47 protein-coding genes and 1 pseudogene (1 of these 48 running past the window's edge) are annotated in these 57,671 nt (G+C 35.7%); 31 read left to right on the top strand and 17 right to left on the bottom strand.

Translation table 11 applies throughout. The features are described 5' to 3' along the window. Nucleotides 1-1,014 precede the first annotated feature (1,014 nt). The 4 genes from ACWATA_RS28305 to ACWATA_RS28320 all read left to right on the top strand — a co-directional run bounded on the left by ACWATA_RS28305 (nucleotide 1,015) and on the right by ACWATA_RS28320 (nucleotide 3,842). Complete coding sequence (locus ACWATA_RS28305) at nucleotides 1,015-2,355, top strand: FAD-binding oxidoreductase (protein WP_228307892.1); 1,341 nt, start codon at nucleotides 1,015-1,017, stop codon at nucleotides 2,353-2,355. 494 nt (nucleotides 2,356-2,849) lie between these two features. Then, nucleotides 2,850-3,131 (top strand): hypothetical protein, encoded by a 282-nt coding sequence (locus tag ACWATA_RS28310; RefSeq protein ID WP_014462143.1) that lies wholly within the window; start codon nucleotides 2,850-2,852, stop codon nucleotides 3,129-3,131. A 72-nt stretch (nucleotides 3,132-3,203) separates the two neighbouring features. Further along, nucleotides 3,204-3,446 (top strand): hypothetical protein, encoded by a 243-nt coding sequence (locus ACWATA_RS28315; protein ID WP_014462142.1) that lies wholly within the window; start codon nucleotides 3,204-3,206, stop codon nucleotides 3,444-3,446. Between the two features lie 207 nt (nucleotides 3,447-3,653). Next, a complete protein-coding gene (locus tag ACWATA_RS28320; RefSeq protein ID WP_014462141.1) occupies nucleotides 3,654-3,842 on the top strand; it encodes a hypothetical protein in 189 nt (62 codons plus the stop codon). Nucleotides 3,843-3,994: 152 nt separating this feature from the next. On the opposite strand, the pseudogene hepT reads toward ACWATA_RS28320, so the two are convergent. Continuing rightward, nucleotides 3,995-4,398: pseudogene (gene hepT / locus ACWATA_RS28325) on the bottom strand (type VII toxin-antitoxin system HepT family RNase toxin). A gap of 555 nt (nucleotides 4,399-4,953) precedes the next feature. On the opposite strand from hepT, the gene ACWATA_RS28330 reads away from it, so the two are divergent. From ACWATA_RS28330 to ACWATA_RS28355, 6 genes are all read left to right on the top strand, one after another. Further along, nucleotides 4,954-6,201, top strand: a complete 1,248-nt coding sequence (locus ACWATA_RS28330; RefSeq protein ID WP_099000270.1) for a S8 family peptidase — start codon at nucleotides 4,954-4,956, stop codon at nucleotides 6,199-6,201. A 212-nt stretch (nucleotides 6,202-6,413) separates the two neighbouring features. Beyond that, complete coding sequence (locus ACWATA_RS28335; protein ID WP_033580836.1) at nucleotides 6,414-7,094, top strand: DUF1796 family putative cysteine peptidase; 681 nt, start codon at nucleotides 6,414-6,416, stop codon at nucleotides 7,092-7,094. A gap of 140 nt (nucleotides 7,095-7,234) precedes the next feature. Next, nucleotides 7,235-7,930: a DUF1796 family putative cysteine peptidase gene (locus ACWATA_RS28340; RefSeq protein WP_224980808.1), complete on the top strand. Its 696-nt coding sequence runs from the start codon at nucleotides 7,235-7,237 to the stop codon at nucleotides 7,928-7,930. A 403-nt stretch (nucleotides 7,931-8,333) separates the two neighbouring features. Further along, on the top strand, nucleotides 8,334-9,425 hold the full coding sequence (gene wecB / locus ACWATA_RS28345; RefSeq protein ID WP_286128571.1) for a non-hydrolyzing UDP-N-acetylglucosamine 2-epimerase: 1,092 nt from the start codon (nucleotides 8,334-8,336) through the stop codon (nucleotides 9,423-9,425). Beyond that, on the top strand, nucleotides 9,418-10,404 hold the full coding sequence (locus ACWATA_RS28350) for a polysaccharide biosynthesis protein (protein ID WP_014462133.1): 987 nt from the start codon (nucleotides 9,418-9,420) through the stop codon (nucleotides 10,402-10,404). The genes wecB and ACWATA_RS28350 overlap by 8 nt, the downstream gene beginning before the upstream one ends. Next, a complete protein-coding gene (locus ACWATA_RS28355; RefSeq protein WP_228307894.1) occupies nucleotides 10,405-11,229 on the top strand; it encodes a dTDP-4-dehydrorhamnose reductase family protein in 825 nt (274 codons plus the stop codon). Between the two features lie 204 nt (nucleotides 11,230-11,433). Here ACWATA_RS28355 and ACWATA_RS28360 read toward each other — a convergent pair whose 3' ends face one another. The 4 genes from ACWATA_RS28360 to ACWATA_RS28375 form a co-directional block, all read right to left on the bottom strand. Next, on the bottom strand, nucleotides 11,434-11,622 hold the full coding sequence (locus ACWATA_RS28360; RefSeq protein ID WP_014462131.1) for an SPOR domain-containing protein: 189 nt from the start codon (nucleotides 11,620-11,622) through the stop codon (nucleotides 11,434-11,436). 309 nt (nucleotides 11,623-11,931) lie between these two features. After that, complete coding sequence (locus ACWATA_RS28365; RefSeq protein ID WP_228307895.1) at nucleotides 11,932-12,555, bottom strand: DUF1796 family putative cysteine peptidase; 624 nt, start codon at nucleotides 12,553-12,555, stop codon at nucleotides 11,932-11,934. A gap of 137 nt (nucleotides 12,556-12,692) precedes the next feature. After that, nucleotides 12,693-13,610 (bottom strand): NAD-dependent epimerase/dehydratase family protein, encoded by a 918-nt coding sequence (locus tag ACWATA_RS28370; RefSeq protein WP_014462129.1) that lies wholly within the window; start codon nucleotides 13,608-13,610, stop codon nucleotides 12,693-12,695. Between the two features lie 115 nt (nucleotides 13,611-13,725). After that, nucleotides 13,726-14,949, bottom strand: coding sequence for a glycosyltransferase family 4 protein (locus tag ACWATA_RS28375; protein WP_115652734.1), 1,224 nt, complete (start codon nucleotides 14,947-14,949; stop codon nucleotides 13,726-13,728). Nucleotides 14,950-15,164: 215 nt separating this feature from the next. Here ACWATA_RS28375 and ACWATA_RS28380 point away from each other — a divergent pair, with 215 nt between their 5' ends. From ACWATA_RS28380 to ACWATA_RS28395, 4 genes are all read left to right on the top strand, one after another. After that, nucleotides 15,165-16,055 carry an NAD-dependent epimerase/dehydratase family protein gene (locus ACWATA_RS28380; RefSeq protein WP_228307896.1) on the top strand — a complete coding sequence of 297 codons (891 nt, stop codon included), beginning with the start codon at nucleotides 15,165-15,167 and terminating at the stop codon, nucleotides 16,053-16,055. 276 nt (nucleotides 16,056-16,331) lie between these two features. Beyond that, nucleotides 16,332-17,063: a glycosyltransferase gene (locus ACWATA_RS28385; RefSeq protein WP_014462126.1), complete on the top strand. Its 732-nt coding sequence runs from the start codon at nucleotides 16,332-16,334 to the stop codon at nucleotides 17,061-17,063. Between the two features lie 356 nt (nucleotides 17,064-17,419). Then, nucleotides 17,420-17,554 (top strand): hypothetical protein, encoded by a 135-nt coding sequence (locus ACWATA_RS28390; RefSeq protein ID WP_014462125.1) that lies wholly within the window; start codon nucleotides 17,420-17,422, stop codon nucleotides 17,552-17,554. Nucleotides 17,555-17,634: 80 nt separating this feature from the next. After that, complete coding sequence (locus tag ACWATA_RS28395; RefSeq protein ID WP_115652735.1) at nucleotides 17,635-18,879, top strand: glycosyltransferase family 4 protein; 1,245 nt, start codon at nucleotides 17,635-17,637, stop codon at nucleotides 18,877-18,879. A gap of 34 nt (nucleotides 18,880-18,913) precedes the next feature. Here ACWATA_RS28395 and ACWATA_RS28400 read toward each other — a convergent pair whose 3' ends face one another. Continuing rightward, entirely contained in the window at nucleotides 18,914-19,996 is a 1,083-nt protein-coding gene (locus ACWATA_RS28400; protein WP_014462123.1) for a glycosyltransferase family 4 protein, read from the bottom strand. Nucleotides 19,997-20,150: 154 nt separating this feature from the next. Between ACWATA_RS28400 and ACWATA_RS28405 the strand changes: the two genes are divergently transcribed. The 3 genes from ACWATA_RS28405 (at nucleotide 20,151) to ACWATA_RS28415 (ending at nucleotide 21,771) form a co-directional block, all read left to right on the top strand. Next, nucleotides 20,151-20,867, top strand: a complete 717-nt coding sequence (locus tag ACWATA_RS28405) for a glycosyltransferase family 2 protein (protein ID WP_034327523.1) — start codon at nucleotides 20,151-20,153, stop codon at nucleotides 20,865-20,867. A gap of 145 nt (nucleotides 20,868-21,012) precedes the next feature. After that, nucleotides 21,013-21,537 carry a hypothetical protein gene (locus tag ACWATA_RS28410; protein WP_014462121.1) on the top strand — a complete coding sequence of 175 codons (525 nt, stop codon included), beginning with the start codon at nucleotides 21,013-21,015 and terminating at the stop codon, nucleotides 21,535-21,537. A 15-nt stretch (nucleotides 21,538-21,552) separates the two neighbouring features. Beyond that, nucleotides 21,553-21,771, top strand: a complete 219-nt coding sequence (locus tag ACWATA_RS28415; RefSeq protein WP_014462120.1) for a hypothetical protein — start codon at nucleotides 21,553-21,555, stop codon at nucleotides 21,769-21,771. A 1-nt stretch (nucleotide 21,772) separates the two neighbouring features. Here ACWATA_RS28415 and ACWATA_RS28420 read toward each other — a convergent pair whose 3' ends face one another. Further along, complete coding sequence (locus tag ACWATA_RS28420; protein ID WP_034327521.1) at nucleotides 21,773-23,089, bottom strand: glycosyltransferase family 2 protein; 1,317 nt, start codon at nucleotides 23,087-23,089, stop codon at nucleotides 21,773-21,775. 243 nt (nucleotides 23,090-23,332) lie between these two features. On the opposite strand from ACWATA_RS28420, the gene ACWATA_RS28425 reads away from it, so the two are divergent. After that, on the top strand, nucleotides 23,333-23,767 hold the full coding sequence (locus ACWATA_RS28425; protein WP_014462118.1) for a hypothetical protein: 435 nt from the start codon (nucleotides 23,333-23,335) through the stop codon (nucleotides 23,765-23,767). Between the two features lie 206 nt (nucleotides 23,768-23,973). Here ACWATA_RS28425 and ACWATA_RS28430 read toward each other — a convergent pair whose 3' ends face one another. From ACWATA_RS28430 to ACWATA_RS28440, 3 genes are all read right to left on the bottom strand, one after another. Next, a complete protein-coding gene (locus ACWATA_RS28430) occupies nucleotides 23,974-24,402 on the bottom strand; it encodes a spore coat protein (RefSeq protein WP_014462117.1) in 429 nt (142 codons plus the stop codon). 25 nt (nucleotides 24,403-24,427) lie between these two features. Beyond that, a complete protein-coding gene (locus ACWATA_RS28435; RefSeq protein WP_014462116.1) occupies nucleotides 24,428-24,988 on the bottom strand; it encodes a spore coat protein in 561 nt (186 codons plus the stop codon). 138 nt (nucleotides 24,989-25,126) lie between these two features. Continuing rightward, nucleotides 25,127-25,342 (bottom strand): spore coat protein, encoded by a 216-nt coding sequence (locus ACWATA_RS28440; protein WP_014462115.1) that lies wholly within the window; start codon nucleotides 25,340-25,342, stop codon nucleotides 25,127-25,129. Between the two features lie 296 nt (nucleotides 25,343-25,638). Here ACWATA_RS28440 and ACWATA_RS28445 point away from each other — a divergent pair, with 296 nt between their 5' ends. Beyond that, a complete protein-coding gene (locus ACWATA_RS28445; RefSeq protein WP_154992531.1) occupies nucleotides 25,639-26,460 on the top strand; it encodes a YncE family protein in 822 nt (273 codons plus the stop codon). A gap of 142 nt (nucleotides 26,461-26,602) precedes the next feature. Here the strand turns inward: ACWATA_RS28445 and ACWATA_RS28450 are convergent, their stop codons facing one another. After that, a complete protein-coding gene (locus ACWATA_RS28450; RefSeq protein WP_228307897.1) occupies nucleotides 26,603-27,346 on the bottom strand; it encodes a hypothetical protein in 744 nt (247 codons plus the stop codon). Nucleotides 27,347-27,515: 169 nt separating this feature from the next. Between ACWATA_RS28450 and ACWATA_RS28455 the strand changes: the two genes are divergently transcribed. From ACWATA_RS28455 to ACWATA_RS28480, 6 genes are all read left to right on the top strand, one after another. Continuing rightward, nucleotides 27,516-27,665 (top strand): hypothetical protein, encoded by a 150-nt coding sequence (locus ACWATA_RS28455; RefSeq protein ID WP_014462112.1) that lies wholly within the window; start codon nucleotides 27,516-27,518, stop codon nucleotides 27,663-27,665. A 240-nt stretch (nucleotides 27,666-27,905) separates the two neighbouring features. After that, nucleotides 27,906-28,562 carry a PIG-L deacetylase family protein gene (locus ACWATA_RS28460; protein ID WP_033580846.1) on the top strand — a complete coding sequence of 219 codons (657 nt, stop codon included), beginning with the start codon at nucleotides 27,906-27,908 and terminating at the stop codon, nucleotides 28,560-28,562. Continuing rightward, a complete protein-coding gene (locus ACWATA_RS28465; protein ID WP_154992526.1) occupies nucleotides 28,559-29,863 on the top strand; it encodes a glycosyltransferase family 4 protein in 1,305 nt (434 codons plus the stop codon). The genes ACWATA_RS28460 and ACWATA_RS28465 overlap by 4 nt, the downstream gene beginning before the upstream one ends. 3 nt (nucleotides 29,864-29,866) lie before the next feature. Continuing rightward, nucleotides 29,867-31,042 (top strand): carboxylate--amine ligase, encoded by a 1,176-nt coding sequence (locus ACWATA_RS28470; protein WP_154992524.1) that lies wholly within the window; start codon nucleotides 29,867-29,869, stop codon nucleotides 31,040-31,042. A gap of 5 nt (nucleotides 31,043-31,047) precedes the next feature. Next, nucleotides 31,048-32,103: a phosphotransferase gene (locus ACWATA_RS28475; protein WP_154992522.1), complete on the top strand. Its 1,056-nt coding sequence runs from the start codon at nucleotides 31,048-31,050 to the stop codon at nucleotides 32,101-32,103. A gap of 139 nt (nucleotides 32,104-32,242) precedes the next feature. After that, nucleotides 32,243-32,908 carry a hypothetical protein gene (locus ACWATA_RS28480; RefSeq protein ID WP_473050497.1) on the top strand — a complete coding sequence of 222 codons (666 nt, stop codon included), beginning with the start codon at nucleotides 32,243-32,245 and terminating at the stop codon, nucleotides 32,906-32,908. 193 nt (nucleotides 32,909-33,101) lie between these two features. On the opposite strand, the gene ACWATA_RS28485 is transcribed toward ACWATA_RS28480, so the two are convergent. After that, entirely contained in the window at nucleotides 33,102-33,614 is a 513-nt protein-coding gene (locus ACWATA_RS28485; protein WP_052191924.1) for a hypothetical protein, read from the bottom strand. A 428-nt stretch (nucleotides 33,615-34,042) separates the two neighbouring features. Further along, nucleotides 34,043-34,519, bottom strand: coding sequence for a hypothetical protein (locus ACWATA_RS28490; RefSeq protein ID WP_473050498.1), 477 nt, complete (start codon nucleotides 34,517-34,519; stop codon nucleotides 34,043-34,045). 709 nt (nucleotides 34,520-35,228) lie between these two features. Between ACWATA_RS28490 and ACWATA_RS28495 the strand changes: the two genes are divergently transcribed. Beyond that, nucleotides 35,229-35,732: a DUF4183 domain-containing protein gene (locus ACWATA_RS28495; protein ID WP_473050499.1), complete on the top strand. Its 504-nt coding sequence runs from the start codon at nucleotides 35,229-35,231 to the stop codon at nucleotides 35,730-35,732. Between the two features lie 84 nt (nucleotides 35,733-35,816). On the opposite strand, the gene ACWATA_RS28500 is transcribed toward ACWATA_RS28495, so the two are convergent. Beyond that, complete coding sequence (locus ACWATA_RS28500) at nucleotides 35,817-36,101, bottom strand: DUF4183 domain-containing protein (RefSeq protein WP_154974766.1); 285 nt, start codon at nucleotides 36,099-36,101, stop codon at nucleotides 35,817-35,819. A gap of 317 nt (nucleotides 36,102-36,418) precedes the next feature. On the opposite strand from ACWATA_RS28500, the gene ACWATA_RS28505 reads away from it, so the two are divergent. The 3 genes from ACWATA_RS28505 (at nucleotide 36,419) to ACWATA_RS28515 (ending at nucleotide 38,323) form a co-directional block, all read left to right on the top strand. Beyond that, on the top strand, nucleotides 36,419-36,823 hold the full coding sequence (locus tag ACWATA_RS28505; RefSeq protein ID WP_028412740.1) for a DUF4183 domain-containing protein: 405 nt from the start codon (nucleotides 36,419-36,421) through the stop codon (nucleotides 36,821-36,823). Nucleotides 36,824-37,024: 201 nt separating this feature from the next. Continuing rightward, complete coding sequence (locus tag ACWATA_RS28510) at nucleotides 37,025-37,726, top strand: DUF1796 family putative cysteine peptidase (RefSeq protein ID WP_154974769.1); 702 nt, start codon at nucleotides 37,025-37,027, stop codon at nucleotides 37,724-37,726. A gap of 108 nt (nucleotides 37,727-37,834) precedes the next feature. After that, on the top strand, nucleotides 37,835-38,323 hold the full coding sequence (locus tag ACWATA_RS28515) for a spore coat protein (RefSeq protein WP_098627456.1): 489 nt from the start codon (nucleotides 37,835-37,837) through the stop codon (nucleotides 38,321-38,323). A 420-nt stretch (nucleotides 38,324-38,743) separates the two neighbouring features. On the opposite strand, the gene ACWATA_RS28520 is transcribed toward ACWATA_RS28515, so the two are convergent. From ACWATA_RS28520 to ACWATA_RS28530, 3 genes are all read right to left on the bottom strand, one after another. Continuing rightward, entirely contained in the window at nucleotides 38,744-39,271 is a 528-nt protein-coding gene (locus ACWATA_RS28520; protein ID WP_154974772.1) for a P-loop NTPase family protein, read from the bottom strand. A gap of 150 nt (nucleotides 39,272-39,421) precedes the next feature. Further along, complete coding sequence (locus ACWATA_RS28525; protein ID WP_473050492.1) at nucleotides 39,422-53,233, bottom strand: tandem-95 repeat protein; 13,812 nt, start codon at nucleotides 53,231-53,233, stop codon at nucleotides 39,422-39,424. Between the two features lie 176 nt (nucleotides 53,234-53,409). After that, nucleotides 53,410-54,303 carry a transcriptional regulator gene (locus tag ACWATA_RS28530; protein WP_154992588.1) on the bottom strand — a complete coding sequence of 298 codons (894 nt, stop codon included), beginning with the start codon at nucleotides 54,301-54,303 and terminating at the stop codon, nucleotides 53,410-53,412. A gap of 995 nt (nucleotides 54,304-55,298) precedes the next feature. On the opposite strand from ACWATA_RS28530, the gene ACWATA_RS28535 reads away from it, so the two are divergent. Together ACWATA_RS28535 and ACWATA_RS28540 are read left to right on the top strand one after the other, a co-directional pair. Continuing rightward, complete coding sequence (locus tag ACWATA_RS28535; protein ID WP_154992586.1) at nucleotides 55,299-56,687, top strand: replication initiation protein; 1,389 nt, start codon at nucleotides 55,299-55,301, stop codon at nucleotides 56,685-56,687. A 168-nt stretch (nucleotides 56,688-56,855) separates the two neighbouring features. After that, nucleotides 56,856-57,671 carry the 5' portion of a tyrosine-type recombinase/integrase gene (locus ACWATA_RS28540; protein ID WP_261764091.1) on the top strand. Its footprint extends 126 nt past the window's final position, so 816 of the gene's 942 nt are visible here — the first part of the coding sequence; its start codon is at nucleotides 56,856-56,858; its stop codon lies beyond the right edge, outside the window.

Genomic DNA, 57,671 nt, shown 5'->3' on the forward strand with positions numbered 1-57,671 from the left:
CATTTAAAAAATAAAAATTAACGTTGACGTTTGTCGCTTTGTTCAGTTTTCAAAGTTCAAGCGCCGCCCTTAAGCGACTTTAATATCATAACAATCCATTAAACAAATGTCAATAACTTTTTTAAAAATCGTTATCAACGCTTTCTCTCTTAACGACGCTTTACCATTATAATTCACTTATTTTTAAAAATCAATAGTTTTTTATTTTTTATTTTAGTTGTATTTTGATCTCCTACCTGAATTGGTAACGATTATATTTCAGTTGTAAAATTTATAACTCAACCCAAAATAAGAGATTTGATGAAATAGTGTTCCATAGCTTAAACGAGACTTAATTAAAGTACCATACCCTTCAGAATATATGTTGAAACAAGAAAAAAGCAAAAAGATTAATCTTTTTGCTTTAAATTAACTATTGCTCTATTCTATAAAAAATAAAAACGATTAGTCTTTAGAAGTACAAGGTATATTAGGTACACAATTTGGAACGTCAGGTACACAGTTTGGTATCTTAGGCATACAGTTTGGCACTTTAGGTAGACAATGCGGTATCTTAGGCATACAACGTGGAACATCAGGTATACATCTTGGCATCATTTTTGTCCCTCTTTTCAATATTCATTTACTTATTATATGTATAAACCTAAGGACAAGCTTGTACGCTCGTCCAATATCATAGAAATTTTTCTAACTTAATATATTGACGCAGATAGAAATAAACTTAGTATAATTCCTTAAATCGCATAATCTTCAATTAACGTAATTCATTCAAAGAAATTAGAATCATTCAGTTCAATAATTTTTATCATGTCTAAATAGGTGCAACCTCTTTTTTTTCTTAATCCATAACCTTTCTAATAATAAAAATTTCTTTTCTAAAACATATTTATTACAAACAATACCTTTAACAACCTTGGCATATATTTTTTAGTTACTAGATAACTCACCCAAGAGTTTGTCCTATTTTCACATATACTAATATTAGAAATCTAACCTTTATTGGGAGTGAAATACATGTCAACACCGTTAACAGGACGAGTCATCTTTAAGGGAGATCCTGGCTATCAACAAGCGATTAAGAACTGGAACCCTTATGTTGATGTCTATCCTCTTGTCTTTGTTTTTGCACAAAATTCTTACGATGTCAGTAATGCTATTAAATGGGCTCAGGAAAATAAAGTACCTTTACGTGTCAGAAGCGGACGCCATGCTTTAGATAAGAACCTTTCAGTAGTAAATGGCGGAATTGTTATTGATGTAAGTGACATGAATAGAGTTTGCCTTGATAAAAAAAGTGAGATTGCAACGGTTCAAACAGGAATTCACGTGGGTCCACTTGTAAAGATGCTAGCTCGAGAAGGCTTTATGGCTCCGTTTGGAGATAGCCCCACTGTTGGAATTGGAGGAATTACGATGGGAGGAGGATTTGGAGTAGTCTCACGATCAATTGGCCTTATAAGCGATAACCTTCTTGCCCTGGAAACAGTAGATGCCAAAGGCCATATTCTTCAAGCAGACCAATCTTGCAATAAGGACTTATTTTGGGCTTCTAGAGGTGGTGGCGGTGGGAACTTTGGATATAATACCGAATACACGTTTAAAGTTCACCGTGCCCCTAAAACTGCAACCGTCTTCAATATTATTTGGCCATGGGATCAATTAGAAACAGTATTTAAAACTTGGCAAGAATGGGCACCATTTGTAGACGAACGATTAGGGTGCATACTTGAGATTTACAGCAAAGTAAATGGTTTGTGTCATGCAGAAGGGATTTTCTTAGGTTCAAAAAAAGAACTGACTAAATTGTTAAAGCCTTTACTAAATGCTGGAACCCCAACACAAACAGTTATAGAAACATTGTCCTATCCAGATGCTATAGATTTCTTAGACCCTGACGAACCAATCCCTGGCAGATCCGATCAGAGTGTTAAATTTTCATCGGCTTGGGGACTTGATCTGTGGTCCGAAGAGCCTATTTCATCTATGAAAAAGTTTTTAGAAGAAGCTACTGGTACAGAAGCCAATTTCTTTTTTATAAATTGGGGTGGTGCTCTAAGCAGAGTACCAAGTAATGAAACAGCCTTCTTTTGGCGCCGTCCATTGTTTTATACAGAATGGACATCTAGTTGGGAAAATAAATCCCAAGAAGCTTCCAATCTTGCATCAGTTGAAAAAGTACGTCAGCTAATGAAACCATATGTAAAAGGGTCCTATGTTAATGTTCCAGACCAAAATATTGAAAAGTTCGGAAAAGCATATTATGGGTCAAACTTCGCAAGACTTCGAGAAATAAAGGCTAAATATGATCCTGAAAATTTATTTCATTTCCCTCAAAGCATCCCACCATCTTGTTAATTACTCAAAATTCAATCAAGCCTCAACCTATACAACTGAATATTTAATATAGAAAGAACTATTGACGGAAAAAAGCAGCAATAGTTCTTTCTATATTTAAACCCTATATAGTATAGAAATCTCTTCAATACAATGGCCTGTATATCACACATAAAAATCTTTCACCTTAAAAAATTTATCCAAATATATGAAAAAGAGCTTTACTATTACATATAACCCCTAAACCCCCTTGGCTTTTATAACAGGCTGTTTTAGAAGTCGTAGTTTCCTTAGGAAGGAAATGTTCATCCAATTAGATCTTTTAACAATAAAAACACCCCTTGTACATTTAAATGTACTTACTCTCGTATCACAACAGCCACTAGACCTAATATGAAAGGCTCTTTTTACCAAATATAGGCTTTTTCATATTGCAGCTTGTCTACCTATGAATACACTATTAATGAGTAAAAGTGAATTTACTCACGTCTTCTCCCTAACTTATCAGAAAAGAGGTGATCGAAATAGAAAGGAATAATTCTCATCATAATAAAAAATCTAATTGCAGCTCAAAAAACAAAAAGAAAAAAAGAGAAAAAAACTGCACCTATATTAGCATTTATATTTATAACCATGCAGAAACTGGAGGACAGATTAGTGGTAACCACAGTCAAAATGCTAATCAGGGCGGTCAGGTTGCTAAACATGGGGGACAAAATGCGAACCAAGACGGTGTAATTGTTAAAGAATGTGGAAGAAGAAATAAAAATGCTAAAGTAAAAAAAGTTCAGTTTTGAAGAGAAGTGAAGAAAAAACCATTCTAATAATATCTCGCAAGATCCCTCTAAAATATAAGAGGTATAGAAAAGGTGATTAAAATACAAACATATTATATGAAGTATAATTTTAAAAATGGTATGTATTATGTAGACAAGTCCTTCCCACAAAAAAAGAAGAAAAGAAGTGTAAGTATTAATCCCCCAGCAGAAACAGCCAGTAAGAACCCTAATTCTAAAATAGCTACTCATGCTTATAACGTAGGAATGGGATTTACAAACACTGAGATAATTTCTTCAAGGATAATTGTAATAGATGGCGGTATGAAGTTTTAGCTAGTATGAAAACTCCATTATATGTAAGGGCTTAAAAGAGATTTCATATAACAATTCCCTCTTAAAGTCCTTATTTTCAATCACAAAAAAAGATTAAATGAAAATGATTAAATAGTACAAGCCTTTGCTTAAAACTTACATATAATAAATTAAATATAGATTCATATGATCTGTATTTAATTTGGTATAGCAAGGGGGACACCGCGTATGATTCCAGAGGTTTTGAGAATTCTTGATCCTGGCACACCGATTGCAAGTGTACTTTTAAGCGGTACTCAAATTAATAACGTTATTTTTTCAAGCTTCGATGAGGCAAGATCTTTAGCTTATTTCGCTACTTCAGCAGGAGTGATTGTTTTAGACGCTGAAGAAATCCAAGGTCTGCAAACAGCTTAATTATTTAAATTAGGACAAGCATTTAGTAGGGAAGCTTGAAAGTATGCTTCCCTACTGTCTAAATATATATTAGATACAACTTTAAGAGATATAACTATTCATTTAGAACAAAAACAAAGATTGTAGGCCTAAAGGTTCTAACACAAACTTAATTACATAATATGTAAGTTTCTATACATCTTATATTTACCAATGCCTTTCCAAAGCCCATAATAAAGAATTTGCTTTGTATAGGTAGTAAAATCACTTAAATGTTTGTCCAAAATTTGCTGAAGAATATCTTGATTAATGGCTTGATAATCGTGAACAGCAATATTTTTGAAACCTACCATAGCTTTCATTCTATAAACAATCTCGCTTGTAATAATAGATTGAGACTCCTACATGTCAAAAGCTTCTCTGCTCGTTTTGGGAAAACCCAAACGTTCTTCAGCTACAATGTGCATCGCTAAATCAATAAAAGCTTGGCAAGCGCGTTGTATATTTAAAATAATAGAGTCCTGTTTCGTATAATCCAGTAAGTTTTGGAAATTTTGCTGGTATACGTGTAGGACATATTGCATGTTTCAATCACATTTATTTTATTTAAAATGATATCATTTTAAATAAATACTCCCAGTCTCATCTACTTTCTGCAGTACACCTTTGCACACACCTTTAAAGCCTTCATTTGCTCATTCATACGCAGCGTGTCATCATCTGAATAAATAACAATGCCTGTCGTATAATTTTGGCTAATGGCTTTTCTCATACACAAAATGACGTAGAACAACCTGTAGGAAATCAGGGCATTAAAGAAGGCAAAATTGCAGATTTAGAACACGTTTCTGGACCTTTAGATGACGATGATCTCGAAGAATTTAGCGATTTTTAAAGACTAAGCCACTAGATATACTAGTGGCTTTCTTTCTAATTACAAATTTGGTGCTTTAAAGCGAGACATAACACTCATTATCTAAAGATAAATTAGTAATATGACAGATAGGATAACTTTTCACTTTTAATAACTCTCTTAAAATACACAATTATTTGTTTAAATAAAGACTCTGTCCAAGCCCTTTTAATGCATCGTGAATACTCTATAAAGAGTGCGATTTCTAGGAGGGAACAAATGCTTCATTTATTAACTACTACTTTATCAGTTTCTGTTGTTATCCTGTTGTTTTATGCAGTGAAATATATTATTAAGATTTTAAAACAACAATCAGTCAAAAACCTAAAAACCATTCCAATAAAAAAGGCATCACCACTATTTAAGCGCCGTATCAACGCTAGTACTAAGGAATTTACAGCTGATGATTTTCAGAACTCAAGCCAAATCATTGTAAAGTTCAAAAAGAATGTGTGCTTTGAAAAACAAGTAAATATTCATCGTAAGAATAAATGTACACTGATATATCACAACAAAGATCTTGATTTTCAGGTCTTACATTCTAGAAAAAAGATTAATGACTTAATTAAACGCTATAGTGAATTAACTGAAGTAGAATACGCAGAACCAGATTATACATTTAAAGCTTCATATACCCCGAATGACCCCTTTTTTCCTTATCAATATGGTCCTCAGAAGGTACAAGCCCCAGATGCTTGGGATGTTACTACTAGTAATGGAAATATAAAAATTGCTATTGTAGACACGGGAATTCAGTTAAATCACCCTGAACTATCTATTAAGCTTTGGCCTGGCTATAATTTTGTAGATGGAAATCTAGTTCCTAACGACGGTAATGGACACGGAACTCACGTAGCAGGCATAGCTGCAGCCCTTACAGAGAATGGTTTAGGCATTGCAGGAATGGCTCCGTCAGCATCAATAATACCCGTTCGTGCTCTTGACAACAGTGGAAATGGTCTATTGAGTAACATTGCAAATGCAATTACCTATTCAACAAATGCAGGAGCAAAAGTTATTAATTTGAGCCTAGGTTCAACTCAAAGTTCAATCACTTTAGAGAATGCCGTGAATTACGCTTGGAGCCAAGGAGTAGTAGTTATAGCTGCAGCCGGAAACGAAGCTTCTAGTACCCCAACATACCCAGCTGCTTATCAAAATGTAATCGCTGTGGCCTCTACAGATAGCAATGATCAAAAATCTGATTTTTCCAATTTTGGCACTTGGGTAGATGTTGCTGCTCCAGGTTCAACAATTTTGTCTACTTATATAGGCAGCTATTACGCATATCTAAGCGGTACTTCTATGGCTGCCCCTCATGTTTCAGGACTTGCAGCCTTGCTAGCAGCTCAGGGAAAAACCAATCTCCAAATTAGAAATACTATTCAATCCACGTGCGATGTAGTACCAGGTACAGGATTATACTGGACTTATGGAAGAATTAATGCAAATCGAGCAGTTCGCTAGCATTAAACTTTAAAGAATTCATCTATTGCGGGTGTTAACAATTTTATTTAACACAGGTCTATAAAGGGTATAAAAAGCGCTGAAACCCCGATTATCAGTGCTTTTTATATTATAAGAGCAACTTACTGAATAACCATGTACATGTATGTCTTCTAAGTAAATCTACCAATCAAATATGTGTATATAAAAATTTAAATAATAGGAGAATTAATGTGAATTTACAGGATGTTAAAGGGCAATATGATTTAATCATTAGCTTAGGTAGTGCTTGTAATCCTGCACTACAACTGAATCGATTAAATTTGAGAAGTTTTACCTCAAGTCCACTTGACTGGAGCTATTCTCCGTATCTTTCAGATGTAAATAGACTACTTCAGAATAAGTTTAATGGATTTATGCAGATTGAGAATATGAGTTTAGTAGATGACAGCGGAGATTATGTATATTTTAATGATAAAATGCTTAGATTCCCTCATCAAAATCTATATAAATCAACTAAATCTTATATTATACAGGACACTTATTACAATATCTTCTCAGCTCATGATTTTGCTATAGTGCCTAATAAAGATTGGACCGATATGTATCCAAAATTCAAAAAAAACCTTGATTACAGAGTTAACAGGTTTATGAAAAAGATGATGAGCAGTAAATCAATTTTGTTTATAAGGTGGGGAGCTAAATATGAGGAAGCAACTGAATTACAAAAAATCTTATCCTCTCTTACAAAAGCGCAGATTAGAATACTTATCCTTAATCCCGTAGACGGTATACAGACTCCTACCGAAGTTGACTGGGAAATCAATAATGTATGTATGGTCAATGTACCACTCGATCCAAATAATGTTTCGACTTGGGACTATGTTCTAGATGGAATATTACTACGTCACTAAATGGACGTTATGTAAAAATCTCTCCCGTTTAGCCTCAGTGTCTTTTTAACTAACACTTTCTTATAAAGATATAGTCACTTTGTCCAATCAAATGTACAAGGTTTAGCATTTACTATAATAGAATTGCTAAATACAAAGGGATGATTATATTGAATTTACAGGATATTAAAGGATCTTATGACTTAATGCTAGGGCTAGGTAGTTGGTGTGGTCCCTCCCTTAATTTAAGAAGGCATAATTGGAGAAGGTTTTCATTCCCTTTAGACTGGATGATATCTAATTCAATTGCTGATGTCACTAGGTTGTTAAGAAATAGATTTAGTGGATTTATGGACCTCCAAAATCTGCAGCGAACTGATGGGTATGCTCATTTTCTTGATGACGGAGTCGCAATTTTCCCTGAAGAAGGTGGAACAGAACCAGTTAATGCTCATTTTATTCACGACATGCATTATAACATTATTTCTGTTCATGATTTCCCTATCATTCCAAATGTAGACTGGACTGTAATGTATCCTTCTTATAAAGAAAAGCTTAATCAACGTATCACGAGATTTTTTGAAAAAATTGAGAATAGCCCCTCTGTTTTATTTATTAGATGGGGAGCAGCTACTCCAGAAGAAGCGATAGAATTAAAGACCACATTATCAGAATTAGTAAACGGTTCATTTAATATACTACTACTTCAACCTCTAGATGGATTAAAAGGCGTAATAGATATGAACTGGACAATTGATGGAATTTGTTCAGTTCAAGTACCTCTAGACAACCCAAATAATGAAGCTGTTTGGGACTATGTACTGAGTGGATTAAGTATAACTAATTTTTGGGCGTAATTCCCACAACTATTTTCATACAATTTTATGTAATAAGAATAAAATTAAGCACCAAAGACCTTGTTTCTTTTCAAAAAGGAAGCAAGGTCTTTTCTGATTTTCACCCCCCTGTATTTACTCTTTAAATATTCGTACTTGACGGCCTAAAATATAAGATTTTAGCCACTAGAAGAGAACTTACAGAGAAAGATTTAAACATTGAACCACAAAAAAGCAGCCATCATTCTTATTAATTTAAAGAGGAGGGCTTATTATTTTAGACTTATCACTTTTTATTGGGAAGATTAATAGATTAGCCTATAGCAAGAAAAAAGGAAAAGCATATTTTAATAAATAAGGGGCCGAATGCGAATTAGGAGAGGGTAATTATGCTTATAAATAAGGTGAATAGGGTGTGTAAAGAATGAAAGTTATGACTATTTTGGGTACAAGGCCCGAAATTATACGTTTAAGCCTCATTATTAAAAAGTTAGATGAATATGCTTCACAGCACGTTTTAGTGCATACAGGACAAAATTTCACTCCTTCATTAAGTGAGGTATTTTTTCAAGAGTTAAACATACGCAAACCAGACTATATATTGGCTAATCAGCAGCTCTCATTAGGTGAACAGTTATCGAAGATGTATAAAGAGCTCGAACAGCTATTTTTAAAAGAAAAGCCGGACAAAGTTTTAATATTAGGCGATACTAATAGTGGTTTAAGCGCAATTCTAGCAGAAAGAATGGGTATATCAGTCATTCATATGGAGGCTGGAAACCGTTGTTTTGATTTAGAAGTGCCAGAAGAAAAAAACCGCCGGATTATCGATGCAATCTCAAGCTTCAATCTACCCTATACTCCTCAAAGTAAAGAAAATTTAATTAAAGAAGGTATCCCCTCAAATCGTATTATTATTTCTGGAAATCCAATTAACGAAGTTTTAAAACATTATGAACCTGCTATAAAAAAAAGCAGCATTCTTGAGAAACTGTCCTTAAAAGAAAATGACTACTTTCTGGTTACAGCCCATCGTGCGGAAAATGTAGATCATGAAGATCGATTGTTGGAAATCATGAAAGGCATCAATATGGTAGCTGAGTTTTACCAAAAGAGAATAATATGTAGTATTCATCCTCGTACTAAATCTCGAATAGAAAATATTTCACTGCTAGAAGTTCATCCGTTAGTAGAATTTCATGAGCCTTTTGGTTTTTTCGATTTCGTAAATTTAGAAAAAAATGCTTTTTGTGTCTTAACAGACAGCGGAACAGTTCAAGAAGAATGCTGTTTGTTTTATGTTCCTACGGTAACTATTCGTAAAACAACTGAAAGACCAGAAACCATTCAATGTGGAAGTAACATGCTGTCAGGAATAGATGCTGACCAAATCTTGACTTGTGTTCATGTAATGGTGAACCAATTAAAAAATTGGTCTTACCCTGAAGGATATGGTCATGTAAATGTTTCAGACAAGGTAATTAAAGTTGTACTAGGAGGAATGAAAGGTGTTTAATAATAAGACAATTTTAGTAACAGGTGGCACAGGTTCTTGGGGATATGAACTTGTTAAGCAACTACTAACACATAACCCTAAAGAAATACGTATTTTTTCGAGGAATGAATCAAATCAATTTACCATGAAACAAGAATTTGATAACCATCCTAAATTGAATTTTATTATTGGAGACATTAAAGAAAGAGAAGCGCTAATTGAAGCATGCCAAGGCGTCAATTATATTTTTCACTTAGCTGCTTTAAAACATGTTCCGGTATGTGAAGATCAACCAATTGAAGCCTTAAAAACCAACGTACATGGTACTCAAAATGTAATAGACGCTGCAATAAGCTGTGATGTAGATAGAGTCGTTTATATCTCCACTGATAAAGCGTCAAATCCAGCTAATTTTTATGGTTTATCTAAAGCAATGGGAGAAAGATTAATCATTCACGCTAACACATTAAATACTAAAACTAAATTTGTTTGTATACGTGGCGGAAATGTGTTAGGAACTAACGGAAGCGTTATTCATGTATTCAAGAAACAGATTCAAGAAAAAGGAAAAATCGGTATTACTGATCCTGGGATGACTCGTTTCTTCTTGACATTAGAGGATGCAATAAAGCTAGTTTTCAAAGCCACATTTGAAAGTCTAGGTGGAGAAATTTTTGTCATGAAAATGCCCACTTGTCGGATTATTGACTTAGCCAATGTGTTAATAGAAGCTTCTGGAAAAGAAAAGGTTGAAGTTGAGATATTAGGTGTAAGACCTGGAGAGAAAATTCACGAGCTTCTGTTATCTGAATACGAAAGTGCAACAACTGTTACTTACGACGACGAGTATTATGTTATCCTACCTCCAATTCATATTGAAGGTTTAAAAGAACATTATTTAAATTATGCTCAAGTAAATCTAGAAAAATATGATTCAAGTAAACAAGTAATTAGTAAAGAAGAAATTAGAGAGATGTTGCTGAAAGGCGGGTTTATTTAAATGAAAGTACTAATTCTTGGTGGAAAAGGAATGGCAGGTCATGTAATCACTAGATATTTCATACAGCATACAAACCATGATGTTTTCTGTACATCAAGAGACCCTAAGGATAAAAAGGCTATTTACTTGGACGTAACTAACTTTAAACATGTTGAGGAGACCATAGAATCTATTAAGCCAGACGTCCTTATTAACTGTATTGGAATTTTAAATGAACACGCTAGCCATAATCCAATGCATGCTTTTCAAGTAAATAGCCTACTTCCACATCAGTTAGCTAAATTTGTTGAACGGCATCAAGGAAAATTAATTCATATTAGTACAGATTGTGTGTTTTCAGGAAAAAAAGGAGATTATACAGAAAACGATGTTCCAGACGGTACCTCTGTATATGCTCAGTCTAAACAGCTAGGTGAAATTATTGACGAAAAACATTTAACAATCCGCACTTCTATAATAGGACCCGAGTTAAAGAAGGATGGCATTGGTTTATTCCTATGGTTTATGACACAAAAGGGCTCAATTAAAGGGTATAAAAAGGCACTGTGGAATGGAGTAACAACGTTAGAATTAGCTAAAGCAATTAATTTCTTCTTAGAAAATAATACTTCCGGACTCTATCATTTGCACTCACCGAAGAAAATATCAAAGTTTGCATTACTAGAATTGATTAAAGATATCTTTAAAAAAGATGATGTCAAAATTATTCCTAATGAGGATGTAATATTAGATCGTACTATTATTAGTACTCGGACAGATCTTTGTTATCCAACTCCTAGTTACCAGCAGATGTTAATGGAGCTGAAAGAGTGGATGTCAAAATAACTAGTACTCACCATATGTAAGAAAAACATGATAAGATGGGAAACACTAAAAATGATTTCTCTCATACTAGCTTATGATAAACAGATAATAAAATTCATTGTATACTTCTACAAGAATAAGAATAGACAGCTAGACTATTTTTATAAAAATAGTTTAGCTGTCTATTCTTATTCTAATTTATAGTAAAATGAAAATAAAGTTACGTTAGAGATTAGACTCAGCTTTTTCAACGTGCTCAGGTATCACGTATACAGTAAGACCGTAGCGTTCTTTTATTTCCTTTGCAACTTGTTCTGCTATAATCTTATCAATAAATGCTCCTGTTATAATTCGATAACGTTGCTTTCCAGTTATATCGTATCCTTGTTGCAACTCTATTTGCTTATGATCCATACCCTTTCCCCCTTATCCGGTTAACAAATTAATTTTTTTAACATTGACTTTTATATAGGCACCTCGAAAAGCACCTTAACATTAGCAAGGAAAAGTTTTTTGCACTGCATCTATTTCAATTAATACAACTTGTCCATTAGTATTGTATAGAGGTTATATGTATAGAAAATATTAAATAAGCTTCAAGAGGCAAGTGAGTACATACACCAAGTAAGTATGATGGAGATTTTCTTCCCATTCAAATCTCCTAAGGATATCATTTGAAAAACATAACCTTTTATAAATACATTAAAGGGAGAGCTAACGTACTTATAAAAGGGAAACACCATCAAGTATCCTTTTCCAATAATGATTATTAGCGTTCCATTTATCTTGATTGGGTAATTCAATAGCACAAACTTTATTTAGCGACCATTCTTTTTCAACTAAATCATTCACATCCGTATGATTAATAATCAGAATGCTAAAGTCACTTTCAATCATAGTAGATAAAATGCTCTCAAGCTCTGCAGCTTCTTCACGATTAGCTTCCGTTCTAATAAACAGAATACGCTGGCCAGTAGATAAATTCTCTAAAAACCGTTGAATTCTTCTATCGTACTTCTCTTTAACCTCCCCGTATCCTCCTAAGTGAGAAAGTGTATTTTTATCAGTCTTAAAATCGTGGTTAAACCCTATATTATAAATTTCATCCCACACTAATAAATCCCAATCAGATACGTACTGGATTATCCTTAAATTATCCGGGTTTAAAAAGTCAGCAAACTGATTTTTCAAAAGCATGTTTACCTTTTTCAGATCCGGTGAGGATACCCAATCCAAAATCCCCGCAAAGTTTCTTAAGTTATTGTCTCTCAGTTTAAGAGATGTCAAACATAAATCGCCTAAACTAAAAATGGCGCTATATGCCCCTTTTAAATCTTCTAGTTTCATATGGGTTGCTCCTTAAAGGGTCTTATTGTACAAGGCTATACAATATTAAATGCAGGACTATCCTAAAATGTTAGGGCTAATGAGCATATAGTTAATAAAATAGACAACTAGTTAAGAAATGTAGAAAAGCTTAAATACTAAGCTTTTTTTCTAGAGAAAGTATATGTTTCCTTTAACCCCTCTAAAACAGATACTCTTGAAGACCATTCTAATAGCTTTTGTGCTTTCTCACTGTCGAGACAACTATGTTTGATATCCCCAGGTCTCCCTTCCGTATAAACAACATCAATATTAGAACCATGAATATACTCAAGGTTTTTTAATAAATCGTTCACTGAAGTTTTCTTTGTAGTACTGGCGTGAACAACCTCTTGGTTCCCTTTTTTAATTGCTGCAATATTAGCTTGAACAATATCTTTTACATATATAAAATCACGTGTCTGTTCCCCATCACCATGAATATTAAAGGAAAGCCCTTTGCTCAACCTTTCTAAAAACACTGCTACTACTCCGCCTTCTCCTTTTGGCGTTTGCCGTGGCCCATATACATTTCCGTATCGAAGAATTGTATATGGTAAATTATACAAATAATGAAATAGACGTATATACGATTCAGCAGCTAGCTTCGACAGACCGTAATAAGAAGCTGGCACAGTTGCATCTTGTTCAGTAATTAATTCCTTTTGTAGATTTCCATATACAGCTGAAGTAGAGGCAAATATAAACTTACCTACCGAAGCATCTCTACAGGCTTCCAGCAAATTTATAGTTCCTTTTATGTTCACATCTGCGTCATATTGAGGCGATTGGATAGATCGTGAAACATCTGCCTGAGCAGCTAAGTGAAAGACTATGTCAGGCTTTTCATCTAGAATGATTTGTTTGGCTTTATCACTACATATATCTTCTATATGAAAAGTAGCAAGAGGGTGTATATTATCATACTTTCCAGAAATTAAGTTATCAATTATGTGGACATTAAAGCCTTGTCTAATGAGCTCTTCTACAAGATGGGAACCAATAAATCCCGCCCCACCAGTTACTACAGCCTTCATATACTATTCTCTCCTCTTTAAAGTTTTAATAGTATATGTCACCTATAGGGCTCCTGTATAAGCTACCTACCCAATCATTTCCGAAAAAAGACATTTAGCTTCCTTTTCGATATATTTACATTTCACTCTTATGTGAAAGCACCTCTTTATAAACATCTAGAACTTTTTGAACTGCATCTTTCTGATCCCAATGTTTTAAAGCCCATTCTTGTGCATTGGCTCCTAACATGCCTCTATATGCTGGATCTATTAGCAAATTATAAAGGTTTTCACATAACGATGTGGCATCACCTGCCGGGAAAATTAAACCTGTAGATCCATGCTGAACCATTTCGGGTAATCCCCCTGCGTCACTTACTATTACTGGTTTTTTAGCAATCTGAGCTTCAATAACTGATAAAGGTTGATTCTCTATAAGACTTGGCAAAACAAAAATGTTAGCAAGAGAGAGTAAAGAAGGCACATCGTTTCTATTACCTAAAAATAAAACCCTCTTACCTAAACCGAGCGCTCTACTCTGAGCCTTCAACTCAGCTTTTTGATCTCCATCTCCAACGATCCAGCAGACCCAGCCTTTCTTAATTTTTTTGAGTTCACTGAGAGCCTCTAATAGATGATGAATACCTTTAATTTCAGCTAATCTCCCTGTATAAATAATTACTTGTTGACCAACTGGTGGATGAACATTAGATGGTGTTTGCATTCGCTTTAAAAAAGAATCTATATCATATCCGTAATGAAACACTTTAAGTTGATGCTCATTAACCCTAAATTCCTGAATTAAAATTTCCTTTAACCAATGATTTGCAACTATAGTACAATCAGCAGCCATAGCACCTGTATGTTCAAGTTCATTAAAATATTTAGTAGCTATATCAGCTGTAGGAGCCTTCAGAATGTCTTTGATGTAGCGATTTAACTCGTGAGCAACACAACCATGTATAGTTGCTACCACCGGCGTTTTTACACTCTTTAAGGAACGAATACACGCAGTTGCTACAACATCTTGTGTGTGAATTAAATCATATTGGTTGATATTTAAACGAGAAACACCTCTTGTATAACCAATACGTTCTTTTTCATAAAATTTCACTACTGGATCTTTATATAGAATAGGAGTATTTTTCTCATGTTGTTCCAATTCTTCTACTAATAATAGTTCATCTTTAATTACCTCTATATTTTTATTAACAATATGAACTGATTTATTTCCAAGTCCATGTCCAAGTAAATCTACTTCATGACCCAACCCTTCAAGCTCTTGCTTTAATTGCTGCATATAATTCCAAACTCCACCTACATGGGGAACTTCCCAGAATGTAGCAAGCAGTATTTTCATTATGTTCTCTCCTCTTCCCGTAGCATTCACGTTCTAAAAGTCTCTCTATATAGGTATTCATGGAATTTGTTAATGCTATAGACCTCTGCCTGTATTTTCACTCTATGTTTTAGGATCGTGTCTTGTTGAGCATTAGATGAAATATTTAGCTTTTTAAGCATACATCTATAATAAGTTTTATTTATTAGATTATTATTCAGAGTGGGGTGTCGTGATTGGATAAGAAACCTACGTTACTAATTACCGGTGCTAGTGGATTTACTGGACTTCACGCATGTGATTATTTTTCAAGATTAGAGTTTGACGTCATAGCTATCACAAACATGAATTCATTTTCTAATAAGCAAATTAAACGCAGAACATGCAATCTATCTAATAATGAGTCGGTAAAGGAGTTAATTTCAATAACCAAGCCGGACTACCTCCTTCATTTGGCAGGTCAAAACGCTGTGGGATTATCCTGGGATAATCCCATTCAATCTCTAGAAGTAAATGCAATGGCTACAGCATACTTACTTGATGCTCTTAGAAAAGAGATGCCTTCTTGTAAAGCTGTTATTGTAGGTTCTGCTCTTCAGTTTGATCCAACGGTTCCAGCCATGTTTAATCACCCCTATGGTCTGAGTAAGACCATTCAAACCCTCATTTCGCAATTTTGGTCAAATCAATACAATATGAATGTTGTTGTCGCTAAACCATCAAATCTTATAGGTCCTGGCTTCTCTAAAGGAGTTTGTTCCATTTTCGCTAAAAAAATTATAGCTATGGAGAAAGAAGAGGGGGAAAAGTATCTGAGGGTGAGTAACTTAAATAATCGTTTTGACTTCTTAGACGTACGAGATGCTGTTAGAGCTTATGATTTTCTGCTCAGAAAAGGAGAAAATGGACGTTCATACAATGTCTCTTCTGGAAAAAGTAATTCTTTACAAGATATTATAAATATTTTCAAAAAGATAACTCCTATTAAATTTCAAGTGAAAGTGGATGATAAAAGTCCTTTAAATAATTTTGTTACTTCAAACCCTACAGCACTAACTGACTTGGGTTGGCAACCAACTACGACATTAGAATCTTCTATCCGGGACATTATTGACTTTTATCGTTAGAGATTCTTTCTGTCATTATAATTACCTATTCACCTTTATGGAAAATCAGAGTTTAGGTGCGTAGAAATAGCAATTCTCTTATAAAATCAGGTTTTTTATATGAATGAAGTTTCTGCGAAAGCATGTCACTTAAGAAGGTTTATGCATATTCTAATCAAGAGTGTGATTTCATTAATGAACTTAGAACTATCATCTCCACCTTTTATCCACCTACAAAAGTCATAATTTAGACTACGTTTCACTTATGCTATAAAAATTTTTTTCGGAGGGGAAACAATGGGTCCAAAAGTATCAATAATTATTCCTTTTTACAACTGTGCCTTTGTCGATCAAGCAATCAAAAGTGCCTTAAACCAAACTTATGAAAATGTTGAAGTAATTGTGGTAGACGATGGTTCTACATCCCACACTGCGAAGATAGAGTCCTTTAAAGATAAAATTGTTTATATAAGAAAAGAAAATGGCGGGACGGCTACTGCAATAAATACTGGTTTATTCACTGCTACAGGAGAGTATATAGCCTGGCTAAGCTCGGATGATTATTTTGTTCCTGAAAAGATTTCTAAACAACTAAACTTTATGAAGCAAAGGAACATAGATGCCAGCTTCACTAACTTTGACTATATTAATAAAGATAACCAAGTTTTAATACCTTGGTGCTGTAAACGTTTTTCTAATTTAGAAGAAGTGTATAATGCCTACTTAACGTATAATGCTATAAATGGATGTACCATTCTTATAAAAAAGAAGATCTTTGATGAAATTGGGATTTTCTCTCCGGATTTTCGTTATACTCATGATTATGAGATGTGGTTTCGTATGCTTGTCAATGGCTATGAAATCCATTATTATGATGAAGCACTCACAAAATTTCGTTCTCATGAAAAATCAGGCACCAGTAGATACCAAAATGAGATGAGAGAAGAAATGAAAACTATCGAGTTTCATTACCGCCCTCTGCTGCAAAAATATATAAGTAAATCACAATCAAATCCTTCACAAGATTAGGTGAGTTTATCCTTCTATGATTATCCCTTACACCCTCCTATTTAGTCTTTATTACAAGTATTTCCACTCGTTACTTTCATTTAATAAATGAAACGTATTATTAGGACACAAGTTTATCTTTCACTCTAAAAACTTTACATGGAAATGTGTAAAGTTTATTACATACAAATCTGTATGGAAACTTTAATAAACAAACTTTGTAAAAAAGAATTTGCAAAAATTGTTATTATATTTATCTACTATCAGCGTGCACTCGTCCGTGCCAATTAAAAATTTTGGACATATTATATAGATAGGAATTTGCAAAATAATAAAAATTTAAGCATATATCAATTTTGAGAAAAGAAGGGACATACATGAAGAATAATAAGGATTCGTTATTTGATGAAAATCTAATTGAGTTTTTAAATGAAGTAAAAACTAATTTACCTACCAATTATAAGATACCTGATCCTGGGGTTGTAAGTATAATTCTTTCTCATACTCAATGAGGTGCTTTAGGCGTTGAAAATTCTTATTCTTCTCCTCTTACTATTGAATAGAGAGAAAATAATTAAAGGATGATTATAAAATGAAGATTTTATTAGTTTCCTATTACCCACTCCCCTATACCGGAGGCGTTTGGACATTTGTATCATCACTCCAACAGTCACTGAAAGAGTCAGGTCATACAGTTCATATCCTTAGCCAGACCCCTGATTTAAATAAATATCGAATCATTGGACAAAAACCAGAAATAGATATTGCTGTTCTTTCTCCCTATATTGAAGAAAAATTGCTTACTGAGCTTCCTTCACTTCCAATGAAGAGTTGGATATACAACACTGAATTATTTCGTTATAGCTTAGAGCTTTCCGCAGCATATTACAACCTTCAGCAATATGACCTTATACATGCGCTAGATGTCACAGCAGCAAACGCTATAAATCGAGTTAAACCTTCTCATATTCCACTTGTTACTAGTGCTCTTGGAAATTTATCACGTGATATCTTTTTCACACTCAAAACCATGCACCCTCATAAAACAGACGAACAAATAGAAGCTACATTTGAATATCAATATCACCAGGTGATTGAGAAGTTAGGATATCAAGCCAGTGATTTCATTCATAGTCCAACCGAATGGATGTCTCGTAATATTGCAGATAATTTTTCTATTCCTTCAGACAAAATTGTTACCTTTCCATATGGAATTAGTAATCAACAGTTCCTTGGGGATGCCATGGAGAAGCCACTTATCGGACCCAAGCAGAGTAAAAAAATTATCCTTTATATGGGAAGGCTTGTCTATTTAAAAGGCATTCATCACCTCCTAGATGCCCTTGCTCTCTTAAAAGAAGGTAGACAGGATTGGGAATGCTGGATACTGGGGGAAGGCGAAATTAAAGGGGAATTAGAAAAACAATGCACAAACTTAGATCTAAAAGATAAAGTTAGATTTTTAGGTGCCTCGAATAATGTTCTTCATTTCCTTAGAGAAGCCGATATCTTTGTTCACCCTAGTATTCACGATACTCAGCCTTATTCTGTTATGGAAGCCCAGCTTGCAGGCCTTCCTGTTCTTATTAGCAATACAGCTGGATTACCTGAAATGATTGAAGTGGGAAGGAGCGGGCTAGTCTCTTCTGTAGGAAATATTTATGAACTGTATGAGCAATTAAAGTATTTGCTTGCAAATGATTTACTTCGAAACCAGCTAGCTTCTTGTACAAAAGAGTGGGCTCAAGATAAATGGGACCTTAACAAAATGGTTACTAATTTTTTGTCGCTTTACGAACAAGCAGAAAAACTTAACACAGAAAATCAAGAAAAATAAAATACCAGATACTAGAAAATATCTGGTATTTTATTTACTTACTGAGGTTTAGTCCCAGTGATTGAATCATTGAAATAAAATTCACACAGTATAAATCTGGGTTGAAATTTACTTTTACGTGCTCAAAAGCATCTTTACGTATCTTTTCTCTTAACTGAGAATCCGTCATTAACTCCTTTGCCTCTTTAACAGCTTCGGTAACGTCACCTAATGTATAGTATTTCCCCGTTTTATTATGAATAATTGAGCTTCTTACGCCATCGGAGTCAGTGGTTAAAACCGGACATTTACAACTCATCGCTTCAAGAAGAGAATATGGGGCTCCTTCTACCTTTGAAGTAGAGCATAAAAACCCGCCTGATTCCCCTATCATGGAAAAATAAACGGCCATTTGATCATTCGGAACGTTTGCATGAAGAAAAAGATGTTTTTCTAAATCTAACTGTTTAATTAATTTTTCAAATTGACCTCTTTCCTTAGCTTCGCTTAGAGTAGGGTCTTCAAACATATGTAATCGTATGTTTGAATTGTGATTATGGATTAATTCGCTACCGATTTTTAAGAACTCTCTCCAATTTTTGTTATCTTCGATTCGCCCAATCCATGCGACGTTAGGCTGATGACTAGTAGGTACAGCTTTATAGGAGAACTGATTAGTATCAAAACAATTGTTGAAACTAAACTTTGGAAATGAGGGGTAGAGTTCATCTAGTAATTGCACGATATGAGGAGTCTTGGGATTAAGAAATCCTGAAGCATAGTTAGTGACAAGAGGTATAGCATCTGTAAGAGCAGATTTTGCTGTACTTTTTGGGCCGTACCCTTGTATTTCAATAATCATTTTCCCTTGATATCCAAGCGATCTGAACCGAGGAAGAGCTTGAAAATCTGAGACAATGACAATGAGACTATAATCTCCTTCATCAAGTATTTTTTTAATTTCATGGTCTTCATTCGTTACAAACGTTTGGGTCCCATGGTCATTTATGCTTTTCTTTCTATTTTCATAATAAAGGCAATGAGCATTAATGTTGTACTTTTTAAGGGCTTTACACCTTTGACGATTTAACGTTTCTACTCCTCCACTTGGAACATAAAACACGAATAATACATTCATTTTCCCTCTCCACCTTTACGTGTAGAATTAATAAACTTCTATTTCATATGTAAACCGTGTTACATATGTTAATAAATGCGATGTAAATTTAAAAATTGTTATTTTCCCTAAAAACATAATCACAGATTTTTAATTCTTGAAAGGAGAAGTGAATATGTCAAAAGTATCTATTGTTGTGCCATTCTTTAATTGCTCTTATATCGATCATGCACTAGATAGTTTAACTAAACAGACCTACACCAATATTGAAATTATAGTAGTAAATGATGGATCTACTAAGCATACGGATAAAATCCTTCCCTATTTAGATAAAATCATCTATATTACAAAAGAAAATGGTGGCACAGCGAGTGCTTTAAATGTAGGAATTCAGCAAGCAACAGGTGATTATATATGTTGGCTTAGTTCTGATGATATTTATGATCATCATAAAATCGCCATACAACTAGAATCGATGAAAACTCATAATGCCTTTTTTAGTCACACAAATTACTACGCCATCAATTATAGAGGACGAATTATTAGTCCGCCTTTAGGTATTCAGACGTTAAATAAATTAGATCTTATCACTAGAATAAGCAAAGGAAATATTATTAACGGCTGCTCAATTATGATTCACAAAAGTGTGTTTGACCATGTGGGTCTTTTTGACGAGACACTTCTTTATACTCATGACTATGACTTATGGTTACGAATCATTCAAATATTCGATTTACAATACATCCCTCAGCCCCTTTTGTTATCAAGGATACATGAAAATATGGGGAGCAAAAAATATGCTTCTTTTATAAAAGAAGAAAACAAAATTGTAATTAATCGTCATAAACACGTAATGGAACAGCTAGCGTTAAAATATAAAGAACACTCTTAATTACTATTTAGTTCTTGCTACTGTATAAGAAAGGCGGATTTTTAAGTAAATTAGGTAAACCGCCGAGCACCTTAAAATCGGATAAGCATATTATAAAACATAGATAATAATGCAAAAACTTTGCTTTAAGAAAGGATGAATTCTATTGGCACTATCAAGTGAAGCAAGAGCAGCGTTGTTAAAAAACCTGCTTTCATTACCTCAAACAGTCAACACAACTACTACTTCTGCTACAGACCTTTTAAATGCTGTCAACCCTGCTACTACTGTAACTAACGCCTTAAATACTATTAATCCTACTACTGTCGTAACAGATCTTTTAAATACTGTTAATACAACTACAACTGGCCTTTTAAATACCGTTAATACGACTACAACTGATATCTTAAACACTACTACGGGTCTTGTAAGTACTACTACTACTTCTGCTAGTGATCTTTTAAGAAATCTTCTCTCCATATTAGCAGGACTACCAATTTCATCTGGTTCAGCCCCGATTAGAAACGACTTAAAAAATCGTGTTAATCAAACAGTTCAACTATCTACACCAAATGAAACCATTACAGGTGTTTTACTTGCTGTTTTATCAGACTACGTGGCAGTTGCTGAAAGTGACGGATCGTTAAACTATATCCCACTTTCTAAAGTTGAAACAGTATCATCACTTTAAGGAAGGAGTCATACTATGTTTGAAAGTACTTTAGTAGCTGAATTAACAAAGCGTATTGGTACACCAGTCGAAATCGCACTAGCAGATGGCTTTGTTGAAGGAATTATCACTGCTGTAACAAATGGCCTTATTACAATCCTTCAAACTGTGGGATATGGATATGGCGGAACTACTCTTCCTTTAACTATTGCTCTTCCATCAATTACTTCAATTAAAATTTCACCGGTTGCGTAAACTAGTCAAGGTATTTTAAGAAATCACTCCAACTGGAGTGATTTTTTTTCGTGATACTTAACGGATGTTCCCTTACGTTATAAACTGTCATATCCTTATATAACAATCGATGTGTTTTTATTAGATCATTTAATACACTTACATCCTCATACATTCGTCCTCCTTCAAAATCAATTAAAGGAAACCCGTTATTTTGTTTTAAAGTCGACGTACGATAGATGCGAGGTCCTAAGGGAAATACATAGGAAAGAAGGTCGTTTCTATTGAGAATCGCTCGTCCTTTCCTTAACCCTTTATACCTTATATTTTCTTCTCCATTCTGCTTCCATGCTCTTAAATTACCGTAGAGAACAGCTACATCTTCCTTTAAATTTTCTAAACATCTTCTTATAGTGTAAAATGCATCTGGGTCTAGCCAGTCATCGGCATCTAACTCCATGACAAATTCTGTTTCAACATATGATAGAGCCGCATTAAGAGCCCTTGCTTTCCCACCGTTATCTTTACTAAGAAACCTAAAACCTGGTGTGTTTTTAAAACTTTTTATAATCTCTAGGGAATGATCGTTTGATCCATCATCAACTACTATTATTTGTTCTGGAAGACTACTTTGCAGAATACACGAGTTAATAGCTATCCCTACATAATTAGCCATATTATAATTAGCTATAATAACAGCAATTGAAGGAGCTAAGTTCTGTTTCTCTAACTTTTGCTGATACTTCTCTATAAAATTTAACTTTTGAAGATTACTACTGGTTTTATCTATGAATGTTTGATTAACCAATTTATTCGGTGAAGAAGCGATAGATAGTTCATCTACTGTTGAAAGCCAAGATGGAAGAACAGATTCTTTAAATGGAATGTGGCATCTCAAAGAGAAGGGATGTTGTTGGAGAAAAGAAGCCTTTGACAAAAACGGTCGCTGTATAACTTTATTATTAATTGTGATATCGTAAGTCATTACAACTTTCTCATCATCTAATGCTAATTGATGCTTCGTAATACTATTATCTAAATAATCATAACTATACAAGAACATGACATATTCACAAGACAGTGATTGAATGTGATGATTTAATGTTAACCCTAAATCATTATCAAGTAAGTTTATACATTTTGTCTTTGCACCTTCAAAAGTCAATCCTAATTGGTTTAAAGACTCCGGTATGTCTAAGATAATAATTTCATCTATACGATTATTAATAAGATGCACCGAATCTATAGCTTTTTTTATCGAACTTGAGTTTACATATCCAATTAAAAACAAATGAATATCCTTCATATATACTCCTCCGCCTTTAAGAATTCTAGCCATCATGAGGCCTCATTAAGCTGTTTTCCTGACACCTAATTTATTGCTTTACATATGATCATTCTATGTGTATCTCTCAGTATGTATGGTTTAAATTCGAACACTTTTTCATTAAAAGAATCCTTAATCAGATGTTAATCTAATTAATAACAGTTTAAATAACACTATAAGGTAATTAGTTTGTCCAATCACTACAGGTCACCATTTCATATAGTAATAGTACATAGAAAGGAGGTTAAAAATACCATGACGATATTATTAGATTCTAGAACATCTCAAAATGCTAGTATAGCTAACTCTATTTCTATCCCTATTACACTTCTCTCTAATCCAGGTCTATTCGGTCAAATTGGCCTCAACGTTACAAGTGCTACAGGTGCTATTCGTACTCAATTAAGTGGTACTGTAGCTTGCCAATTACCACTCCTCCCTGTCGCAACTACTGTTACAATTACTATTGTAAGAGGTACTGCCTTTAACGACCCAGTTGTCTACTCTTCATCGGAGGCGTTGAATATTAACCTTTTAGGACCACAGCTTTTTACGTTTACTGCTTCAGATTTTAATGTACCAAAGCCAGCTTCTAATCTTTTAATTTACACAGCTTTCATCACTTGTAACATCCTAGGAACTGTGAGAGTTGGACCAGAAAGTTTTAATGGAGTTGCTTATTCGGATTAAGAATATTATTCAATTTTATTTAATAAAAAAGTCTTCGCTTTTATAAACGCGAAGGCTTTTTTACTTTCTTTTATTTACTAAAACACGCACGAATAAATTTAGCTAAATGCATTCACAGAATAAAATTCCCTGTTTATTCTGTTTTCCTATATAGGATTACAATAATTTCCCTTCCTTGTTTTTACGCTCAGAAGGTTAGTTACATATTAAAGGATGTCTAATGTAACTAAGATAGCGATTAATACTTGTAATAGTACTTGAAGATTTACAGCGATATCTGTGTCAGTAGCTGTAACATTTACATTTGTAGAGTTTTCAATAATTGTTTTTTGAGAATTTTTTTGTTTAATGCTAGCGAATTGTTTTAGTTCTTCAACGACGCTGTTTCCTTGCACATTATCACCGATTGTAATACGAACTACTACTGCAATAGCTATCTGTAAAGCTACTTGAATAGTCGCTGCAATTTGAGTATCTGTCGTTTGTACTCTAACACCTTCTGAATCTTTAACAATAATTTTCTCAAAAGATTTTTGTTCAGTAGCAGCTATTTGATCAGCTTCTTGCCATACGTCTCTACCACTGAACCGTTTATTTTCACAATGGTCTAGTGCTCTCCATTTTCTTTCACCCATTTTTCTCACCTCGTTTAATTTTTAATTAAAGAACATCGACAAGTACAATAATAGCTACTAATACTTGTAACAATACTTGAACGTTAAGAGCCACGTCTGTATCAGTCGTTGTAATTTCTACGTCTTTAGAATTCTCAATATAAATTTTTTGTTTATTTGTTTGCTCTATTTCAGATAGCTGTAATAAGTCTTGAAGCACACCATCTTTTTGAACAGTATCGCCGATGGCAATACGGATTACAATAGCGATGGCTACTTGGATAGCCACTTGAATACCGATAGCTGCTTGAGTATCTGTTGTAGTGACATTAACATCACAAGAATCTTTGATCCAAATTAATTCATCTGATTCTTGGTCAATTAAAGAAAGTTGATCTGCCTCTTGAACTACTTCTGCATTAAAACTTTCAAAACTCTCCCTACTTTCGAAACTCTCACGACTATTATAGTAATCATATTCCGTAGATTCACTTTCATAGTGATCTACTTTACAGCCATCTTTACAATGCTTCTTAGGATCATCTTTTTTATGTTTGCTTTTGCATTTTTTCTTTACATCGTAAGAATAATACTTTTTAGATGACATAACTAACACTCCTTTTTCATGGTATGTATTAATATATGAACATACCAATCAATAGGATTGGGCCAATTGACCATTGAGTGCAACCATTTTAAAAAACAACAAAAACGCCTATTTAACGGCGTTTATAAATAATATAATTTATTTTTTTTTGTTGGTAGCATTTGTTTGTTTTACAAACTCATCCACTCGTTTTGACAAATCTTCAACCATTTCTTTAAGCATTTGTTTTTTCTCTTCAGATAGGTTTCCTTTAATTTTTTCTTTATCTATGCCATGTTTAGAAAAAACATCGTTTACTAATAAGTCCATTAACTTATTTGGAACAATCTCCGGTTTTTTAGGTGAATCACTCATATTAATCGCTCCTTCTATATAAGGTCGTTATTCATAACAACATATGCAGGAATGGCCTAAAAGGAAACAATTCCCCCTTGTTTTCACATGTTGTTGAAGCGATTTTTTACTCACCAATATTTTCATTTAAATAAAAACAGTAGCATTTCTATCTTAGGTTAACTGTACTAGCCATCTCTGTCGCCTAAAAATTTAAGATAATAAAATAAATTTAACATCATATATTTGTACATAAGGTAAGTGCCTTATGTTTTCAACAATTTTCTTAACAGTATTTATGAAAAGAGTTGAGTTAAATGGGAAAAAAAGCAAAGGTTGTGCATGTTGCAGGTGATTTTTTATCTCCAAAAGGAAAATCATCTACTAATCAAATTTATACAATAAATGAGGATAACAATACGGTTTCTGTGATGGATGGATTAACTGATGATTTAATTGCCACTATAAATGTAGGACGTCAGCCAGCAAACGTAAATGGCAATCCATCTACTAATCGTATTTATGTGACTAATAAAGGTGATAATACAGTTTCCGTCATTGATGCAGGTACAAATACAGTTATTGGAATTATTCCAGTTGGGAGTCAACCTTCAGGTGTAGGGGTTAATCCCTACACGGATAGAGTTTATATCACAAATGCTGGGGATGATACTGTTTCCGTCATTAATGGTGCAACCAATATTGTTGTTGCCACAATACCTGTAGAAACCCACCCAATTAATTTAGATGTCCATCCCTATATTAACCGTATTTATGTAGCTAATAAATTTAAAAATACAGTCTCTGTCATTGATGGATTGACGAATGCTGTAATGGCTACAGTGCAAGTCGGTGATCAGCCTACTGACCTAGGGGCTAACCTATCTAACAATCGTATTTATGTAGCTAATAAAAATAGTGATACCGTTTCCGTCATTGATGCAGGTACAAATGCTGTAATTGGAATAGTACCTGTCATAGAACAACCTTCTATGGTTGATGTTAACGCAGCCAATAATCAAATTCACGTAACGAATGAAGAAAATAGTGTAGTCTCTGTCATTGATGGTGCCACTAATATTGTCATTGCTACCCTCCCTGTCGGTGATCAGTCAACTTATACAATAACCGATACCTAATATAAGAACATAACGTGGATACTTATGTTCTATAAGAGGTGGCATAACCATGATTTTATTTTATAACCTGTAGCAACAATAATCTTATAGAAACACAATTATTGTTGCTACAATTAATGATTTCAAATATTTCTTAAGGAGTTCACTCTTTATCAAAATTTCTCCATTTTTGATAAAGAGAAGGTTGAATATCTTTAAGATGAGATAAAAATTCTTTTGATAAGTTTAATCCCTTCAAATCTTTTAGTAATTTAATAGGAGTAGGTCGCTTAGAACTAAAAGCTCTTTTAAGATCAATTATTTTTAAATTTCCCTGTTCAGTTATTAGAACATGCCGTAATTCCGTATCTTGTCTACGAAAACTTAATTTCTTTAATTCATTAAAGAGGCTTATCAATTGTATAACCAAAGCCTTTTCTATATATTGATTTTTTTTCAGATGTTTTGCCAAGGAAATTCCTTTTATATATTCCATGACTATGTAATTTGGTCCATAATCGTAGAGATGAGGAATAATAAAAGACGACTGCCCCACTTTTATTGCTTCTAACTCTTTTTTATATACCTCTTCCTTAAAAAATACTTTTACACATCGATTATCAGTCAATTGATAAATAACACCATCTTTGCCTTGTCCAACTACCTTATACCTTTTAAAATTCATAAGTTCATTTTCTTTTTCTCCTATTAATTTCTGAGAAGAGTGCCCAAATGCTTTATCATTCAACAAGTCTAATTTTTTAACGCTGTTAGACGGAACAAGCTGGACATTATTATTACTCAGCAGCTGATACTTTTTCTTATTGTGCCATTTAAAGAGAGTTTCTTTCGGAAGCCTATCCCACCTATCATGATCACTACGATAATGAAAATATGATTTTCCCATTCTGTTCCTCCTTCCCCATTTGTTATTCTATTCGTTTATAAATAAATTGCTTGTATACTTATCCATCTACATATAAGTTCGCGAAAAATTTTTGTTCAAATCCAAGACAAGCACCCTCTCCTGTTACCAACGGTTACATACTATAGTAATGAAAGAGGTGAATATTGATATGAAGTATAAAGAAGATTGGACTTTGGAAGAGAAAGATCATAAAAATCCTTGTAAAAAGTGTGAGAAACATAAAAAACATGATTCTTGTAAGGATACTTGTAAAGAAATGAGAGTTATAAATTTATGGAAATTAAACTCTAAGTATTAATTTTACCTAAAAAAGAAATAAGACCTATTGGCATTTAGCAATAGGTCTTATTTCTTTTATGGCTCTACTTTTTCTTACTACTAAAATTACATAATGAAAGAAGCAACAAATATGCCTTCTATATTAATTAGTATAGCTCTAATTTTTAATTCTCCGCCAATGACGGTTTCTAATATCTGGATAAGCTCATATATTGTTTATAGTACAAGTATAGAAGAAAAAGCTACAGGAGGCACAGATATGAGCAATTGTATATTAGTAATCGGGGCTCATCCTGATGATGAACTATTAGGAACCGCAGGAACCTTAAAAAAATTTGTAGATGAAGGGTATAAAGTAATTTCGGTAATTACTGCTTTGGGCAGAAAGGAAGAAGCTCATCATATTCAGAAATTTGGTCGACTTGCTAATAAAGAAATTGGTATTGAAGAAGTAGTATTTCTTGAGCATGTCAATTTGGAACTAGAAATGATTCCTCTTCACGAATTAACGAAAGAAATCGAGCAGCTTATCAAAAAATACAAACCGGTCAAGATTTTTACACATCACTATGGAGATCTAAATAGAGATCATCAGATCACTTTTCAGGCGGTATTAACTGCAACTAGACCACTCCCATATACTTCCCCCATAGAATTAATTACATTTGAAACCGTTTCGTCGAGTGAATGGGGTGCTTTCTCTTGTGAAAAGACATTTAAACCAAATTTTTTTGTAGATGTTACGGCCACCATGGAAAGTAAACTTAATGCCCTTAAACATTATGATCTCGAAATGAGATCGTTCCCTCATCCTCGTTCTTATGAAGGTGTTAAGTACTTAGGAAGGCTAAGAGGCATGAGCATTGGCGTACCTTATGCTGAAGCTTTTGAAATTATAAGGAGGGTTTGGAAATGAACCATGAAATTGCCTTTCCCTACCCCTATCTAATCGACACGTTAGACCAATATTATGGACTTAAGTCGCGCTCTTCTAGAAAAACCATTTCAAAAGAAAATTCGAAAAGAAGAAGCTCTTCAAGAAAAAATTCGAAAAAGAAATTTTCTATTTTAATTGCTACCTTTTGGAGCTTCCCTCACGTGGGTGGACTGTCGAATTATATCTCTACTTTAAGTAAAGGTTTAAAAAGTCAAGGACATAAAGTAGACATTATTTCTCCTAATCAATTTTCAATGTCAAAAGTAAAGCAATTCCGAGAAGTTGCTACCCCAAATTTAAAACATTTTTTTACCAAACGTTATGGAAGTTACAATGACAGAATTTTAAATCATCAAAGACTTATATATGTATATGAAAAAATGCTCGAAACAATAAATTTAGAAAAATATGATATTCTTCATGCACAAGATTTATTTACAGCAAATATCTTGGGAAGATTTAATGAATTCTATAATAAACCCTTATTTTACACGCCCCATGGAATGTTCACATCTAACAGACTCAAATTTAACATCATTAAAAAGTCGTCTGTAGAAGAAGCATATTTTACGGAGCTTGAAAGTAAAGCAATAGAATATGCAAGTCATATTATTGTTTTAAGCGATTCGTTTCGTGAACCATTAATAAAGCTAGGAGCAAAAAACAGAAACATCACTACAGTTATTACGGGAATTGATTATCCAGTGAACCAAAGGGAAGGAAAAGAAAAGGATTCACAAAAGCTAGTTATTACATGCGTAGCTAGGCTTGGTCCTCGAAAAGGACATAATTATCTGTTTGACGCACTGGCACGTCTAAAAAAATATACTTCCAATGTAGAGGTATTAATCGTCGGTGATGGACAAATGAGAGAGAAATTAGAAAAACAGAAAAAGGCTCTGGGTTTATCAATGGTAAACTTTTTAGGTTCTAGAGACGATGTACCTTCACTCTTAAATAAAACTGACATTTTTGTACTTCCAACAATCAATGATAGCTTACCCATTTCAATAATTGAAGCTATGCATAGTGGTACTGCTGTAATTTCCACAAATTGCGGAGGAATTCCTGAGCTGATAAAGCATAATAAAACAGGTATTATTGTCGAACCTGGGGACCCTAAACAGCTAGCACATGCATTAAAATTTCTCATTACAAATAAAGAAGTGCGAAATAAAATGAGCACAACTGCGAAAAACCATGCTAAAAACCACTTAACTGTAGACAGCATGGTAGGAAAAATAAAACATTTGTACACTGATTTTTGGGAGATGAATTAAAGTATGAACCATGAACACTCTGCAGTTATTCTTGATTTGAGCGCTAACGGGATTGGCATTATTAGAAGCTTAACAGCAAAAGGTATTAATGTTTACGCTTTTGACACAGAAAAACCATATAAAATAGGAAAATCACGCCTAGCTACTTGCAGTATATGCCCTAGTCCTATAACTGAGGAAAAGAAACTATTAAACTTCTTAATTAATCTCTCTAAAAAAATTGGTTCAAAACCTGTCTTGTATACAGGAGCAGATGACTACGTACAATTCATTTCCAAAAACCGAGACGAATTGCTAAATTACTTCTTGTTTTTATTACCTGATGATAATTTAGTTGAGCAAGTGCTTGATAAAAACAAAACTTACGAGCTCGCCGTCAAGCATAATATTCCATGTCCAAAAACATATGTAATAGATAGTAAAGAGGAACTTGAAGAGGCTATCTTAAATGTTGAATTCCCATGTATTTTAAAACCTGTTCTCGGCCACGAGTTCAGAAAGAAAATCAACAAAAAAGCAATTGTATTTGATACTCCTGAGCAGTTAAGGAATGATTATTGTTTTTATAGAGAATGCGGACAATTAGTTATTCAAGAACTGATTCCTGGAGACAATCAATGCTTTTATAAAGTAGCTACTCTCTATAATGAAAATATGGAACTACTTGCATTATTCTCCTTACAAAAAAACCATCAGTTTCCTGCCGAATTTGGAACAGGTGCTCATATCGTCAGCAAAAGAGTTCCTGAACTTATCGATATATGTCTCCCATTTTTTGAAGAAATAAAGCTCAAAGGCATAGGCATGGCTGAATTCAAAAAGGATCCAAGAGATGGAATTTATAAATTCATTGAAATAAACCCTCGCTTTTGGCTTACCCATAGTCTCACAGGCCCCTCAGGTATTGACTTTGCCTACACCTATTATTTATACCTCACTAACCAAAACCCAGAGCCTAGATTGAATCAAATAGACGGTATTAAATGGATTTACCTTATAAGGTATTACCTTACTTTCCTTCAAAAGAAAAAAACTTCCGAAATGACATTCAAAGATTTTTATCTGGGGCTGCAAGGTCAAAAAGAGTTTGCTCTATTTGCATGGAATGATCCAATGCCATTTTTCAGAAGCGCATGGTCTCATTTAGTTAATACGTGGAAACGTAAGCGAAAGGAATGATTACTATGTATGATCTTAAGGCGCTCTATTATCAGATTAAAGATTTAAAAATAGCAGAAAAACTTTCTTATTCGATGGGTGAGAAAATTACAGTTATCCCTTCAGAAATTAAGTGTTTAAAATCAACAAAACGAAGTAGTATATATAAATTACTGCTTCAAAGAAAAAATGGTTATTATCCAATTATCTTTAAGGTCTACAATTCGACAGCCTACAAAAATGAAGTAGAGATTAATATTTACAAAAAATCTTACCCCATTTTAAAAGAGTTTTTGCCTCGCATTTATCTTGTAGAAACAGTCGAAAATGAAACCTGGGTCTTTATGGAATTTGTTAATCAAATACGTGGACAATTGACCTTCTCTCCGTCTCACTTTCAATATATTATTCCCAGTATAGCTAAACTTCATGGTCAAACTTTTGAAAATAGGTTTAAAAAGAATGAAAACGTTTGGAGAGATTGGCTACCTGTTTATGCTTCTACAAAAAAGAATAGGGCCAAATCTATGAATCAAACAGTTGACCTATTGCATGCAGCAATGAAAGATGATCGTATTGGCCATATTATAAAACCTTATTATTCATCATTAATTAAGCTATACAATAAAGGACCGGATTTCTTTCCTGAATTAACTAAAAATGGATTAGCTATTACGCATGGCGATCTACACATGCAAAATATATGTAGCAAAAATGTTACTGGACATACACCATGGCCTATTCAATTCATTGATTGGGAGTCAGCCAAATACGCTCCAGTATGGTTTGACATGGTTGTATTAGTGGAACTATTGTTAGGCTTCAGAAAAGACTGGCAACCAAATGCAGAGAAAATACGTACTCAGTGTGTGGGTCTATACGTGGCTGAAATGAAAAAACACGGAATTACCTTTAAAACAAACCCTATGATTCTTTATAAAATGGCCTATCTCCAGCGAACCTTGGAAAGAGGCCTTCACACTCAACTGAGAAGGATTGCTGATAACCGTGAAGGTGAACTTTTAAGTTACCATCTTGAAAAGATTTCAACATGGGGTAAAGAGTTAGGAATATATCAATAAATGCTTTTTTTATGCTGCTTTTAGACTATTAACTTAAAAATAGTCTAAAAGCCATTTTTACCTCAATGTACAAGCAATTTTTCTGTTTGAAAATAGAATATATAGAAACACCAATTTTAAACAAAGGTAGGGAATTCATTTGACTAAATTTTATTATGATCAAAATGATGAAAGTAAGCACTGCTTAAAAGCGATGTATGACCTTCGTAAGAACAAAGATGAAAAAGATAAATGCAAAGACAAGCATAAAAAAGATCATGGCAAAGATAAATGCAAAGACAAGCACGAAAAAGATTATGGCAAAGATAATTGCAAAGACAAGCATGAAAAAGATCATGGCAAAGATAATTGCAAAGACAAGCATGAAAAAGATCATGGCAAAGATAATTGCAAAGACAAGCACGAAAAAGATTATGGCAAAGATAATTGCAAAGACAAGCACGAAAAAGATCATGGCAAAGATAAATGCAAAGACAAGCACGAAAAAGATCATGGCAAAGATAATTGCAAAGACAAGCACGAAAAAGATCATGGCAAAGATAAATGCAAAGACAAGCACGAAAAAGATCATGGCAAAGATAATTGCAAAGACAAGCACGAAAAAGATCATGGCAAAGATAAATGCAAAGACAAACATGAAAAAGATTATGGCAAAGATAAATGCAAAGACAAACATGAAAAAGATTATGGCAAAGATAAATGCAAAGACAAACATGAAAAAGATTATGGCAAAGATAAAGTTGTCTTTTACGAAAAAGACTATGCTAAAAATAAATGTAAGTGCAGTAAAAGTTATTACAATTAAGTTATTTAATTCTAACCCTAATTACTTGTAACTAAATAATGAGTAAGGACTATTAGCTCTCGGGTTAATAGCCCTTTTCTTTTTTTACAGAATGTCTAAGATATAGCTGGAGTAATCAAGATACTTAAAATTTTCTAGTAATAAAAAACCACCATGCACAAAGTAAATTGTACATGGTGGTTTTTTTACTATTTTAGAAGCAACAGCCTTTATTGGATTTTTTATTTTGACTATTACAACCAATACAGAATGTCTTCTGTATAAAGACATTTAAAGTTCCTTCCGTAGTAGCAGAAGGATTCGAAACAGTTAATTTTTCAAAGTTTTCAACTTGAAAGGCTCTTGTAGAACCTGCAGGTATAGTCGCTGAGATCGGTAGTCTAGATCCTCTAACAAAAATTGATACCGTAAGACCAGTAGCTACACCAACGCCAGTAGCTGCAGCTGATAACTGAAGAAGCGTTTTGTTATGGTTTCTAGTAAAGTCTTCAAAAACAGTTACATCTATAGCATTAGCAGGAACTGCAATAGTTAATGGGATATTTCCTGTTAAATTGGTTCCAGAACCCTCAATTGTATGATTTTCAACAAAGAATTTTTCATTCTCTTTTTTCTTATTATATGAACCCTTAGATGGGTAAGCAGCTTCTACATAATATACTTCATCGTTTTTATTATGGTGACGATAGCTTTTTATAATAATCACTCCTTTTTTATTTATATACTATTTTATTCATTTGTTTATAAAATGTTTGTGTGCTTGTCCAATAATAGTCATTTTCATAAAAAAAGTGATTATTTGACTATCTAATTTCAGGTTAACAACACGTTAAAGGAATTATTTGTACGTAGAGATAAGGTAATTAGAGTAGAAATTTCGCAGAGGTTGGTTGTTTGATAAGCTAATAGAAACAGTAGCAGTGAAGTTTAAGGCGTAAACAAATATGTAAAATTCAAGTACAATACAATGCTTTAATTGCAGAATTTCACCCCCTCACCATTTGGTGAATAGAAAATGCATTCATGCATCATTACTTTAACAATTAGAACATTCACCTTTTGTTCCCTCTCAGGTGTCTTTCTGGAATCAAAAGGTGAATCTCCACACCTATACAAATACATATAATAAACTGTTTACAGAGTTAGTTTACGTTCATCAATCATTTTGTAAACTATATCTTCATTGTTTTCTAAAAGCTCTTTAGTAGTGGCACTATGGTTTTTGGCATGCCGAGAAAAATTCGCTTTGCTATACCATTGGTGACATAGAGGACAAGGTAATTCGTTTTCAACTTCATAATTAATTGACGTCCACCTAGTAGAAAAAAAAGGGGATTTATCTGTATTTTCCTTTGTATACGAAGTGTTTTCACGATGTATACGATTTTGTATTCGCTGTGTAGTTGCAGCAACTTCATTTGTACTAGCGTTGTATAGACCATCTTCTAATTCTTCTTTAATGAGCAAATATCCAGCTTCAGACATAGATAACCCTAACTCTTCACAACGTTGTCGAAATTGCTCATATATACTTTCAGGTAATCGAATGGGCAGAACCTTACTTGGTTCTTTTGCTTTTGATTGCTGAGCGTACTTATCCAATTTCCCCAACCTTATCACCTCATTTATACAATTTGTATATACATTCAATACAAGTCTTTATTGTTCCTGCTAACGCCTTAACTACATCCTGTATACGCTATGTAGTTAAGGCGTTTTAGAGTGAAATCTATTTATTTAATATACTTGGTGAATGAAGAGGTAAAAATTGTATCGATAATGCTCCTAAACAATGAGCCCGGATGATGCTAGTTATCAGTAGGATTCACCCTTAGGTTATAAATTCTATAGCACTTATACTATCATTAGGCGCTCATTTACCAAGTAAATGAATACCATAAGTATTGGAAGTTCTATTTGAAGAAAAAACTGAAAAACTTACAGTTATTTCAATATTTGTTAACAAACCTATATATAATCATTCCAGATAAAGAAGACACGTGTGAATGTATATGTTGGACAAAAGTCGCTAGAGTAATATTTCTTCATCTTTTCTTTATAAAAGCTATAAAAAGTCAAGTTATAATTAACTACTCTAATGTATAAAGAACCTCAAGGTTACCTTTCTTCTTTTATCCTTCTTGTATGTCTACTCTCCCCTTCACTGATTTAAGGTAGATGAAATTGCAATAAAAGGAGGTATTGACACTTGATACGTAGATACGTTCTCTGTAAAAAGATCTCTTACAAAAAAAAGAAACGAAAAGCTCATTGTTACAGATTACCCCATTCTGTATATGTTTCCAATTCACAATCTATATTGGTATTTTGTTCTATTCATAACCTCTGTAATCAAAAGTATAGAGGTCCTCGGGGGCTACAGGGGCCTCAGGGGTCTCAGGGGCCTCAAGGGCCTCAGGGGTCTCAGGGGCCTCAAGGACCTCAGGGGTCTCAGGGGCCTCAAGGACCTCAGGGGTCTCAGGGGCCTCAGGGGCCTCAAGGGCCTCAGGGGCCTCAGGGGCCTCAGGGGCCTCAGGGGCCTCCACTCTCAGATTTAATTCCCTCCACTAATTTATTATATTTTACTTTTTCAGATGGTCAAAAACGCCTTTATACCAATAATGATGGGATAGCTCAATATGGAACCACTGAAATATTGGCACCTGAAGAAGCTTCTTATATCAATTTATTTATTAATGGTATTCTACAGCCTAATATTAATTATCAAATTCAAAAAGGAAGCTTAACTTTACTAACAGAAGAAGTGCCTTCAAAAGGGGTTCCTATTATTATCCAATTTGTGTTAATTAATAAGGAAGTATAAAAAAGTTTATAAATTCTAAGATAGTCATAAAAAAAGAACTGACTTCCCCAGTTGGGAAATCAGCTAAAAAATACAATACATTAGTTAGTTTACAACAAACTCAACCACAATAGGAGTAGCAGATGCAAGGGTGTCTCCATCAGGAATGGTAATAGAACTAGTAGTAACTGTTGAAGTATCACCTGTTTGAATTTGCCCGTTAATATAAAGATTATAATAAGCAGGAGCAGTTGGAAAAACTGTAGCAGCTGTTCCTCCATCAGTAGTAAAAGCTGTAGCAAGAATATTATAGGTAGCGCCAGTACCTGTTCCTGCTCCTGCAGTGCTACTAAACCTTAAAGAATTCATAAAGGGCTTAACGATTGGCATTTATAATCCTCCCTTCTTAATTATTGAATTATTTATCGCTCTTCTTTTTTAAAAATTTTAAAATGCTTCTTTACGAATACACTTTGAAATCATTAAAGGAAATATAAAACAACGCTAATTCTCTATTTATTATTCTTCTACTTTAATTTAGAAACGGCAAAAGACCTAAATGGTAAAAAGATTCTTCACCATTTAAAAATTTGGACTGCCTATATAGACTATTGACCGTGGCAAATAATAGAAATCTGACTATTAATAGATAGAGGGGATATTAACATTCTTTCTACATCCCATGCTTCGAAAGGAGAATAAGACATATGCCTATTATTAAACCTGTTTTTACAGCCACTAGTACAATTGCTGGAGATATTACAGTAGCAACAGCAACGAGTGTGGCTCCTACCCCAGCAAGATTTACAACATTTGTAACGGCCCCAATGGTTGCAGGAGGAGTCACATCGATACCTGCTGGAAGCTTTATTGATGATGTAGGAGCAACAATCACAGCTTTGCCTGATGTAACAGCTAATTCTTACGCTAATATATATATCAATGGAGTCATGCAACCTACTAATGTCTACACTTTATCTACTACAGCCTTAAATATTGATGATACTGTAACTGTTGGAGCACCTGTAATTGTAGAATTTGTTACTCACTCTGCAACTTCTACCTCAACTCCAACTAGTACGTTATCTGTCACTACCGTAATTAATACGTAATCCTATATAAAATAAAAAACATGACAAACCTTTAATCTTGTCATGTTTTTTATTTTATATTGGAGTGTAACATTTGAATTTCCAATATAAATAATTGCTCTTTATATAGACTCGTAAAAAAGATTCTTTTTAAATATGCCTTTCATTGTCCAATCAACTGAAAACCCTATTCTATATACTATAGTGTAAGAAAAAAAAGGAGTGATTGATATAAACTTACAAGATATAAAAGGCCCTTATAATTTGGTGGCTGGCTTAGGAAGCTGGTGTGGCCCAGCGCTTTATTCCGAACGTCACGGTTTGAGAAGGCATTCGTTTCCCCTCGATTGGATGCAATCTCCTTATCTCCCCGATATAAATACATTATTAAGAAATAAATTTCAAGGTTTTATGGAAGCAGAAAACATAATTGAAAAAGACATACTCGCTAATTATATGGATGATAACGGGTACCCTATTTTTAAACCAGGAACTTCTGAATCAATAAGAGCTCATTATGTTACAGATATTAAATATAACATCGACTCTGTCCACGATTTCCCCATGATTCCTAATCAAGACTGGTCTGCCCAATATCCACCTTATAAAATAAGATTAGATCATCGTATTCAAACATTTCTTAATCAAATCGCGCAAAGTCAACGTACGTTATTTATAAGATATGAATGGATGCCCACAAGCTACGAAGACGTAATTAACTTAAAATCAATTTTAACAGACATGACTAACGGTAACTTTAACCTTCTGTTAGTTGAGACTGTTGACGAAGAATTACATGGAGTAAAAGACATGAATTTTGGAACACCTGAAGACAAAATTTGTTGGGTTCAAGTTTCGCGAGATAATTGCACCAATACTTCTGTTTGGAATGATTTATTAAGCGGCATAACACTATTAAATTAAACGTTACTCTTTTTTCCTATAATATATAAAAGAAAAGGGACAAGTATACAAGCAAACCTCCTTAATTTTCATATTAATATACTAGAAACATATAAAGGAGGTTACACTTTGAGTTGTTCTAAAAAAAGAAAGTGCTACTGTAGTTGTCTAAATTCCAAACCTTCAAGAAAAAAAGAAAAAAATTGTAAAAAAACAAAATGTGCAGAGAAAAATTATTTTTGTTCCAATAGATATAACAATGCACTTATTGAAACTGATACCAGACAACAGATCCTCAGTGATCAAGTTTCTGATTCAATCATTCTTGTGAAAAACTCCTGTGATGTTACTATTACTGCAACAGATACACAAACAGCCATATTTCTTCAAAGCTTCATACAAATATTAACCATTTTGTTACTTTCAATAGGTCTCGATGCCAATTCAATAAGGCTGTTTTTACAAGAAGTTTCCCAAACCGCAAGGTCACTTCAATTAAATAGACAAAGAGTTATCGTTAAAAACAGTAAAGGTGTCAATGTAACAACATCCAATAACGATACAGCTGTTTTTATACAAAATTTTTTACAAGCATTGACCTTGTTACTAACTCCTTAGAAAACCATTGACCCTTTAATAACCTGTTAATAGAATTGTTGAAAATACTATGCGAACAGAGTTATGACAAGTAGTATCTTCAATATATCCTCATAAACTAACTAACAGTGTACAAGCTATTGAAAATTCTTTGCTACTACAGCCTGTACACTATTTTATTACAGAGAAAGTTATCTAAAGCCACTACATTTATAGAATGCCTATATTACAACAAAAAGCAAAACACTTTTTATAACCTCTATGTAAACGATTTTCCATAACTATAAAAGAGTTTTTCATTCATCATAAATACATATGTAATACTCATAAAAAAGAAGCGTGTTAACACACATTCCATATCTAGGGACAAATAAGTAACGCTTGAAGAAAGAAATGGAGTAATTCAGTAACTTATAAATTACCTATAAGTAAACGTTTTTTCTATCCATATTTCCCATTTCTTAATGTAGCAAGTAATTGTTCTAAATTGTATTTTCTCGCAATAGGAAATAAGCTTTTCCCTGGTTCTCCTTCATACTTCTGAAAAAGATCCAATATAATAGGTCGGTTTTCTTCATGAAATTTATCAATTTTGTAAAAGCTTTGTTTAACCAATTTTTCAGTTATTTTTATGTGCATTTGTTTATTCTGTTCTCGTATTAAAAATCGTTCTTTAGATTCTTTAGGGACAACATCTAAAAAAATAATAATATCGGCTTTACTAAAACGTAAATCATACGTATCTAGATATCCCCATCCCTCAACAATCCAACTTGCTGTATTTAACACCCTTTCTAACTTTTTTTTAAAGTACCTCTTTCGTTGCCTAATTTGCGATATTTTTCTCATTTTAGGTTCTCTAAACCACAAATCTAAATGATGGATAGGTATATGTAATTTTTCACCTAACTGTGCAGCTAGTGTAGTTTTACCTGAACAACTATTTCCAAATATAACAACCTTATACATTAATATCACCTCAATTTATGTATAAAATTAAATCAATCCAATTATTACTATTTTTATATTCAATTATGCTCGCTACGTACAAAACATCATGAACTTTAATTCAAAAAGCTATCCAACAAATAACTTATTGGATAGCTTTTTAACTGTTAATTATTTTCTTATAACAAATTCAATAGTAACTTGAACGGATGTCCCCTCTATACTGATGATCTGCACAACAGCTGAATCCTCTCCTGTAAAGTTTAAGTTAGGGATGTAAATAAACTCGCCGGTCTCCGTATTAAGTTTAAATCTACCATTCTTCGTCCCCTTTAAGATTTGATATTTAAGCGGTAGGTTTTTGTCTGTACAAGCATCAATTTCACCACATATTTTCTTGTTAATAATTCCTTTTATGCATTGATTAGATGCCTTTATAGGACACTTACCTTTTAATTTATTTTTACGCGGATCTCGCAACGATTTCTTTTTAGTATTAGATTTACCCGGAACTGGTGGCGGTGCTGGCGACACTCTTCTTTCCACAATAAAAGTAATTGCTGCTTCACTTGAAGCTCCATCTGAATTAGTGACTCTTATGATTACTGTATCTGTTCCTACAAAATTAACGTTAGGGATATAGATAAACTGGCCTGTATTTTGATTAATTCTAAACTGTCCGTTTTGAGCACCTGTTATAGCTTGATAAATTAGTGGTAAAGAATTTGGATCAATAGCAATGAGCTGACCAGTAGTAAGAGTATTAACAAATAACTTTATTACTTGCCCTACCACATTAGGAGGCTGAGGGTCTCTGCCTACTACAACTGTTACCACTACCAGTAGTTCTGTTCCTAGATCATCTCGTACTAATACAGTAAAGGTATCCGTTCCTACAAAATTAGGCGCAGGCTGATAGACAAACCTTCCATTGGAATCAACGGTTACGCTACCACTTAAAGGAGCTGTTGCTAGTGTGTAATTTAATGGACGTGCCAGCAAATTTGTTACCTGAATATTACCAACCACTTGAACCCCCTGCAAAGTAGCAAAGGTATTATTTCCTGGAGTAATTATATTATTACTTGCGGTAGAATTGACAGTAACAATTGAGAACGCTTGTTGTCCGTCACTGTTTCTTACAGATACCACGAATTGATCCTGACCAACAAAGCCTGAATTTGGTGTATAACTAAACGTTCCATCTGCTCGTAGTACAAGTACTCCATTCGTTGGTGGGGTAGCCACAGCAAAGGTAAGAGGCCTTCCTAATGCATCCGTTGCGATAATTTGACCTTCAATAATTTGACCAGTTGGTGTGGTTAAAAGTTGATTTTCAACTGTAATCGGATCATCAACTCCCTGAATCAAAACAGTAACACTAGTTGTTGCTGACTGACCAAGATTATTCTGAACAGTTACTGTGAAAGAATCTATACCGGTAAATCCTGGATTCGACGTATAGATAAATGAACCGTCTGGATTAAAATTCAATGTTCCGTTTGCAGGTAAACTCTGAATTTGATAGGTTAATGGATTACCTAATGCATCAACTGCCGTAACTTGACCTGTAACAGGTTGGTTAGTTACTCCTTGAACCGTAAGAGGAGTTACAACAATGCTATCTTGATTTTCTTGAACAACTATCCGTACAATACCAATTGCAGAGTCTCCTCTGTCATTTTGAATCAACACAGGAAAACTATCTTCTCCAAAAAATGCTGGATTTGGTGTATAGCTAAACGTTCCATCTGCATTTACCACAGCTGTTCCATTGGATGGAGATGCATTTAAAGAAAACCTAATTGGTCTCCCAAAAGGATCAGTAGCCGATATCGTCCCTGAGACAGTTACACCTTGCTGAGTCTGTACTGTGATGTCTTGTGGTGTAATAGTACTTTGAACCGGATCAATTATAATTAAAACTGAAGCAATTGCTTGATCTCCTTGATCATTTTGAACCAGAACGTCAAATTGATCAGTTCCATTCACACCAGGAGTTGGTGTATAAACAAACGTTCCATCTGGATTTAAGATAACCGTTCCATAAGCAGGGAGGTTGTTAAGGGTATAGGTTAGTGGCCTATTTAGCTGATCTCGAACTGAAAGTGCACCATTTACACTCTGCCCTTCTACTGTTCGAACAGTAGTATTACTGACTACAATTTGATTTACCAATTGTGTAACAGTTATTTGAACCGTAGTAGCTGCATTTAAACCTTTCTCATTTTGAACAGATACTGTAAAAGAATCTGTTCCTATGAATCCTGGATTTGGAGTATACGTGAAAGTACCGTCTGGATTTAGTATTAAATTTCCATTCGCTGGTCCGCCAAGTAAGGCATAAGTTAATGCTTCTCCTTGTGGATCAATAGCTGCAATACTTCCTGTTACGGGCTGCTGTTCGATTGTTGATAGTGCTTGATTAGCTACAATTGGCGCCTGTTCTATCGGTCCCTGAGTAATAACAGAAATAGTTGCAACAGCTGTATTACCAAGAACATCACTTACAAGTACTTGAAATTGATCTGTTCCAAAGAATCCAGGATTTGGCGTATAACTAAATATCCCATCTGGGTTAACTATGACAGATCCACTATTTGGATTCGACGTAAGCGTATAAAACAATTGGTTTCCACTCAAATTTGTAGCACTTACTTGCCCAGAAACTGGGGTGTTGAATAAAGTCGTTATTTCACTATTGACCACTGAAATTATGTCTCCTACTACTACTGTCACAACAGCATTAGCAATACTTTGATTTCCAGCTGAATCTATAACAACGATATCAAAGATATCTTCTCCTGTGAATCCAAGATTTGGAGTATATACTAAAGTTCCATCTTGGTTTAATACAACAGTTCCATTTGATGGCGGAATGGCTACAGCATAACTTAATGGAGAGCCTGCTGGATTCACAGTAGCGATAGACCCACTTACAGGTTGATTTGCTAAAGTAGTTAACGTTAGCCCTTCAGCGCTAACCGGTAAATCTTGAGATTGGACTTCTACAGTAATAGTTCCAAACCCTTGGTTTCCAAGAGGATCTCTGGCGAAAACAGAGAATGAATCTGTTCCTACAAAACTTGGATTCGGCGTATACGTAAATGTTCCATCTGAATTAATAATGGCCGTACCATTAAGTGGTGCTAAATTTAGACCATATACTAGTGGATCTCCTTCAGGATCAAAGGCAGGAACTTGCCCTGTTACAAACTGACCCTGGACAGTTGAGAGTGATAAATCTACAACAATCGGTGGTTGGTTCACCCGAATTACACTGATAGTTACAAGAGATTGTGCACTAGCTCCGCGACTATCCCTCACCTCCACTGTGAAAGAATCCAAACCAATAAAATTAGGGTTTGGGGTATACAAAAAGGTACCATCTGGATTTACCACAGCTGTTCCATTAAAAGGAGTACCAGATAAACTAAAAGTGAGTAGATTATCGTCTGGATCTGTGGCAAAAACTTGCCCGTTAATTGCTACATTTTCTATAGTCTGAAGGATAACATCACTTGTAACTGGCGAACTGTTCACGTCAATAACTGTAACATTTACAATAGACACTGCTGTGAGACCTGTTGAATCTTCTACAATAACCGTAAATAAATCTGGACCTACATAATTAGAATTAGGTGAATATATAAAACTGCCATCTCCATTTACTATGACGCTTCCATTCACTGGAGAAGTTCCTAAACGATACGTGAGCAGATCTCCATTCGGATCGCTTCCTACTACCTGGCCAGTTACAGATTGATTTTCAGGAGTGGTAACCGAATAATTAGGTACAGTGGGTGGCTGTTCAACTGGTATAACAATAACAAATACATTCGTAATAATAAACTGTCCAGCTGGATCGGCTATACGTACAGTAAATGTATCATTTCCAGCAAAATTCTCATTTGGTACATAAGTGAATAACCCTTCTTGATTGATTACGGCTGTTCCATTAGTCGGTAGATCTTGTAAGGTGTACGTCAGCACCTCTCCATCTGGATCAGTTGCTACGATTTGGCCTGTAACAGGGCTTTCTTCAAAAGTAGTAACCGTAATAACATCTGGACCTACTGGTGGATCATTCACTGGAAGAATCGTAATCGTGATGGTGGAAATGGCTGTTCCTCCTTGGCCGTCGCTTACTACGACACTAAAGCTATCTACCCCGTTGTAATTTTCGTTTGGCGTATACGTGTAGGTCCCGTCTGAATTTACTACCACCGTTCCATTTGCTGGACCTGTCAGTAACCCATATGTTAGGGGATTTCCGTCCACATCTGTTGCCACCACTTGGCTATTTAAACTCGTGTCTTCGTTGATCACAAACTCATAGTTCGGCACCACTGGTACATCATTCACTGGCGTGACCGTCACAAATACATTTGTCACTACAAATGCGCCCGACGGGTCGCTTATTAACACCGTAAATGTATCCCGACCATTATAATTTCCATTTGGTGTATACGTGAACGTACCATCTGGATTTACCACTGCCACTCCGTTTGTTGGCGGATCTTGTAAGCTGTACGTCAGCACCTCTCCATCTGGATCAAACGCTGTAATTTGACTCGATACTGGCGTATCTTCATTGGTAACCAACGTCACCACCACTGGACCTACTGGTGGATCGTTTACTGGCAGAATCGTAATCGTGATGGTGGAAATGGCCGTTCCTCCTTGGCCGTCGCTTACTACGACACTAAAGCTATCTACCCCGTTGTAATTTTCATTTGGCGTATACGTGTAGGTTCCGTCTGGATTTACTACCACCGTTCCATTCACCGGACCTGTCAGTAACCCGTACGTTAGGGGATTTCCGTCCACATCTGTTGCCACCACTTGGCTATTTAAACTCGTGTCTTCGTTGATCACAAACTCATAGTTCGGCACCACTGGTACATCGTTCACTGGCGTGACCGTCACAAATACATTTGTCACTATAAATGCGCCCGACGGGTCGCTTATTAACACCGTAAATGTATCCGGACCATTATAATTTTCATTTGGCGTATACGTGAACGTACCATCTGGATTTACCACTGCCACTCCGTTTGTTGGCGGATCTTGTAAGCTGTACGTCAGCACCTCTCCATCTGGATCAAACGCTGTAATTTGACTCGATACTGCCGTATCTTCATTGGTAACCAACGTCACCACCACTGGACCTACTGGTGGATCATTTACTGGCAGAATCGTAATCGTGATGGTGGAAATGGCTGTTCCTCCTTGGCCATCGCTTACTACGACGCTAAAGCTATCTACCCCGTTGTAATTTTCATTTGGCGTATACGTGTAGGTTCCGTCTGGATTTACTACCACCGTTCCATTCACCGGACCTGTCAGTAACCCGTACGTTAGGGGATTTCCGTCTACATCCGTTGCCACCACTTGGCTATTTAAACTCGTGTCTTCATTGATCACAAACTCATAATTCGGCACCACTGGTACATCGTTCACTGGCGTAACCGTTACTAATACATTTGTCACTATAAATGCGCCCGACGGGTCGCTTATTAACACCGTAAATGTATCCGGACCATTATAGTTTCCATTTGGTGTATACGTGAACGTACCATCTGGATTTACCACTGCCACTCCGTTTGTTGGCGGATCTTGTAAGCTGTACGTCAGCACCTCTCCATCTGGATCAAACGCTGTAATTTGACTCGATACTGCCGTATCTTCATTGGTAACCAACGTCACCACCACTGGACCTACTGGTGGATCATTTACTGGCAGAATCGTAATCGTGATGGTGGAAATGGCCGTTCCTCCTTGGCCGTCGCTTACTACGACGCTAAAGCTATCTACCCCGTTGTAATTTTCATTTGGCGTATACGTGTAGGTTCCGTCTGGATTTACTACCACCGTTCCATTCACCGGACCTGTCAGTAACCCGTACGCTAGGGGATTTCCGTCCACATCTGTTGCCACCACTTGGCTATTTAAACTCGTGTCTTCGTTGATCACAAACTCATAGTTCGGCACCACTGGTACATCGTTCACTGGCGTGACCGTCACAAATACATTTGTCACTATAAATGCGCCCGACGGGTCGCTTATTAACACCGTAAATGTATCCGGACCATTATAATTTTCATTTGGCGTATACGTGAACGTACCATCTGGATTTACCACTGCCACTCCGTTTGTTGGCGGATCTTGTAAGCTGTACGTCAGCACCTCTCCATCTGGATCAAACGCTGTAATTTGACTCGATACTGCCGTATCTTCATTGGTAACCAACGTCACCACCACTGGACCTACTGGTGGATCGTTTACTGGCAGAATCGTAATCGTGATGGTGGAAATGGCCGTTCCTCCTTGGCCGTCGCTTACTACGACACTAAAGCTATCTACCCCGTTGTAATTTTCATTTGGCGTATACGTGTAGGTTCCGTCTGGATTTACTACCACCGTTCCATTCACCGGACCTGTCAGTAACCCGTACGTTAGGGGATTTCCGTCCACATCTGTTGCCACCACTTGGCTATTTAAACTCGTGTCTTCGTTGATCACAAACTCATAGTTCGGCACCACTGGTACATCGTTCACTGGCGTGACCGTCACAAATACATTTGTCACTATAAATGCGCCCGACGGGTCGCTTATTAACACCGTAAATGTATCCGGACCATTATAATTTTCATTTGGCGTATACGTGAACGTACCATCTGGATTTACCACTGCCACTCCGTTTGTTGGCGGATCTTGTAAGCTGTACGTCAGCACCTCTCCATCTGGATCAAACGCTGTAATTTGACTCGATACTGCCGTATCTTCATTGGTAACCAACGTCACCACCACTGGACCTACTGGTGGATCATTTACTGGCAGAATCGTAATCGTGATGGTGGAAATGGCTGTTCCTCCTTGGCCATCGCTTACTACGACACTAAAGCTATCTACCCCGTTGTAATTTTCATTTGGCGTATACGTGTAGGTTCCGTCTGGATTTACTACCACCGTTCCATTCACCGGACCTGTCAGTAACCCGTACGTTAGGGGATTTCCGTCTACATCCGTTGCCACCACTTGGCTATTTAAACTCGTGTCTTCATTGATCACAAACTCATAATTCGGCACCACTGGTGCATCGTTCACTGGCGTAACCGTTACTAATACATTTGTCACTATAAATGCGCCCGACGGGTCGCTTATTAACACCGTAAATGTATCCGGACCATTATAATTTCCATTTGGTGTATACGTGAACGTACCATCTGGATTTACCACTGCCACTCCGTTTGTTGGCGGATCTTGTAAGCTGTACGTCAGCACCTCTCCATCTGGATCAAACGCTGTAATTTGACTCGACACTGGCGTATCTTCGGTTGTAACCAACGTCACCACCACCGGACCTACTGGTGGATCATTTACTGGCAGAACCGTAATCATGATGGTGGAGATGGCTGTTCCTCCTTGGCCGTCGCTTACTAGTACGGTAAATTGGTCAGTTCCATTAAAGTTTGCATTCGGTGTATAGGTATACATCCCATCTAACCCTACGTTTACTATTCCGTTCACTGGAGCATTTTGTAACGAATAATCCAGCTGATTACCATCAATATCAGTTGCAATTACCATAGAAGTTACAGGTGTGTCTTCGTTAGTCGTCAACTGATAATTTGGAACAATTGGAGAATCATTTATTGGAATAACTGTAACGATAACTGATGCAGTAGCATTTCCTCCTAAGTTATCAGTTATATATACTACAAAAGCATCTGAACCGTTAAAGTTTGCATTCGGTGTATACGTAAATATTCCTGTATTAGAATCAATTGTTACTACTCCATTAATGGGTGGGTTTTCAATAGTGTAAACAAGTGGATTTCCATTTACATTAGTAGCAATTACTTGATTTGTTACTGGTGTGTCTTCATCAGTAGAGATTTGCAAATCCTGTGAAGTTGTAGTTCCGTTTGTTTCAAGGACCGTTACAAAAATAGTCGATAGTGCAGTGGCTCCTTCTGGGTCTGTTATTAATATGGTGAATTGATCATTACCTATGAAATTGTTATTAGGTGTATAAATGAATGTACCATCTTGATTTATGACGGCTGCACCATTATCTGGATTTTGTTGAAGAGTATAGGTTAGAGTAACGTTGTCAGGGTCTGAAGCAGGTATGCTGCTTGTAACAGGAAGATTAATGGTCGTTGTAACAGCTCTATCTCCTCCTACTGGCGGATCGTTTACAGGCACGATTGTTAAGGTCACAGTAGAAAGGGAAGTTCCTCCTTTACCATCTGATACCAGCACACCAAAAGTATCCATTCCGTTGTAATTTAAATTTGGTGTATAGGTAAATACTCCATTTGCCCCTAATACAACACTTCCATTTGACGGAGGCGGATTCAGCAAAGTAAATGTCAACGGATCCCCATCTGGATCAAAAGCTGGAATTTGATTTGTAAGAGGTGTATCTTCATTAATTGTAAATGCTAAATCAGCGGTGATTGGAGGGTCATTCACTGGAATTACGTTTATTGTAACGGTCGAAACCGCCGTTCCCCCCTGACCATCTGACACCAATACCGTAAATTGATCTGTCCCATTAAAATCTAGGTTTGGCTGGTAGCTAAATGTTCCATCTCCATTCACCACAGCTACTCCGTTTACTGGCGCAACCTGTAGCTGATAACTAAGAGGATTTCCATCCACATCTGTCCCTACCACTACTCCTACCACAGGACTATCTTCCTGCGTGCTGAACGTGTAGTTTGGCACCGTTGGTGCATCATTCACTGGCGTGACTGTTACCGTCACCGTTGAAACTGCCGTGCCGCCTTGACCATCGGACACCAACACTGTAAACTGATCCGTCCCATTAAAGTTCAGGTTCGGCTGATAACTAAACGTTCCATCCGTATTCACCACGGCCACTCCGTTGCCTGGTGCCGTTTGTAGGCTAAACGTTAACGGATTTCCATCGGGATCTACCGCCACTACTTGATTGATTAACGTGCTATCTTCCGCAATCGTAAAGCTAACATTGGACGTAATTGGGGGATCATTGACAGGGATAACGTTGATGGTCACCGTTGAAACCGCCGTTCCTCCCTGACCATCTGACACCAATACCGTAAATTGATCTGTCCCATTAAAGTTCAGGTTCGGCTGGTAGCTAAACGTTCCATCTGCGTTCACTGCAGCTATTCCATTTGTTGGACCATTTTGCTGCTGGTAACTAAGAGGATTTCCATCCACATCCGTTCCTACCACTGCTCCTACCACAGGGCTGTCTTCTTGCGTACTAAACGTGTAATTTGGCACCGTCGGTGCATCATTCACTGGCGTGACTATTACCGTCACCGTTGAAACTGCCGTTCCTCCTTGGCCATCTGACACCAACACTGTAAACTGATCCGTCCCATTAAAGTTCAGGTTCGGCTGATAACTAAACGTTCCATCCGTATTCACCACGGCCACTCCGTTGCCCGGTGCCGTTTGTAAGCTAAACGTTAACGGATTTCCATCGGGATCTACCGCCACTACTTGATTGATTAACGTGCTATCTTCCGCAATCGTAAAGCTCACATTGGACGTAATTGGGAGATCATTGACAGGGATAACATTAATGGTCACCGTTGAAACTGCCGTTCCTCCCTGACCATCTGACACCAATACCGTAAATTGATCTGTCCCATTAAAGTTCAGGTTCGGCTGGTAGCTAAACGTTCCATCTGCGTTCACTGCAGCTATTCCATTTGTTGGACCATTTTGCTGCTGGTAACTAAGAGGATTTCCATCCACATCCGTTCCTACCACTGCTCCTACCACAGGGCTGTCTTCTTGCGTACTAAACGTGTAATTTGGCACCGTCGGTGCATCATTCACTGGCGTGACTATTACCATCACCGTTGAAACTGCCGTTCCTCCTTGGCCATCGGACACCAACACTGTAAACTGATCCGTCCCATTAAAGTTCAGGTTCGGCTGATAACTAAACGTTCCATCCGTATTCACCACGGCCACTCCGTTGCCCGGTGCCGTTTGTAAGCTAAACGTTAACGGATTTCCATCGGGATCTACCGCCACTACTTGATTGATTAACGTGCTATCTTCCGCAATCGTAAAGCTCACATTGGACGTAATTGGGGGATCATTGACAGGGATAACATTAATGGTCACCGTTGAAACTGCCGTTCCTCCCTGACCGTCTGACACCAATACCGTAAACTGATCCGTCCCATTAAAATTCAAGTTTGGTTGATAACTAAACGTTCCATCTGCATTCACTGCAGCTATTCCATTTGTTGGACCATTTTGCTGCTGATAACTAAGAGGATTTCCATCCACGTCCGTTCCTACCACTGCTCCTACCACAGGACTGTCTTCTTGCGTACTGAACGTGTAATTTGGCACCGTCGGTGCATCATTCACTGGCGTGACTATTACCGTCACCGTTGAAACTGCCGTTCCTCCTTGGCCATCTGACACCAACACTGTAAACTGATCCGTCCCATTAAAGTTCAGGTTCGGCTGGTAGCTAAACGTTCCATCTGCATTCACCACGGCCACTCCGTTGCCCGGTGCCGTTTGTAAGCTAAACGTTAACGGATTTCCATCGGGATCTACCGCCACTACTTGATTGATTAACGTGCTATCTTCCGCAATCGTAAAGTTCACATTGGACGTAATTGGGGGATCATTGACAGGGATAACATTAATGGTCACCGTTGAAACTGCCGTTCCTCCCTGACCGTCTGACACCAATACCGTAAACTGATCCGTCCCATTAAAATTCAAGTTTGGTTGATAACTAAACGTTCCATCTGCATTCACTGCAGCTATTCCATTTGTTGGACCATTTTGCTGCTGATAACTAAGAGGATTTCCATCCACGTCCGTTCCTACCACTGCTCCTACCACAGGACTGTCTTCTTGCGTACTAAACGTGTAATTTGGCACCGTCGGTGCATCATTCACTGGCGTGACTATTACCGTCACCGTTGAAACTGCCGTTCCTCCTTGGCCATCTGACACCAACACTGTAAACTGATCCGTCCCATTAAAGTTCAGGTTCGGCTGGTAGCTAAACGTTCCATCTGCATTCACCACGGCCACTCCGTTGCCCGGTGCCGTTTGTAGGCTAAACGTTAACGGGTTTCCATCAGGATCTACCGCCACTACTCGGTTGATTAACGTGCTATCTTCCGCAATCGTAAAGCTCACATTAGACGTAATTGGGGGATCATTGACAGGGATAACGTTGATGGTCACCGTCGAAACCGCCGTTCCTCCCTGGCCATCTGACACCAATACCGTAAATTGATCACTTCCATTAAAATTCAAGTTTGGTTGATAACTAAACGTTCCATTTGCATTTACTACTGCTACTCCATTTGTTGGACCATTTTGCTGCTGATAACTAAGAGGATTTCCATCCACGTCCGTTCCTACCACTGCTCCTACCACAGGACTGTCTTCTTGCGTACTAAACGTGTAATTTGGCACCGTCGGTGCATCATTCACTGGCGTGACTATTACCGTCACCGTTGAAACTGCCGTTCCTCCTTGGCCATCTGACACCAACACTGTAAACTGATCCGTCCCATTAAAGTTCAGGTTCGGCTGGTAGCTAAACGTTCCATCTGCATTCACCACGGCCACTCCGTTGCCCGGTGCCGTTTGTAGGCTAAACGTTAACGGGTTTCCATCAGGATCTACCGCCACTACTCGGTTGATTAACGTGCTATCTTCCGCAATCGTAAAGCTCACATTGGACGTAATTGGGGGATCATTGACAGGGATAACGTTGATGGTCACCGTCGAAACCGCCGTTCCTCCTTGGCCATCTGACACCAATACCGTAAATTGATCACTTCCATTAAAATTCAAGTTTGGTTGATAACTAAACGTTCCATTTGCATTTACTACTGCTACTCCATTTGTTGGCCTATTTTGCAGCTGATAGCTAAGAGAATTCCCATCTACATCGGTCCCTACGACTGCTCCTACCACAGGGCTATCTTCTTGTGTAGTAAACGTGTAGTTTGGCACCGTCGGTGCATCGTTCACCGGCGTTACTGTCACTGTTACTGTCGAAACGGCCGTGCCTCCCTGACCATCTGAGACCAACACGGTAAACTGATCGCTTCCGTTGAAATTTAAATTGGGGGTATACGTGTAACCTCCACTATTAGTTACGGTAACTGTTCCGTTTGTTGGTGGAGATTGTAATTGGAAGGTAAGTAAGTCACCATCTACATCTGTAGCTTGTATCTGACCAACTAAAGGGGTATCTTCATTAGTGATAACTGCATAGTTTTGAGTAACAGGATTATCGTTTACAGGCGTATTGATTATGGTAACTACAGAGGTAGCTGTTCCTCCTTGCCCATCGTCTACAATAACTGTAAATTGATCCGTTCCGTTAAAGTTTAAATTTGGGGTATAGACAAATTGGCCATTAGGATTAACAGTTACTATTCCATTAGTCGGCCTCGTACCAACACGATAAGTTAGAGGATTCCCATCAATATCACTGCCAATGACTGTTCCAATAGCTACAGTATCTTCAGGGTTTGTAATAGTATAATTTGGAACTGTGGGAGGAGTGTTAATAGCTGTTACACTATTGACAGGAGAAGCACCTGATCCTGTTAATACGTTTCCTGGTGTACTTTCAAATTGGTAATTAATAAAAACTTGATTGCCAAGAGAAGAGATTGATGTTAGAGGGCCAGCTACTCTAACCTGATATGTCAAAACCCGAGTTTGATTAATATTTAATGTACCAAGCGACAAACCATTTCGGATATCTGCATTTGTCTGAGTAACTCCATCCACTTGCAAACTATTAGGAATAAAGGTTGTTGCTGAAGACAATGGATCTGTAGCTATTAGAACATTGGCCGAAGCTGTGCCGGTATTACTTACTTGGACTGTATAAGTAATAATATCTCCTGTTCGAGCAGATGTAGCATTAGCAGACTTCGATACATTTAAAACAGGCGCATTAATATCTACTTGAAGAGCTAAAGCACTAATAACGTAAGTATCTCCATTTGTCGTCCCACGTACGACGGCACTGGTTTGGTTATTTGATAACCGAGCTGAGACGTCAATATTGGTAATATCCCACCCCTGCCTAGCACCCGATAAGCTTCCTCCGGGTGTGCTATTTAAACTGCCAAATTGTCCACTTGTATCTAATACACCACTATCATTATTAATTTGAGAAGCAAAAAAGTTATTTATAGGATTATTCGGTCCCGAAACTGGTTGCAAAGCTGCAACCGTAGGGCCGAATTGGAGCTGATCACCTACTATAGCTGAATCCCCTTCAATAGCACTTACTAATAATCTACCATTTACTGTTCCTGTAATAGGCGTACCAAATCCAGTTACAGCTGCAGTAGAGCTTCCTGTAGATGAACTGGTCAATTCTGCTCCAACAAAAATAGACAAGTTTCGAGATTTCTGTAACGGATCAGCATATACTACGGCCAATGTCCACCCAGCTGCATTTGCATTGTTTTCTGTTGTACTTTGTGTTCCAGGAACACCCTGTACTGAATACGTACCTGCTTGAGAAATCAAATTTGTCACGTTTGCACTGCGCACATAATAAAAGCTTGAAGTTGTTAAGGTAAAACGTGTTGCTGTATCTGGCTGCACACTAACTGTTCTGATAGGAGTAATAAAAGTCACAGCGTTATTTAAAGCTGCGCTAACATCTTCTCCACCATAAAGATAGCTTCCACCCCATATTAATTCTGCATAAAGAATTTGAGTAGTGCTAGATGGGAGTCTTAAAACTGCACTAGAAGAGTTTTGCAGATAATTTGCCGTAGTTCCTGTAGGAAACGATCCATCTATGGAGCTTGGATTTACACTGAAAAAAGTTCCTATTGAGCCTGCTGTTCCAGGAGCATTAGCATTGGCTTGCTTATTTAAGCCAAAAGTGTTTCCTGTAAATGTAACAGCCCCATTAGCGTTGGTTAAAAACCGATTAACATATGGCATTTACTCACCTCTGATAACAAAATAAATCGTAACAGTATATGTAAAGTACCAATAGAAATGTGTATATAGACCCGTCTTATTTTGGGTACAAAAGATAATATTTTTCAGATTGTTAAATCGTAACAACGCTCGTTCTGACTTAAAATATGTATAAATAATATTATCTGTTTTCTAATTTAGGAGTCTAAAAAGTTATAAAAAAGCCTACTCCCACCGTTTCGCTGAACTTCTTTTCTACGCTCAATCACAAATATTCCTCTAATCGTTCCAAAAAAATAAGCTGCAAAGTTAGTTTTTATACGATTGCTTTTATAAGCAAAAACAGTCTCTTTAAACGCTTGAACAGGAAGGAAACTTAAATCTTCCAGGGGCTTTTCTAAACAACTCGCTTTGTAAGCTAATCGGACTTTTCTCCATAAATCATAAATATCATCTGCACATGAAAAAAAAGGTGTTACAGCATTTTTAAAAGATTTTGGTATGTAAGATGGTACATAATCAGACGAGAGTTTAAAATTAACATCATTACGTATATATTTATTTAAATCTTTTAAAGATAAATTATAGGTAGACTGTTTTTTTGTGTCTTTACTCTTACTCTCCCAAGCGTTCTCAGTATTTTCTGTTTTAACATCTGCTTCAACATTAGACTCTAAGTCAAGCTGTAAATACTTAACCCAGTGATTAAAAAAAGGGTGGTTCACAAATAAGTGCACTGGATTTCCCTTTCCATTGTTACGAGGGCAACGACGATATACAGTAATAATTTGTCCTTGTTTTCGTAGTTCTTTTAAATGACGATCGATTGTTCCTTTTGACTTTTCGTAGGTTTTACCTAAATATGTACTACCAGGAAAGCAAAATCCTTTTTCTGCAGCAAACCAACAAAACCGGTCTAAAGCTTTTCTAGTTCCTTCGTGGAGACGGTAAAATTTCTCTCCGTAAAGGTTGATAATTTCTTTAAGTAATTTTCGTTTCATTGATTGATGTTGAGAACGGTTTTCTATGAAACTCTGATAATTTTTCATATAATCAAATTCTTCTGTCGTAAGCATACGCGTAGTAGACATTAGTCTATCCTCTCCTTTTTAGGAACAAAAAAGACATCGCATCCCAGAAAATAGGAAAACGATGTCGGATTTTTTGATAGACTACGCCCTTGAAATAAATTTAATTATCCGATAAAATAAAGGCGTAATTAAATTTATGTATTAGGACTTCGACAGGTGTTTTCCCTAGCTGTTTTAGGGTGAACGGTGTAAGGGTGTTGGCGCACCACTTGCACACGTTGGAGTCTTTTTATATTCCGCACTGTTTTGGTGACTCTATTATACCGTCTATTAATCTTATAATTCAATAAGAATTCGTGAACTCCTCATAAAACCTCTGTAGATCTCTTTACTTATGATTAAAAATGTCTTCGCTTGGATATACTGCTAATGTTCTAAAAACCTCACTCCAAATGGATTCCTTTACTTAATTATTAATCTTTAAAGTTATAAAGTAAAAAAACAACTACTCTCTTATGTTGTTTTACTGTTTTATATATTGTTTTATATATTGTTTTATATATTTGTTTTATTGTTTTAGAGGGCCTATAGACACTGATATTACAAGGTTTATAAGCCTAAACTATCACTAATTTTGCGCGAACTATCACTAATTTTGCGCGAACTATCACTAATTTTGCGTGAAACTATCACTAATTTTGCGCGAAACTATCACTAATTTTGCGCGAACTATCACTAATTTTGCGTTGGAAATGCAATTATGGCTTAACTATCACCAATTTTGCGTGGACAATATAAAAATGCTTTAAGTATCACTAATTTTGCGTTGGAAATGCAGACACGCTTCAAGTATCACCAATTTTGCGCATTGAAGTGCAGACTGAGCGTAATAAATTAAGAATATATAAGGTTTTCAGAGTTTAAAACCTTCATGAAGTATCACTAATTTTGCGTGATATTTAAATTATAAGGACAAGTTGCTCTTCAACATGCAATTTACACAGTATCACTTTTATGATATTTTAGTGATAGTTTAGAAAAATATGGGGGATTTTATGAAGAAAACGACTGTCGTTCAACCATATGATCTGGAAAGTATAAATATAAAAAATTGGGTAACTAAATCAAACATCCTCATTGAGAGTACATATAAATTGTCTTTACAAGAGCAAAGAATTCTTTTAATCATGGCATCTAAAGTGCAGCCTAATGATGAAACGTTGAAGACCTATAGGTTTCGAGCTAAAGATTTTATCGAAATTGTAGGCAATAAGAAAGGTACTGGTTTTTATTCGTACCTAAAAGAAATTGTAAATGGACTTCAAACCAAAATTCTTACGATAAAAGAAAAAGGCAGACAAAGAAATTACAACTGGGTAATCACGTCTATCTATGAAGAAAACGAAGGGTACATAACATTACAGTTTCATCCTAGCTTAAAGTATCTGTTTTTAGAGCTTAAGGAAAAATTTACATCGTATCAATTAGAGAATGTAGTGAGACTCAATTCGGTCTATTCCATTCGTATATATGAGTTGCTTAAGCAATATGAGCGTCTGCGAAAAAGGGAACTCACTCTTGAAGAATTACGTCATTTTTTAGCTATCGAACCTACTAAGTATAAACAGTATGGCCATTTTAAAAGCAAAGTATTAGCAGTAGCTCAAAAAGAAATCAATAATAAAACGGATATCCACTTTGAATTCGTGGAAATAAAAACTGGTAGAAAAGTAACGTCCATAGAATTTATTATTACCAGTTCGCCTGCATTGAATGGTTCTAGCTCTACTCAAGAGAAAAAACTAGAATTAAATCAATCCTTCTCGAAATTAGAAGACAACACAAACAGCCTTGAGAATGATTTAGCAGGCTTAGGGGTTAAGGCAGAAAAAATAGAGTGGCTTTTATCAGAATTTACACAAGAACACCTAGAAAGAAATATAAGATACACGCAAGATCGTTTGATTACAGGAGATGTGACTCACCCTCATTCCTACGTAGTAAAAGCAATTCAAAAAGATTATGCCCAGGTCTCACAGGAATCAAAACGCATTAATTCTAAAAAGGCTGCAAAAAAAGAATTAGTTCCAGATTTTATAGCCCAAGATAGAGATAAACAACAAATTCTTAAGGATGCAACTTTAAAAGAGAAGCAAGAATCATTTTTAAAAGAAAATGGAACTCAAATAGAATTTGAAGAAAAGCTCTTGCAGTTTCAAGAATTAAAAAGAATGCTGATTCTAAGTTCAGATCAACCTACCCAAGAAGAAATAAAAAAAGCCCAAGAAGCAAGCTTACAAGAAGTCATTCGAAATATGGAAGAAGATTATAATAAACGTGAAAAATTAGGCTTAGAACCAAGACTTGTTAAGGATTTTAAAAATAAAGAGTTAAAAAAAATGTATAAAGACTTTTTACAAAGTAAAGTTTTAAATAGAACCTAGTTATAGAAAAAAGACGTGTAAAACCTTGCCTTGCAGCGATGGCTTTTACACGTCTTTTTTTGTGTTTAGGTAAATTTAATATACATAAAGTGAATAGAATCATTTTAGTGAGCTTGTTTAATGTTTTTGTTATAATAATAGTATATTAAATTTACCTAAAGGTCAGGTGTGTCTTATTTGAATAACTTTATTTTGCTCGGAGCTTTCCTGTCTCATTTAGTCGAATCTAAAAAGAAGGCGTCTACAATCTCAATGTATAAGCATGATCTAAAACAGTTTTTTGAATGGTTAAATCAATCTCACCCTAATATCCCTTCAGAAACTTTGCCAGGAGACAAAAAATATTACGACGAATACTTTACCTATTTAAAAGAAAAAAACTTGTCAGAAGCTAATCTGAGGCGTGTAGCATCGCATTTAAATGGAATGTTAAAATATTATAACCTCACGGATAATATTGGACTTTTACAAGCAACAACAAAAAAACAACGAGAATTAACTGATACCGATTTTATAACTGAATCGGATGCTTCAATTCTTTTAGATTCAGTTATAAGTCACGAACATTTAAGTGATATTCAATTGCAGATACATAAATATATAGGTCCGCGTAACCATTCCATGTTCATCTTAATGCTTCGTTACGGTCTTACCATTAACGAAGTTGTATCTTTAAATATACAAGACATTAACTTTGCACAGAATACATTAACGGTAAACACAGGCAAATCAAAACGCACCTTAGAGCTTTCTAAACACGATAAGAAAACCATATATGATTACCTATTAACAATCCCTCTGTTATTTAGACCTAAGGATTATACAAACGATCCGTTATTTATTTCTTTTCATCCTCAAAAAATGGTTTATTGGTATGATTACAATTTAAATAAACCTAAAAGGATTAGTATAATCGGTACAAAACGTATGATTGAAAGAGAAGTCAAACGTTCAGGCATACAAGCAATTGTAAGATCTACTCAC

It is taken from the genome of Priestia sp. USM5 (assembly GCF_058323215.1).

What these genes read in the sequence shown, in the direction of transcription:
- ACWATA_RS28305 (WP_228307892.1), top strand. Translation starts at nt 1,015, where the DNA reads ATGTCAACACCGTTAACAGGACGAGTCATCTTTAAGGGAGATCCTGGC.
- ACWATA_RS28320 (WP_014462141.1), top strand. Translation starts at nt 3,654, where the DNA reads ATGATTCCAGAGGTTTTGAGAATTCTTGATCCTGGCACACCGATTGCA.
- ACWATA_RS28330 (WP_099000270.1), top strand. Translation starts at nt 4,954, where the DNA reads ATGCTTCATTTATTAACTACTACTTTATCAGTTTCTGTTGTTATCCTG.
- ACWATA_RS28340 (WP_224980808.1), top strand. Translation starts at nt 7,235, where the DNA reads ATGATTATATTGAATTTACAGGATATTAAAGGATCTTATGACTTAATG.
- wecB (WP_286128571.1), top strand. Translation starts at nt 8,334, where the DNA reads ATGAAAGTTATGACTATTTTGGGTACAAGGCCCGAAATTATACGTTTA.
- ACWATA_RS28355 (WP_228307894.1), top strand. Translation starts at nt 10,405, where the DNA reads ATGAAAGTACTAATTCTTGGTGGAAAAGGAATGGCAGGTCATGTAATC.
- ACWATA_RS28360 (WP_014462131.1), bottom strand. Translation starts at nt 11,622, where the DNA reads ATGGATCATAAGCAAATAGAGTTGCAACAAGGATACGATATAACTGGA.
- ACWATA_RS28365 (WP_228307895.1), bottom strand. Translation starts at nt 12,555, where the DNA reads ATGAAACTAGAAGATTTAAAAGGGGCATATAGCGCCATTTTTAGTTTA.
- ACWATA_RS28370 (WP_014462129.1), bottom strand. Translation starts at nt 13,610, where the DNA reads ATGAAGGCTGTAGTAACTGGTGGGGCGGGATTTATTGGTTCCCATCTT.
- ACWATA_RS28375 (WP_115652734.1), bottom strand. Translation starts at nt 14,949, where the DNA reads ATGAAAATACTGCTTGCTACATTCTGGGAAGTTCCCCATGTAGGTGGA.
- ACWATA_RS28385 (WP_014462126.1), top strand. Translation starts at nt 16,332, where the DNA reads ATGGGTCCAAAAGTATCAATAATTATTCCTTTTTACAACTGTGCCTTT.
- ACWATA_RS28390 (WP_014462125.1), top strand. Translation starts at nt 17,420, where the DNA reads ATGAAGAATAATAAGGATTCGTTATTTGATGAAAATCTAATTGAGTTT.
- ACWATA_RS28395 (WP_115652735.1), top strand. Translation starts at nt 17,635, where the DNA reads ATGAAGATTTTATTAGTTTCCTATTACCCACTCCCCTATACCGGAGGC.
- ACWATA_RS28400 (WP_014462123.1), bottom strand. Translation starts at nt 19,996, where the DNA reads ATGAATGTATTATTCGTGTTTTATGTTCCAAGTGGAGGAGTAGAAACG.
- ACWATA_RS28405 (WP_034327523.1), top strand. Translation starts at nt 20,151, where the DNA reads ATGTCAAAAGTATCTATTGTTGTGCCATTCTTTAATTGCTCTTATATC.
- ACWATA_RS28415 (WP_014462120.1), top strand. Translation starts at nt 21,553, where the DNA reads ATGTTTGAAAGTACTTTAGTAGCTGAATTAACAAAGCGTATTGGTACA.
- ACWATA_RS28420 (WP_034327521.1), bottom strand. Translation starts at nt 23,089, where the DNA reads ATGGCTAGAATTCTTAAAGGCGGAGGAGTATATATGAAGGATATTCAT.
- ACWATA_RS28425 (WP_014462118.1), top strand. Translation starts at nt 23,333, where the DNA reads ATGACGATATTATTAGATTCTAGAACATCTCAAAATGCTAGTATAGCT.
- ACWATA_RS28430 (WP_014462117.1), bottom strand. Translation starts at nt 24,402, where the DNA reads ATGGGTGAAAGAAAATGGAGAGCACTAGACCATTGTGAAAATAAACGG.
- ACWATA_RS28435 (WP_014462116.1), bottom strand. Translation starts at nt 24,988, where the DNA reads ATGTCATCTAAAAAGTATTATTCTTACGATGTAAAGAAAAAATGCAAA.
- ACWATA_RS28440 (WP_014462115.1), bottom strand. Translation starts at nt 25,342, where the DNA reads ATGAGTGATTCACCTAAAAAACCGGAGATTGTTCCAAATAAGTTAATG.
- ACWATA_RS28445 (WP_154992531.1), top strand. Translation starts at nt 25,639, where the DNA reads ATGGGAAAAAAAGCAAAGGTTGTGCATGTTGCAGGTGATTTTTTATCT.
- ACWATA_RS28450 (WP_228307897.1), bottom strand. Translation starts at nt 27,346, where the DNA reads ATGGGAAAATCATATTTTCATTATCGTAGTGATCATGATAGGTGGGAT.
- ACWATA_RS28455 (WP_014462112.1), top strand. Translation starts at nt 27,516, where the DNA reads ATGAAGTATAAAGAAGATTGGACTTTGGAAGAGAAAGATCATAAAAAT.
- ACWATA_RS28460 (WP_033580846.1), top strand. Translation starts at nt 27,906, where the DNA reads ATGAGCAATTGTATATTAGTAATCGGGGCTCATCCTGATGATGAACTA.
- ACWATA_RS28465 (WP_154992526.1), top strand. Translation starts at nt 28,559, where the DNA reads ATGAACCATGAAATTGCCTTTCCCTACCCCTATCTAATCGACACGTTA.
- ACWATA_RS28470 (WP_154992524.1), top strand. Translation starts at nt 29,867, where the DNA reads ATGAACCATGAACACTCTGCAGTTATTCTTGATTTGAGCGCTAACGGG.
- ACWATA_RS28475 (WP_154992522.1), top strand. Translation starts at nt 31,048, where the DNA reads ATGTATGATCTTAAGGCGCTCTATTATCAGATTAAAGATTTAAAAATA.
- ACWATA_RS28500 (WP_154974766.1), bottom strand. Translation starts at nt 36,101, where the DNA reads ATGCCAATCGTTAAGCCCTTTATGAATTCTTTAAGGTTTAGTAGCACT.
- ACWATA_RS28505 (WP_028412740.1), top strand. Translation starts at nt 36,419, where the DNA reads ATGCCTATTATTAAACCTGTTTTTACAGCCACTAGTACAATTGCTGGA.
- ACWATA_RS28520 (WP_154974772.1), bottom strand. Translation starts at nt 39,271, where the DNA reads ATGTATAAGGTTGTTATATTTGGAAATAGTTGTTCAGGTAAAACTACA.
- ACWATA_RS28525 (WP_473050492.1), bottom strand. Translation starts at nt 53,233, where the DNA reads ATGCCATATGTTAATCGGTTTTTAACCAACGCTAATGGGGCTGTTACA.
- ACWATA_RS28530 (WP_154992588.1), bottom strand. Translation starts at nt 54,303, where the DNA reads ATGTCTACTACGCGTATGCTTACGACAGAAGAATTTGATTATATGAAA.
- ACWATA_RS28535 (WP_154992586.1), top strand. Translation starts at nt 55,299, where the DNA reads ATGAAGAAAACGACTGTCGTTCAACCATATGATCTGGAAAGTATAAAT.